The sequence below is a fragment of the Pseudomonas canadensis genome, from assembly GCF_000503215.1.
Lineage (GTDB): Bacteria > Pseudomonadota > Gammaproteobacteria > Pseudomonadales > Pseudomonadaceae > Aquipseudomonas > Aquipseudomonas canadensis.
The window spans coordinates 1,023,237-1,080,907 of the sequence record NZ_AYTD01000013.1 but is presented as its reverse complement, the minus strand read 5'-3'; the positions used below and the strand labels follow the sequence as shown (position 1 = coordinate 1,080,907).

Annotated in this window: 45 protein-coding genes and 2 pseudogenes (2 of these 47 cut by a window edge); 29 read left to right on the top strand and 18 right to left on the bottom strand. The window is 55.3% G+C overall.

Features of this window, described 5'->3' with window-relative positions:
• From hrpA to U367_RS0113825, 4 genes are all read left to right on the top strand, one after another.
• Positions 1-3,356 carry the 3' portion of an ATP-dependent RNA helicase HrpA gene (gene hrpA / locus U367_RS0113840; protein WP_028617436.1) on the top strand. Its footprint begins 556 nt before the window's first position, so 3,356 of the gene's 3,912 nt are visible here — the last part of the coding sequence; its start codon lies off the left edge, out of view; the stop codon is at positions 3,354-3,356.
• Between the two features lie 392 nt (positions 3,357-3,748).
• Positions 3,749-4,870 (top strand): beta-ketoacyl-ACP synthase III, encoded by a 1,122-nt coding sequence (locus tag U367_RS0113835; RefSeq protein ID WP_028617435.1) that lies wholly within the window; start codon positions 3,749-3,751, stop codon positions 4,868-4,870.
• Between the two features lie 136 nt (positions 4,871-5,006).
• Positions 5,007-5,621, top strand: a complete 615-nt coding sequence (locus tag U367_RS0113830) for an RNA polymerase sigma factor (RefSeq protein WP_028617434.1) — start codon at positions 5,007-5,009, stop codon at positions 5,619-5,621.
• Positions 5,615-5,860: an anti-sigma factor family protein gene (locus U367_RS0113825; RefSeq protein WP_028617433.1), complete on the top strand. Its 246-nt coding sequence runs from the start codon at positions 5,615-5,617 to the stop codon at positions 5,858-5,860. The genes U367_RS0113830 and U367_RS0113825 overlap by 7 nt, the downstream gene beginning before the upstream one ends.
• A gap of 107 nt (positions 5,861-5,967) precedes the next feature.
• Here the strand turns inward: U367_RS0113825 and U367_RS0113820 are convergent, their stop codons facing one another.
• Positions 5,968-7,290: a putative porin gene (locus tag U367_RS0113820; protein ID WP_028617432.1), complete on the bottom strand. Its 1,323-nt coding sequence runs from the start codon at positions 7,288-7,290 to the stop codon at positions 5,968-5,970.
• Positions 7,291-7,573: 283 nt separating this feature from the next.
• Between U367_RS0113820 and U367_RS0113815 the strand changes: the two genes are divergently transcribed.
• Positions 7,574-8,698, top strand: coding sequence for a GNAT family N-acetyltransferase (locus tag U367_RS0113815; protein ID WP_028617431.1), 1,125 nt, complete (start codon positions 7,574-7,576; stop codon positions 8,696-8,698).
• Between the two features lie 119 nt (positions 8,699-8,817).
• Here the strand turns inward: U367_RS0113815 and aqpZ are convergent, their stop codons facing one another.
• The 5 genes from aqpZ to U367_RS0113790 all read right to left on the bottom strand — a co-directional run bounded on the left by aqpZ (position 8,818) and on the right by U367_RS0113790 (position 13,874).
• Complete coding sequence (gene aqpZ / locus U367_RS0113810) at positions 8,818-9,519, bottom strand: aquaporin Z (RefSeq protein ID WP_028617430.1); 702 nt, start codon at positions 9,517-9,519, stop codon at positions 8,818-8,820.
• Positions 9,520-9,650: 131 nt separating this feature from the next.
• Positions 9,651-11,483, bottom strand: a complete 1,833-nt coding sequence (locus U367_RS0113805) for an ABC transporter ATP-binding protein (protein ID WP_028617429.1) — start codon at positions 11,481-11,483, stop codon at positions 9,651-9,653.
• 82 nt (positions 11,484-11,565) lie between these two features.
• Positions 11,566-12,129, bottom strand: a complete 564-nt coding sequence (locus U367_RS0113800; protein WP_016979352.1) for a peptidylprolyl isomerase A — start codon at positions 12,127-12,129, stop codon at positions 11,566-11,568.
• Positions 12,130-12,132: 3 nt separating this feature from the next.
• Positions 12,133-12,936, bottom strand: coding sequence for an alpha/beta fold hydrolase (locus tag U367_RS0113795; RefSeq protein WP_028617428.1), 804 nt, complete (start codon positions 12,934-12,936; stop codon positions 12,133-12,135).
• A 14-nt stretch (positions 12,937-12,950) separates the two neighbouring features.
• On the bottom strand, positions 12,951-13,874 hold the full coding sequence (locus U367_RS0113790) for a LysR family transcriptional regulator (RefSeq protein WP_028617427.1): 924 nt from the start codon (positions 13,872-13,874) through the stop codon (positions 12,951-12,953).
• A 49-nt stretch (positions 13,875-13,923) separates the two neighbouring features.
• On the opposite strand from U367_RS0113790, the gene U367_RS0113785 reads away from it, so the two are divergent.
• From U367_RS0113785 to U367_RS0113775, 3 genes are all read left to right on the top strand, one after another.
• On the top strand, positions 13,924-14,238 hold the full coding sequence (locus U367_RS0113785) for a hypothetical protein (RefSeq protein ID WP_028617426.1): 315 nt from the start codon (positions 13,924-13,926) through the stop codon (positions 14,236-14,238).
• Between the two features lie 139 nt (positions 14,239-14,377).
• Complete coding sequence (locus tag U367_RS0113780; protein WP_028617425.1) at positions 14,378-14,977, top strand: FMN-dependent NADH-azoreductase; 600 nt, start codon at positions 14,378-14,380, stop codon at positions 14,975-14,977.
• Between the two features lie 202 nt (positions 14,978-15,179).
• Entirely contained in the window at positions 15,180-16,046 is an 867-nt protein-coding gene (locus tag U367_RS0113775) for a carboxylate/amino acid/amine transporter (RefSeq protein WP_028617424.1), read from the top strand.
• A 68-nt stretch (positions 16,047-16,114) separates the two neighbouring features.
• On the opposite strand, the pseudogene U367_RS01000000130130 reads toward U367_RS0113775, so the two are convergent.
• Positions 16,115-16,714, bottom strand: a pseudogene (locus U367_RS01000000130130) (mechanosensitive ion channel family protein); the annotation flags it as partial.
• Positions 16,715-16,974: 260 nt separating this feature from the next.
• On the opposite strand from U367_RS01000000130130, the gene U367_RS0113765 reads away from it, so the two are divergent.
• Positions 16,975-18,927, top strand: a complete 1,953-nt coding sequence (locus tag U367_RS0113765) for a PIN-like domain-containing protein (protein WP_028617423.1) — start codon at positions 16,975-16,977, stop codon at positions 18,925-18,927.
• A 122-nt stretch (positions 18,928-19,049) separates the two neighbouring features.
• Here the strand turns inward: U367_RS0113765 and U367_RS0113760 are convergent, their stop codons facing one another.
• Positions 19,050-20,450 (bottom strand): hypothetical protein, encoded by a 1,401-nt coding sequence (locus U367_RS0113760; RefSeq protein ID WP_028617422.1) that lies wholly within the window; start codon positions 20,448-20,450, stop codon positions 19,050-19,052.
• 419 nt (positions 20,451-20,869) lie between these two features.
• Here U367_RS0113760 and U367_RS0113755 point away from each other — a divergent pair, with 419 nt between their 5' ends.
• The 3 genes from U367_RS0113755 to U367_RS01000000130125 all read left to right on the top strand — a co-directional run bounded on the left by U367_RS0113755 (position 20,870) and on the right by U367_RS01000000130125 (position 24,695).
• The gene (locus U367_RS0113755; protein ID WP_028617421.1) at positions 20,870-21,406 is read left to right on the top strand and encodes a hypothetical protein; all 537 of its coding nucleotides are present in this window, start codon (positions 20,870-20,872) and stop codon (positions 21,404-21,406) included.
• A gap of 735 nt (positions 21,407-22,141) precedes the next feature.
• On the top strand, positions 22,142-23,194 hold the full coding sequence (locus tag U367_RS0113750; protein ID WP_028617420.1) for a hypothetical protein: 1,053 nt from the start codon (positions 22,142-22,144) through the stop codon (positions 23,192-23,194).
• Entirely contained in the window at positions 23,163-24,695 is a 1,533-nt protein-coding gene (locus U367_RS01000000130125; protein WP_080770665.1) for a hypothetical protein, read from the top strand. Before U367_RS0113750 ends, U367_RS01000000130125 begins: the two co-directional genes overlap by 32 nt.
• Positions 24,696-24,733: 38 nt before the next feature.
• Here U367_RS01000000130125 and U367_RS0113740 read toward each other — a convergent pair whose 3' ends face one another.
• Positions 24,734-25,198 carry a helix-turn-helix domain-containing protein gene (locus tag U367_RS0113740; protein WP_028617419.1) on the bottom strand — a complete coding sequence of 155 codons (465 nt, stop codon included), beginning with the start codon at positions 25,196-25,198 and terminating at the stop codon, positions 24,734-24,736.
• 218 nt (positions 25,199-25,416) lie between these two features.
• Between U367_RS0113740 and U367_RS0113735 the strand changes: the two genes are divergently transcribed.
• From U367_RS0113735 to U367_RS1000000132710, 3 genes are all read left to right on the top strand, one after another.
• A complete protein-coding gene (locus U367_RS0113735; protein WP_028617418.1) occupies positions 25,417-26,166 on the top strand; it encodes a metallophosphoesterase family protein in 750 nt (249 codons plus the stop codon).
• Positions 26,167-26,569: 403 nt separating this feature from the next.
• Complete coding sequence (locus U367_RS0113730; RefSeq protein WP_028617417.1) at positions 26,570-27,067, top strand: hypothetical protein; 498 nt, start codon at positions 26,570-26,572, stop codon at positions 27,065-27,067.
• Positions 27,068-27,116: 49 nt separating this feature from the next.
• The gene (locus tag U367_RS1000000132710; RefSeq protein WP_073860028.1) at positions 27,117-27,377 is read left to right on the top strand and encodes an antitoxin Xre/MbcA/ParS toxin-binding domain-containing protein; all 261 of its coding nucleotides are present in this window, start codon (positions 27,117-27,119) and stop codon (positions 27,375-27,377) included.
• 27 nt (positions 27,378-27,404) lie between these two features.
• On the opposite strand, the gene U367_RS0113725 is transcribed toward U367_RS1000000132710, so the two are convergent.
• Positions 27,405-28,325, bottom strand: coding sequence for an AbiTii domain-containing protein (locus tag U367_RS0113725; RefSeq protein WP_028617416.1), 921 nt, complete (start codon positions 28,323-28,325; stop codon positions 27,405-27,407).
• 143 nt (positions 28,326-28,468) lie between these two features.
• Positions 28,469-29,722: a hypothetical protein gene (locus U367_RS0113720; RefSeq protein ID WP_028617415.1), complete on the bottom strand. Its 1,254-nt coding sequence runs from the start codon at positions 29,720-29,722 to the stop codon at positions 28,469-28,471.
• Positions 29,723-30,055: 333 nt separating this feature from the next.
• Between U367_RS0113720 and U367_RS0113715 the strand changes: the two genes are divergently transcribed.
• The 3 genes from U367_RS0113715 to U367_RS0113705 all read left to right on the top strand — a co-directional run bounded on the left by U367_RS0113715 (position 30,056) and on the right by U367_RS0113705 (position 36,469).
• Positions 30,056-31,504 (top strand): hypothetical protein, encoded by a 1,449-nt coding sequence (locus U367_RS0113715; protein ID WP_028617414.1) that lies wholly within the window; start codon positions 30,056-30,058, stop codon positions 31,502-31,504.
• A 230-nt stretch (positions 31,505-31,734) separates the two neighbouring features.
• Positions 31,735-33,450 (top strand): hypothetical protein, encoded by a 1,716-nt coding sequence (locus tag U367_RS0113710; protein WP_028617413.1) that lies wholly within the window; start codon positions 31,735-31,737, stop codon positions 33,448-33,450.
• A 373-nt stretch (positions 33,451-33,823) separates the two neighbouring features.
• Complete coding sequence (locus U367_RS0113705) at positions 33,824-36,469, top strand: AAA family ATPase (RefSeq protein WP_028617412.1); 2,646 nt, start codon at positions 33,824-33,826, stop codon at positions 36,467-36,469.
• A 165-nt stretch (positions 36,470-36,634) separates the two neighbouring features.
• On the opposite strand, the gene U367_RS0113700 is transcribed toward U367_RS0113705, so the two are convergent.
• A complete protein-coding gene (locus U367_RS0113700) occupies positions 36,635-37,324 on the bottom strand; it encodes a hypothetical protein (RefSeq protein WP_028617411.1) in 690 nt (229 codons plus the stop codon).
• A 474-nt stretch (positions 37,325-37,798) separates the two neighbouring features.
• Here U367_RS0113700 and U367_RS0113695 point away from each other — a divergent pair, with 474 nt between their 5' ends.
• From U367_RS0113695 to U367_RS0113660, 8 genes are all read left to right on the top strand, one after another.
• Positions 37,799-38,308 carry a P-loop NTPase family protein gene (locus U367_RS0113695; protein ID WP_028617410.1) on the top strand — a complete coding sequence of 170 codons (510 nt, stop codon included), beginning with the start codon at positions 37,799-37,801 and terminating at the stop codon, positions 38,306-38,308.
• Between the two features lie 3 nt (positions 38,309-38,311).
• The gene (locus U367_RS0113690; protein WP_028617409.1) at positions 38,312-39,991 is read left to right on the top strand and encodes an adenylosuccinate synthetase; all 1,680 of its coding nucleotides are present in this window, start codon (positions 38,312-38,314) and stop codon (positions 39,989-39,991) included.
• 3 nt (positions 39,992-39,994) lie between these two features.
• A complete protein-coding gene (locus U367_RS0113685; RefSeq protein WP_028617408.1) occupies positions 39,995-40,645 on the top strand; it encodes a DUF7002 family protein in 651 nt (216 codons plus the stop codon).
• A 39-nt stretch (positions 40,646-40,684) separates the two neighbouring features.
• Complete coding sequence (locus U367_RS0113680; protein ID WP_032864228.1) at positions 40,685-41,152, top strand: NUDIX hydrolase; 468 nt, start codon at positions 40,685-40,687, stop codon at positions 41,150-41,152.
• 67 nt (positions 41,153-41,219) lie between these two features.
• On the top strand, positions 41,220-42,068 hold the full coding sequence (locus tag U367_RS0113675; protein WP_028617406.1) for a DUF2726 domain-containing protein: 849 nt from the start codon (positions 41,220-41,222) through the stop codon (positions 42,066-42,068).
• A 308-nt stretch (positions 42,069-42,376) separates the two neighbouring features.
• A complete protein-coding gene (locus U367_RS0113670) occupies positions 42,377-43,993 on the top strand; it encodes a HamA C-terminal domain-containing protein (protein WP_028617405.1) in 1,617 nt (538 codons plus the stop codon).
• Positions 43,990-46,212, top strand: a complete 2,223-nt coding sequence (locus U367_RS0113665; protein ID WP_028617404.1) for a DEAD/DEAH box helicase — start codon at positions 43,990-43,992, stop codon at positions 46,210-46,212. The genes U367_RS0113670 and U367_RS0113665 overlap by 4 nt, the downstream gene beginning before the upstream one ends.
• A 158-nt stretch (positions 46,213-46,370) precedes the next feature.
• Positions 46,371-46,943, top strand: a complete 573-nt coding sequence (locus U367_RS0113660) for a DUF6037 family protein (protein ID WP_028617403.1) — start codon at positions 46,371-46,373, stop codon at positions 46,941-46,943.
• Positions 46,944-47,058: 115 nt separating this feature from the next.
• On the opposite strand, the gene U367_RS0113655 is transcribed toward U367_RS0113660, so the two are convergent.
• The 5 genes and pseudogenes from U367_RS0113655 to U367_RS01000000130115 form a co-directional block, all read right to left on the bottom strand.
• Positions 47,059-47,496: a hypothetical protein gene (locus tag U367_RS0113655; RefSeq protein ID WP_050587880.1), complete on the bottom strand. Its 438-nt coding sequence runs from the start codon at positions 47,494-47,496 to the stop codon at positions 47,059-47,061.
• A 66-nt stretch (positions 47,497-47,562) separates the two neighbouring features.
• Positions 47,563-49,581: a site-specific integrase gene (locus U367_RS0113650; protein WP_028617401.1), complete on the bottom strand. Its 2,019-nt coding sequence runs from the start codon at positions 49,579-49,581 to the stop codon at positions 47,563-47,565.
• Positions 49,578-51,485 (bottom strand): hypothetical protein, encoded by a 1,908-nt coding sequence (locus tag U367_RS0113645; protein WP_028617400.1) that lies wholly within the window; start codon positions 51,483-51,485, stop codon positions 49,578-49,580. The genes U367_RS0113650 and U367_RS0113645 overlap by 4 nt, the downstream gene beginning before the upstream one ends.
• A gap of 2 nt (positions 51,486-51,487) precedes the next feature.
• Positions 51,488-52,909 carry a site-specific integrase gene (locus tag U367_RS01000000130120; RefSeq protein ID WP_050587879.1) on the bottom strand — a complete coding sequence of 474 codons (1,422 nt, stop codon included), beginning with the start codon at positions 52,907-52,909 and terminating at the stop codon, positions 51,488-51,490.
• 1,087 nt (positions 52,910-53,996) lie between these two features.
• Positions 53,997-54,701, bottom strand: a pseudogene (locus tag U367_RS01000000130115) (mechanosensitive ion channel domain-containing protein); the annotation flags it as partial.
• 193 nt (positions 54,702-54,894) lie between these two features.
• On the opposite strand from U367_RS01000000130115, the gene U367_RS0113630 reads away from it, so the two are divergent.
• Complete coding sequence (locus U367_RS0113630; protein WP_016979359.1) at positions 54,895-56,241, top strand: DEAD/DEAH box helicase; 1,347 nt, start codon at positions 54,895-54,897, stop codon at positions 56,239-56,241.
• Positions 56,242-56,291: 50 nt separating this feature from the next.
• Here U367_RS0113630 and U367_RS0113625 read toward each other — a convergent pair whose 3' ends face one another.
• Complete coding sequence (locus U367_RS0113625; RefSeq protein ID WP_028617399.1) at positions 56,292-56,567, bottom strand: hypothetical protein; 276 nt, start codon at positions 56,565-56,567, stop codon at positions 56,292-56,294.
• A gap of 153 nt (positions 56,568-56,720) precedes the next feature.
• Here U367_RS0113625 and U367_RS0113620 point away from each other — a divergent pair, with 153 nt between their 5' ends.
• Positions 56,721-57,110: a hypothetical protein gene (locus U367_RS0113620; protein ID WP_028617398.1), complete on the top strand. Its 390-nt coding sequence runs from the start codon at positions 56,721-56,723 to the stop codon at positions 57,108-57,110.
• A 127-nt stretch (positions 57,111-57,237) separates the two neighbouring features.
• Positions 57,238-57,671, top strand: the beginning of a protein-coding gene (locus tag U367_RS0113615) for a copper resistance system multicopper oxidase (RefSeq protein WP_028617397.1). 1,264 nt of this gene lie beyond the right edge of the window; the window shows 434 of its 1,698 coding nt (coding positions 1-434); its start codon is at positions 57,238-57,240; its stop codon lies beyond the right edge, outside the window.

Here is a 57,671-nt window from a genome sequence, read left to right as displayed (position 1 = left end):
ACGACACGATCATCGTCGACGAAGCCCACGAACGCAGCCTGAACATCGACTTCCTGCTGGGCTACCTGAAAACCCTGCTGCCGCGCCGTCCGGACCTGAAGGTCATCATCACCTCGGCGACCATCGACCTGGAGCGTTTTTCCAAGCATTTCGACGATGCGCCGATCGTCGAAGTCTCGGGTCGTACCTTCCCGGTGGACACCTGGTATCGCCCGCTGACCCTGGAACAGGATGAAGAGGGCAACCGCGTCGAGGACGACTTGACTGTTGACCAGGCGATCCTCGCCACCCTCGATGAAATTGCTGCTTATGAACGCAGCGAGCGACGCAGTCCTGGTGACGTATTGGTGTTCCTGCCCGGAGAGCGCGAGATTCGCGACGCCGCCGACATGCTGCGCAAGGCCCAGCTCAAGCACACCGAAATCCTGCCGCTGTACGCGCGCCTGTCGCCGGCTGAACAGCAGCGCATTTTCCAGTCCCACCCGGGGCGGCGCGTGGTGTTGGCGACCAACGTCGCGGAAACCTCGCTGACCGTGCCGGGCATTCGTTATGTGATCGACAGCGGCACCGCACGCATCAGCCGCTACAGCTACCGCGCCAAAGTGCAGCGCCTGCCGATCGAGGCGATCTCCCAGGCCAGCGCCAACCAGCGTAAGGGCCGTTGCGGCCGGGTCGAGCCGGGCATCTGCATCCGCTTGTACAGCGAAGAAGATTTTATCGGGCGTCCGGAATTTACCGACCCCGAGATCCTGCGCACCAACCTCGCCGCCGTGATCTTGCAGATGCTGCACCTGCGCCTCGGCGAGATCACCGATTTCCCGTTTATCGAGCCGCCGGACGGCAAGGCTATCAGCGACGGTTTCAACTTGCTGCAAGAGCTGTCGGCGGTGGACCGCAACAGTCAGCTCACGCCATTGGGCCGTCAGTTGGCGCGCCTGCCGGTGGACCCGCGCATGGGCCGCATGCTGCTGGAAGCCGCCAAGCTTGGCAGCTTGCAGGAAGTGCTGATCGTCGCCAGTGCCATGTCGATCCAGGATCCGCGCGAGCGTCCGCCGGAACGTCAGCAGGCTGCTGACCAAGCCCACGCGCAGTGGAAAGACCCGGATTCGGATTTCGCCGGCCTGGTCAATCTGTGGCGCGGTTTCGAAGAGCAGCGCCAGGAACTGACGGCCAGCCCGTTGCGCAATTGGTGTCGCAAGAACTTCCTCAACTACCTGCGCCTGCGCGAGTGGCGTGATTCCCATCGCCAGCTGAGCCTGATCTGCCGCGACATGCAGTTGACGGTCAACAAAGAGCCGGCGGACTTCCCAAAACTGCACAAGGCGGTGTTGTCCGGCCTGCTCAGCCAGATCGGCCAGAAGACCGAAGACGGCGATTACCTCGGCGCACGCCAGCGGCGGTTCTGGATCCACCCGTCCTCGGGCATCGGCAAGAAGCGTCCGCAATGGCTGATGACCGCCGAACTGGTGGAAACCACCAAGCTGTATGCGCGCATGGTCGCCAAGATCGACGCCGACTGGATCGAGCCGCTGGCTGGGCACTTGATCAAGAAAAACCACTTCGAGCCCCACTGGGAGAAGAAGCGCGGCCAGGTCGTGGCCTTTGAACAGATCACCCTGTTCGGGCTGATTGTGGTCGGACGCCGGCCGGTGCATTACGGGCCGATCGACCCGGTGGTGTCGCGCGAGTTGTTTATCCGCGAAGGCCTGGTGCGTGGCGAGATCCAGTCGCGGGCCAAGTGCCTTACCGCCAACCAGCAACTGCTGGAACAACTCGACGAACTGGAGGCCAAGGCGCGTCGTCGCGACATCCTGGCCGATGAAGAAACCCTGTTCGCCTTCTACGATGCGCGGTTGCCGGCGGAGATCCACCAGACCGCGACCTTCGACAGCTGGTACAAGGTCAACAGCCAGAAAGACCCGCAACTGCTGATCATGCGCGAAGAAGACGTGCTGGCCCGCGAAGCCAGTGAAGTCACCGCCGCGCATTACCCGGACACCCTGCACCTGGGCGACCTGGAACTGGCCTTGAGTTACCACTTCGAACCCAACCACCCGCGTGACGGCGTGACCCTGCGCGTTCCGGCGCCACTGCTGCCGGCGTTGCCGCCAGAGCGTCTGGAATGGCTGGTGCCGGGGGTGATCGAAGCCAAATGCATCGCCCTGGTGCGCAACCTGCCCAAGGCGCTGCGTAAGAATTTTGTGCCGGTGCCGGACTTCGTCAAAGCCGCGCTGCAACGCATCGAATTCGGCCAGGGCTCTTTGCCCCAGGCATTGGGCCGTGAGTTATTGCGCATGACAGGTGCGCGTGTCAGCGATGAAGCCTGGGCCGAAGCCGCGCAGCAGGTCGAAAGCCATCTGAAGATGAACCTGGAAGTAGTCGACGGCCAGGGCAAGTTCCTCGGCGAAGGCCGCGACCTGGCCGAACTGACCGCACGTTTTGCCGAGGCGAGCCAGGCCGCCCTGGCCGTGCCGCAAACCGCGAAAAGCCAACAACCGGTGGAAGCCAAGGTGTTTGCGGCGGTGGCGGAGAAGACCCAACAGAAGATCGCCGGTCTGTCGATGACGGTGTATCCAGCGTTGGTGGAAGAAAGCGGCACGGTCAAGGAAGGGCGTTTCTCCACGGCCGCCGAGGCGGAGTTCCAGCATCGCCGCGCCTTGCAGCGTTTGCTGATGCAACAACTGGCGGAACCGGCGAAATTCCTGCGCGGCAAATTGCCGGGCCTGACCGAGTTGGGCCTGATGTACCGCGAACTGGGGCGTATCGATGCGCTGGTGGAAGACATCCTGCTGGCCAGCCTCGACACCTGCGTGCTCGAAGGCGAAACCAGCCTGCCGCGTGATGGTGCTGGTCTGGCCGCTTTGGCCGAGCGCAAGCGCGGCAGTTGGACCGAGCACGCCGAGCGCTTGGCGCGCTTGACCCTGGATGTGTTGAAGCTGTGGCACGGCCTGCAAAAACGCTTCAAAGGCAAGATTGACCTCGCCCAGGCCGTGGCCCTGAACGACATCAAGCAGCAGCTGAGCAATTTGGTGTATCCCGGTTTCGTGCGGGAAACCCCGGCGCAGTGGTTCAAGGAGCTGCCGCGTTACCTCAAGGCCATCGAGTTACGCCTGGAAAAACTGCCGAGCCAGGTGCAAAAGGATCGGGTGTGGAGCGGCGAGCTGGCAGGCTTGTGGACGCAGTACGAGAATCGCCTGAAAAAACATGCCCAGGAAGGCAAGCGCGACCCCCAGCTAGAACTTTACCGCTGGTGGTTGGAGGAATACCGGGTGTCGTTGTTTGCCCAGCAACTGGGCACTAAAGTGCCGATTTCCGACAAGCGCTTGAGCAAGCAATGGAGCCAGGTAGAGCCCTGACCCCCGTAGATCCTCTGGGGTGAGCGAGCTTGTTGTGGTGAGCGGGCTTGCCCCGCGTTGGGCTGCGAAGCGGCCTCTCTTACAGGCAATCAAGATATTGCTGAAACACCACAGGGCCTGGAATGGGGTCGCTTCGCGCCCCAGCGCGAGCAAGCTCGCTCACCACAGGGTTGTGTGTAAGCCTCTGATAAGGGTGTTTATCTGGCATATGGCGCCAAATCCCGGGGTTTGTGGCAAACTTCGCGCCTATAAATGCCGGGATCGTCGTGTAGGGATGCGACGCGAAGGAATAAAGCGATGCCAGTTTGGTGTCCGCGGTGCGGAATCGGACTACTTACAGTTTGGTACGACGGTACCAATATCTTCTGCCTGACAGATTTAGAGGAACGACCGTGCATAACGTCGTCATCAGCGGCACTGGCCTGTACACCCCGGCCAACAGCATCTCCAACGAAGAGCTGGTGCAGTCTTTCAATGCCTACGTGCATCAGTTCAACAGCGACAACGCCGCCGCCATCGAGCGCGGTGATGTGCAGCCGCTGACCGAATCCAGCGCAGCCTTCATCGAAAAGGCCTCCGGCATCAAGAGCCGCTTCGTGATGGACAAGGACGGCATTCTCGACCCGCAGCGCATGGCCCCGCGCCTGCCCGAGCGCAGCAACGACGAATGGTCTGTGCTCTGCCAGATGGCCGTCGGCGCTGCCGAACAAGCCTTGCAACGCGCCGGCAAAACCGCCGCCGATATCGACGGTGTTATCGTCGCTTGCTCCAACCTGCAGCGTGCCTACCCGGCCATCGCCATTGAAGTGCAGGAAGCCCTGGGTATCGAAGGTTTTGGTTTTGACATGAACGTGGCGTGTTCCTCGGCTACCTTCGGCATCCAGAACGCGGCCAACAGCATCCAGTTGGGCCAGGCGCGGGCGATTTTGATGGTCAACCCGGAAGTCTGCACCGGCCACCTGAATTTCCGCGACCGTGACAGCCACTTCATCTTTGGTGATGCGGCCACTGCCGTGGTGCTGGAGCGCGCCGACCTAGCGACTTCCGAGCACCAGTTCGACGTGGTGAGCACCAAGCTGCTGACCAAGTTCTCCAACAACATCCGCAACAACTTCGGCTTCCTCAACCGCACGGCGGAAGAAGGCATCGGCGCGCCCGACAAGCTGTTCGTACAGGAAGGCCGCAAGGTATTCCGTGATGTGTGCCCGATGGTGGCCGAGCTGATCGGCGTGCATTTGCAAGAAAACCAGTTGAACGTAGCCGATGTGAAGCGCTTCTGGCTGCACCAGGCCAACTTGAGCATGAACCACCTGATCGTGAAGAAACTACTGGGTCGCGAAGCCTCGGTGGAAGAAGCGCCGGTGATCCTCGATACTTACGCCAATACCAGTTCGGCGGGCTCGGTGATTGCGTTCCACACGTATCAGGATGATTTGCCCAAGGGTTCCGTGGCGGTGCTCAGCTCGTTTGGTGCGGGTTATTCGATCGGCAGCGTGATTTTGCGCAAACGCTGATCTGCCTCGTTCCCTGTAGGAGCCGGCTTGCCGGCGATGATATCCCTGCGGTGTAAATGACGCACCGTGGCGCCTGCATCGCAGGCAAGCCAGCTCCCACAGGGATCGGGTTTCCAGAGTGAAATCGAGGTAAACGATGGCAGCAGCGGACGACACGCACCTGCTTGAACGCCTGCTCAAGGGTGAGCAGCGGGCCTACAAGGAATTGGTCACCACCTACCAAAGCGCCATGCGGGCGGTGGCCTATGCCATCGTCGGCCAGCGTCACGCCGACGAAGTCGTGCAAGACGCGTGGCTGTCGGTGGTGCGCAACCTGGCCAGGTTCGAAGGGCGTTCCAGCCTCAAGACCTGGCTGCTGACCATCACCGCCAACGCCGCCAAGGGGCGCTACAAGCAGAATCGTCGCGAAGTGTTGCTCGACGATCTGCCTTCGCCCCATGGCACCATTGGCGATGACCGTTTCTCCCCGGATGATGGCCACTGGGCTGTCGCCCCCTACGCCTGGCATCAGGACACCCCGGAAGCCTTGCTGACCGAGGATGAGCTGCGCAAGTGCCTGGAGCATACGTTGCTGAGTTTGTCTGAATTGCAAAGCAGCGTGCTGGTGCTACGTGAACGCCAGGGGCTGGAGTTGGAAGAGATCTGTAATCTTCTGACGCTGTCGCTCTCCAATGTCCGTGTGCTATTGCATCGAGCACGGCTTAAAGTCTTCGCCACGGTGGAGCATTTTGAGGAAACGGGCGAATGTTGACCTGTAAAGAACAAGTGGCACGTTCCAGTGACTATCTCGATGGGCAACTGACTTTTCGCGAGCGTCTGCTGGTGCGTCATCACCTGATGTTCTGCCCGAACTGTCGCCGGTTTATCCGCCAGATGCGCCTGATGCAGGCGACGCTGAAGATAATGCCGGATGAGCCGGTAGAGGGTGTGGAGGCCTTGGCGCAGCGCTTGGCTGAAGAACGACTCAAGGATCACAAAGGCGGGGATTAAGCAGGCTCACGTGGATGGATCGGACGGATGATGGGGACCGCTCCACCCACGCAAGACTGTTACAGCCACCCCGGGCCGTCCTGGCCCGAGGCTTTCAACACTGACTATTAGAACTTGGCTTCTGCGTCCAACTGCAGGGTGTTGGTGTTGGCGTCACGCTGGGTGCGGCTGGCGTAGTCGGCCTTGGTCAGGAAGTACGTGGCACCGAGGGCGAAGTTCTTGTCGATGTCGTAGCTGACCTTCATCTTGTGACCGCGCGAACCGGTGGTGCCGTTGGCGAAGTCCGAGTCGGTGAAGGCACCCACCACGGCATTACGCTGAATGTCGCGGTAGTTGTAGTCCAGGTTGAAGCCGAACACTTTCGACTTGGCGCCGATCAGCCAGGCGGTGTCCTGGTCGGTCACGGCGTCGTTGTTTTTCACGTACTGGCCGTAGAACGCCAGCGGTACAGCCAGGCCGCCGATGTCGGCTTGGGCAAAGCCTTCATACAGGCGGAACTGATTGTCGGCCGAGTTGCCGTTGACCGCCAGTGCGCAAGGCGTGGTGGTGGTTGTGCAACGGCTGTCCTTGTCATTCTGGTAGGCGTAGACGCTGCCGCCCAGGGTCATTTTCAGGTTGTCGGTGACCGAGAAGCGTGTGCCCAACTGGCCAGAGGTCAGGCGCAGGTCGTGACGGAACTGCACGCCGTCGCCGTCGACGTTGTCCTTGAGGTTGTAGTTGCCGAGGCTGCCGAACAGTTCGGCGCTGCTGCCCAGCGGGTATTTGTAGGTCAGGGCCAGGCCTTCAGGGTTGATGTCGCTATCCCAGATGACGTCGCCCATGTTCACCCACGGTTGCAGCATCTTGCCGCCGATCACGTGCAGGTTCTTGATCTGGTCCGGGTGGTAGTCGATGTAGCCAAGGTCCAGCCAGATCGACTTCTTGTCGAAATAGTTGTCCTGGTCCTGGTTGGTCGAGCGCGCATCGTCGCTGCTACCGGTGGCAATGCGGATACCGGTGTCGACTTGCGAGTTGATCTCGGTGTAGGCGCCCAGGCGGGCACGGATGCGCTGACGGTCTTTGTCGCGGCCGCCGTTGTTGGATTCGCCCTGGATTTTCACGGTTTCCTGACGGAAACGTACGTCACCCTTGAACTGAGTCTTGGCCGCCCAGGCCAGCTTCTGGTCGAAGCTGCTCAGCTCGTTGGTTTTCTTCGCGGTGGCCGCGATCTGTTCGTTGGTCTCTTGTTGAGCTTGCCGTGCGATCTGCTGTTCTTTCTGGTCTTTGGCCAATTCGCTTTGCAGTTCAGTGTACTGCGCCGCGGTGATCTGGCCGTTGGCCTTGAGCATGTCGAGCAATTTAGCGTCGACTGCAGCGCTGGCCGGAACGCTCAGGGCCAGTAACAGGCCGCCGCACAGGACCGCCGCAGTTTTAGTGGAAGCAAGACGCATATCAATCTCCGAAGGTGAGGAGGGATGGCAAACCATCCAGGACACAACCGACCGATGACGGACGGAAAAATAGCCGCCGGGTAGAACCAGGCGCTCTAAAAACAGGCGTCAGTATCACGATCGTTTATGACGGAGCAGTGGCGAAGTGATGTCATCTAGATGACAAATTTTTCACGTTCGGAACTATTGGTTTAGAGCCTTGTCGCGCGAAACGGGGGTGTGCCAAGGCCGGCAATCAGCGATACTCGCCAGGCTTTCACGCCCCAAACCAGTGAGGATGCCGATGCCGTTGCAACGCCTGGACAGCCTGTCCGAGATCGCCCCGCAAGCCTGGGATGCGCTGGTGCCACAGGCCCAGCCGTTCGTACGGCACGCCTTCCTGAGCGCATTGGAAGACAGCGCCAGCCTGGGCCCGCAATCGGGCTGGCAGCCGGAGCATTTGCTGCATTGGGAAGGTGATCGGCTGGTGGCGGCACTGCCCAGTTATCGCAAGTGGCATTCCTACGGCGAGTACGTGTTTGATCACGGCTGGGCGGATGCTTGCGAGCGGGCTGGCATTGAGTACTACCCTAAGCTGCTGACTGCCGTGCCGTTCAGCCCCGTCAGCGGGCCACGCCTGTTAGCGGCGAGTGCAGAGGAGGGGGTCGAACTGCTGAAAAGCCTGCCGGGTTACCTGGAAATCGAAGGGCTCTCCAGTGCCCACATCAACTTCACTGACGAACTGGCCGATATGGCACTGGCCCAACAACCGGGCTGGCTGCAGCGCCTGGGTTGTCAGTTTCACTGGCAGAACCGGGGTTATCGCGACTTCCAGGATTTCCTTGATGCCTTGAGTTCACGCAAGCGCAAACAGATGCGCAAAGAGCGCGAACAAGTGGCAGGGCAGGGCATCGACTTCGAGTGGCTGCAAGGCCATGAACTGAGCGAGGCCCAGTGGGATTTCGTCTACGCCTGCTACGCCAACACCTACGCGGTGCGCCGCCAATCACCCTACCTGACCCGCGCGTTCTTCAGCCTGCTGGCCGAGCGCATGCCCGAAGCGATTCGCGTGGTCCTGGCCAAACAAGGCACCCGCCCGGTGGCCATGGCCTTCAGCCTGATCGGCGGCGACAGCTTCTACGGTCGCTACTGGGGCTGTCTGGCGGAGTTCGACCGCCTGCATTTCGAAACCTGTTTCTACCAAGGCATGGACTACGCCATCGCCCACGGCCTGCAACGCTTCGACGCGGGGGCACAGGGCGAGCACAAATTGATTCGCGGGTTTGAACCGGTGATCACGCGGTCCTGGCACTACTTGCGCCATCCGGGATTGAAGAACGCCGTGGAAGATTTCCTCGCGCGCGAGCGGGTGGGGATCGTGGCGTATGCTGAGGAGGCGAGGGCAGCCCTGCCTTATCGGCAGGTGTAACGCTCGGGTCCCCTGTAGGAGCGAGCTTGCTCGCGAAAAACCTGAGAGCGCCGCGTAAAACCAGATGCGCTGCGTCATCGTTGATGGTTTTCGCGAGCAAGCTCGCTCCTACAAAGGGGTTAGGCAGGCTCCTCCTTGCCCAGCCATCGATAGGTAGCCCCACCGATCCCCGCGCCAAGGATCGGCGCGAGCCAGAACATCCACAACTGCTGGATCGCCCACCCGCCGACGATCAATGCCGGGCCCGTACTGCGGGCCGGGTTGACTGACGTGTTGGTGACGGGGATGGAGATCAGGTGGATGAGTGTCAGCGCCAGGCCGATGGCGATAGGCGCAAGGCCCGCTGGGGCACGGCGGTCGGTGGCGCCGAGGATAATCACCACGAACATGGCGGTCATTACCAGCTCACTCACAAACCCCGCCGCCATCGAATAGCCGCCGGGTGAATGCGCGCCATAACCGTTGGACGCCAGGCCCGACGCCAGTTCGAACCCCGGTTTGCCGCTGGCAATGAAATACAGCAACGCAGCGGCGATCGTACCGCCGACCACCTGCGCCACGATGTACGCCGGCAGTTCCCTGGCCGGAAACCGTCCGCCCACAACCAGCCCAACCGACACTGCCGGGTTGAGGTGACAGCCGCTGATATGCCCGATGGCGAACGCCATGGTCAGCACCGTGAGCCCGAATGCCAGGGACACGCCCAACAATCCAATCCCGACTGCAGGGAACGCTGCGGCAAGCACCGCACTCCCACAACCGCCCAACACCAACCAAAATGTACCTAGCCCCTCTGTGATTGAACGCTTGAACAAAGACATGCCGCCCGTCCTTGATAGATCGCTCTACCGGATCCGTAAATCAGTGATGCTCCCTGCAGATTTACTTCAGCGCCCTTCTGGGCACTGCACTGATTACAGCAGGGTTGCAGCAAAAGTGTAGGAGCGAGGGGTTAGTCGATACCGACAAAACCTCCAGTCTGGTGCTGCCACAACCGCGCATACAGCCCGCCATGGGCCAGCAACTCGGCGTGGCTGCCGCTCTCGGCAATCTGGCCTTTCTCCAGCACCACCAAGCGGTCCATCCGTGCAATGGTCGACAACCGGTGCGCGATCGCAATCACCGTCTTGCCCTGCATCAGGGTTTCCAGGCTCTCCTGGATGGCCGCTTCCACTTCCGAATCCAGCGCGGAGGTGGCTTCGTCCATGATCAGGATCGGCGCGTCCTTGAGCAGCACGCGGGCGATAGCGATGCGTTGACGCTGCCCGCCGGAGAGCTTCACCCCGCGCTCACCGACATGCGCATCCAGCCCGGTACGGCCTTCGGAATCCGACAGCAACGGGATGAACTCATCGGCACGCGCCTTGTGCACGGCGGCCCAGAGTTCTTCATCGGTGGCATCCGGCTTGCCGTACAGCAGGTTGTCGCGGATGGAGCGGTGCAGCAGCGAAGTGTCCTGGGTGATCATGCCGATCTGTTCGCGCAAGGATTCCTGGGCGACGTCGGCGATGTTCTGACCATCGATCAGGATGCGTCCGCCTTGCAGGTCGTACAGGCGCAGCAGCAGGTTGACCAACGTCGACTTACCGGCACCCGACGGCCCGATCAGGCCGATCTTTTCACCGGCCTTGATCTCAAGGTTCAGGCCGCCAATGATTCCGCTCTTCTTGCCGTAGTGGAAATCCACCTGTTCTAAACGCACTTCGCCCCGAGGTACGCTCAAGCGCGGGGCATTCTCGCGGTCGATCACGGCGAGTGGCTGGGCGATGGTCTTCAGACCGTCCTGCACCTGGCCGATGTTCTCGAAAATGCCGTTGACCACCCACATGATCCAGCCGGACATGTTGACGATACGGATCACCAAACCCGTGGCCAGGGCAATTGCGCCCACCGAGATCAGCGACTGCGTCCACAGCCACAACGCCAGGCCGGTGGTTGTGACGATCAGCAGGCCGTTCATGGTGGTGATCACGATGTCCATGCTGGTGACGACGCGGCTAGCCAACTGGGTTTTTTCGGTTTGTTCGATGATCGCTTCCTTGGCGTATTCCTGCTCATAGCGGGTATGGGCGAACAGCTTCAAGGTGGTGATGTTGGTGTAGCCGTCGACGATGCGGCCCATCAACTTGGAGCGCGCTTCGGAGGAAATCACCGAGCGCTCCTTCACCCGTGGCACGAAGAAGCGCAGCGCCAGGCTGTAGCAAATGATCCAGGTCACCAGCGGGATCATCAGGCGCCAATCAGCTTCGGCAAACAGCACCAGGGAACTGATGGCGTAGATCGCCACGTGCCAGATCGCATCCACTGCCGCCACGGCAGAGTCGCGCAAGGAGTTGCCGGTTTGCATGATGCGCTGGGCAATACGCCCGGCGAAGTCGTTCTGGAAGAAATTCAGGCTCTGCTTGAGCACGTAACTGTGGTTTTGCCAGCGGATCAGGCTGGTCATGCCGGGGCTGATGGTCTGGTGTACCAGCAAGTCATGCAGGGCGCCGAAGATCGGGCGCAGCAGTAGGGCGACCACGGCCATCCAGATCAGCTCGGTGCTATGCAACTGGAAGAAGTTGGCCGGCGGCGTGCCTTGGGCCAGGTCGATGATGCGGCTCAGGTAGCTGAACAGCGCCACTTCGATCAGCGCCCCGATCAGGCCCACCACCAGCAAGGCGGCGAAATGCGGCCACACTTGGCGCAGGTAGTAGAGGTAGAAGGGCAGGACGTTGTCGGGTGGGGCTTCGCTGGGGGCGTCGCGGAAAATATCGATCAGTTGTTCAAAACGACGATAGAGCATTAGGTATGACGCCCGCGGGGCGGGCTCTCCTTTCAAATGCGCGCGCGGCCTTGTGGGCTGCGCGCGGAGCTACCTGCTGACCTCAGTCGATGCGCTTGGCCGACTTGATCACAACAGGATCGATTGGCACGTTCTGCATGCCCTGCTTGGTGGTGGTCTGCGAGTTGACGATCACATCAACCACGTCCATGCCCTTGACCACTTTGGCGAATACGGCGTAACCGGCATCGCGGCCCGGGTCGAGGAAGGCATTGTCAGCGACGTTGATGAAGAATTGGCTGGTGGCCGAATTCGGGTCATTGGTGCGCGCCATCGACAGGGTGCCACGCACGTTATGCAGGCCGTTGCTGGCTTCGTTCTTGATCGGTGCTTCGGTCGGCTTCTGCGACATCTGTGCGGTAAACCCGCCGCCCTGGACCATGAAGCCTGGGATCACGCGGTGGAAAATCGTGTTGGTGTAGAAGCCCTTGTCGACATAGGCCAGGAAGTTTTTGGTGCTGATCGGCGCCTTGACCGGGTCCAGTTCGATCTCGATGTCGCCGTTGGTGGTGGTGATCAATACGTGGGGCGCCTTGGCGGGCTCGGCGGCCATCAGGTTGGCGGCGAACAGAACGGAACCGGCAAAGAAGGCGATTTTTTTCAACATGGGTCAGTGATCCTGGGTAGTGGTTTCGACTGTCTTTAGAAAATCGAGCAGGGTTGCGTTAAAGACTTCGGGTTGATCCAAGGGCGTGGCATGGCGGGAATCCTCGATCACCACCAGTCGCGCATCGGGCAGCAGTTTTACATAGTTTTCTTTCTGCGCCACGGGGGTGTAGTCGTGGTCGGCGCTGATGACCAGGGTTGGACAGGTGATTCTGGAAAGTCGTTCCTGCACGCCCCAGCCCACAATGGCATCGAAGCTGGCGAGATAAGCACGTTTGTCGTTTTTTGCCCAGCGTTCAGCCATCTTGCGGCGCAGGTCGGTTTGCTCCGGTTTGGGAAACAAACGGTCGCCCAGCGCCTTGCCGATAGTGGCCAGGCTGAGCACGCGCGCCAGGCTCCAACGTTTGGCCCATTGCCAGTAATCATCGGCACTGCGCACCTTCACCTCCGGCGCGCTGTTGACTATGCAGAGGCTCTTGACCTGTGCGGGTTCGTCCACTGCCAGTTGGAAGGCGATCATGCCGCCCATGGACAGGCCGACCACATGGGCGGGTGGCAGGTCCAAGTGTTCGATCAGCGCCAGCAGATCAAAGGTGAAGCCCTGGATGCTGTAGCGTTCGCGCGGTTTGTCCGAGCGCCCGTGGCCGCGAACATCCACCACGATCAGTCGGTAATGCCTGGCCAGCACCGGAATCTGCAGCTCCCAATCCTGGCTGCTGGAGCCCAGGCCGTGGATCAGGATCAGCGGCGTGCCGTGGCCGTATTCCTCGTAGTGCAGGCTGCATCCTTCGTGGTCGAACCAGGCCATGCGTGAACTCCGTTTCAGGCTTGCTGTGGGGCGGCGAAAGGCGCGTCCAACGGGGCGGTGTCAAAGGTGCGCAGCAGTTCCACGAGGATCTGCGTTGCCGGGCCCAAGGGTTTGTCTTTATTGGAATACAGAAAAAACGTGGGGTGACGGCTGCCGCCCTGTTCCAGGGGGAGTTGCTTGAGCACGCCTTCGGCGAGTTCGCGTTCGATCATGTGTCGGGGCAGCCACGCAAAGCCCAGGCCACTGCCCACAAACGCGGCGGCGGTAGCCAGGCTGCCGACGGTCCAGCGCTGTTCGGCGCCGAGCCAGCCCACATCCCGTGGTTGCTGGCGGCCGGAATCGCGGATCACCACCTGCATCTGGCTTTCCAGATCCTGGAAGCTCAACTCGCGATTCATGCGGTGCAAGGTATGCTCGGGGTGCGCCACGGCGACGAATTCCACATCGCTCATTTCTGTGCCCAAGTAACCTGGGATGCTGAAACCGCAAATCGCCAGGTCGGCCACGCCTTCCATCAGCAACTCTTCAACACCCGACAGCACTTCTTCACGCAGGCGCACACGGCAACCGCGGCTCTGCGGCATGAATGCGGTGAGCGCGCGTACCAGGCGAGCGTTTGGATAGGCCGCGTCCACCACCAGCCGCACCTCGGCTTCCCAGCCTTGTTCCATATGGTGGGCGAGGTCTTCCAACTGGCTGGCGTTTTTCACCAGTTGCCGGGAGCGGCGTAACAGCACTTCACCGGCGTCGGTGAGCACGGCCTTGCGCCCGTCAATGCGCAGCAGCGGCACGCCGAGCTGGTCTTGCATGCGGGCCACGGTGTAGCTCACCGAGGACTGCGAACGGTGCAGCGCTTCGGCCGCCTGGGCGAAGCCGCCATGGTCGACCACGGCTTGCAGCGTGCGCCATTGATCGAGGGTAACGCGGGGCGCTTTCAAGATGGGTTCCTCTTGTCCTAAGCTGACAGTCCTTATTGGAGACTGCCGAATGAGAAAATTCTGTTGTGTGTTGCTGGCGCTGCTGCCGCTGAGCGCGTTTGCGTACCCCATCGACGTGACGAAAAAGATCGACGGCGTCAGCATTGATTACACCGCCTCCGATGTGGACGGTGATATCAGCTCGATCCAGCTCAATAACTACGGCACCAACGATGCCGTTTGCTCGGTAATCTTCACCAACGGCCCGGAATCGCCGCGTCGCCGCACGGTCACGGTGCCAGCAGGCAAAAGCACCAACACCACGGTCAAGTTCAACCGCGCCATTATCAAGATGCGGATCGCCCTGGCTTGCGCACCGAAGTAACCCAGCAGCGGAGCACGCTCCGCTTATAAACAAATTTATAGATGGGTTATAGCAGTTTTTTGCGCTTTTTAATCGAATTGGCTCTGTTTAATCTCTACTCCATCGCCTTACAGCAATTTCCGATGGAGCCTACAAAGCCATGTCCAATGTTCTGATCATCGAAAGCAGCGCCCGCCAGCAGGATTCGATTTCCCGCCAACTGACCCAGCAGTTCATCAGTCAGTGGCAGGCCGTTCACCCGGCCGATCAGATCACCGTGCGCGATGTGGCCCTCAACCCGGTTCCGCACCTGGACGCCAACCTCCTCGGCGGCTGGATGAAACCTGCGGATCAACGCAACGACAGCGAGCAGGCGTCCCTGGACCGCTCCGACGAATTGACCAATGAGTTGTTGGCTGCCGACGTTCTGGTGATGGCCGCGCCGATGTACAACTTCGCCATCCCCAGCACTCTCAAAGCCTGGCTGGATCACGTGTTGCGGGCCGGTGTGACCTTCAAGTACACCGCCACCGGGCCACAGGGCCTGCTGACTGGCAAACGCGCCATCGTGCTCACCGCTCGCGGCGGCATTCACACCGGGGCCAGTTCCGATCACCAGGAACCCTATCTGCGTCAGGTCATGGCTTTTATCGGGATTCACGACGTGACCTTCATTCACGCCGAAGGGGTGAACCTTAGTGGTGACTTCCAGGAGAAGGGCATCAACCACGCCAAGGCCCTGTTGGCCCAGGTCGCCTGATCCGTTAATCGCCAGATAATCCCGCGATGTTTATCTAGCCCCACGCAAGCCCTTCAAGTACGCGTAACAGACCTCCCTTTGCACTTTTGCTCCTGAGTGCTCCTGCCCGACTGCCGCTTTAGCGAGGTCGGGTTTTTTTTGCGCCGAGTTTCTTCAACCGTCGAAAACCTTTAATGTCCCGCCCATTCGAAACGAGGCGCGCATGGGCTACTTACTGGTTGTCACCCTGATTCAGGCATTTTCCTTCAGCTTGATCGGCGAATACCTCGCCGGTCACGTCGACAGCTATTTCGCCGTGCTGGTGCGCGTGTTGCTGGCCGGCTTGGTATTCATCCCGCTGACCCGCTGGCGCTCGGTGGAACCGGGCTTCATGCGCGGCTTGCTGGTGATCGGCGCGTTGCAGTTCGGCGTGACCTATGTGTGCCTGTACCTGAGCTTTCGCGTGCTCACTGTGCCCGAAGTGTTGCTGTTCACCATCCTCACGCCGTTGCACGTGACCCTTATCGAGGATGCACTCAATCGTCGCTTCAACCCCTGGGCGCTGATTGCCGCGCTGGTGGCGGTGGCGGGTGCGGCGGTGATCCGCTTCGACCAGATCACTCCGCACTTCCTGGGAGGCTTCCTGCTGCTGCAATTGGCCAACTTCACCTATGCCGCCGGACAGGTGATGTACAAGCACCTGGTCAAACGCTACCCAAGCGACTTGCCGCATTACCGCCGCTTTGGTTTCTTCTACGTAGGGGCATTGCTGGTGGTGCTGCCGGCGTTCCTGCTGTTCGGCAAGGCCAATTTCTTGCCCGATGCGCCACTGCAATGGGGCGTATTGGTGTTCCTCGGGCTGGTGAGCACCGCGCTAGGCATGTACTGGTGGAACAAGGGTGCTTGCCTGGTGCAGGGCGGCACGCTGGCAGTGATGAATAACCTGCATGTGCCAGTGGGGTTGCTGCTGAACTTGCTGATCTGGAACCAGCATGAGCCGCTGGGGCGGTTGGCGTTGGGCGGGTTGGTGATTCTGGGGGCGGTGTGGATCGGTCGGTTGGGTGTGCGCAAACAGCCGATCCTGCGCTGAACCATCTGTGGGAGCGAGCAAGCCCGCTCCCACTTAACCCCGTTCCCATACATAGTGGTGTGGCGGCGTCAGGCAGATTTGTTGTCCAGAGTCGGCAAATGACTAGCCCCCAACACCGCCGGCAACACCCCCGCACGCAAGTCATTGCCACTCGGCTGCTGATACAGGCTCAAGCCAAACTCCGGCAGTACCGCCAGCAGGTAATCAAAAATATCCCCCTGGATACGCTCGTAATCCGCCCACGCCGTGGTGCGGGTAAAGCAGTAGATCTCCAGCGGTACGCCCTGGGCGGTGGTTTGCATCTGGCGCACCATGCAGGTCATGTTCGGCTGGATGTCCGGGTGGCTTTTCAGGTAGGCCAGGGCGTAGGCGCGGAAGGTGCCGAGGTTGGTCATGCGGCGGCGGTTGGCCGAGAGTTGTGCGCTGTGGCCCTGGGCTTCGTTCCAGGCCTTGAGCTCGGCCTGCTTGCGCCCGATGTAGTCGGTGAGCAAGTGCACCTGGGTCATGCGCAGTTCTTCGTCGTCGCGCAGGAAGCGCACGCCGCTGGCGTCGATGAACAGGCTGCGCTTGATACGGCGCCCGCCGGAGGCCTGCATGCCACGCCAGTTCTTGAACGACTCCGACATCAGGCGCCAGGTGGGGATGGAGACGATGGTCTTGTCGAAAGAGGGTAGTAGTGACCCATCTGGACAAATGGACACCTCAACCCCAGTGAATCCGCGCCTTCAGCCTTTCTGCACCGAGTCCATAAATTTCAGCTAGAAATGGACACCGCCAGTGGGGCAGGCGATGTAGATCGTGACGCTCTGGACTAAGCACCATCGAATCTAGGGCTCCTTCCTCTCTACAAAGGACTGAGCCCAACCTCTGTAGCCACCCATATGCAGTCCGGCTATCCTCTTCTGACCCCAACGCCAAGGACTATGCAATGTTGCTCGGGCAAAACCTTCTGAAGCAGACCAAAGACGACTTCCTCACTGATCTTGCGACCCTGGCGAAGGCCCGAAGCACGCTGATCTTTATCGACACCAACATCATCGCCTACCTGTTCAAGCTGCATGCTGCTGCACGGCAGGAGTTTTTTGATTGGGCGGCGAAGGCGATCGGCGAGGGGAGGTTTTTTCTCCCCGCCTGGTGCGCTACGGAGTATCTGTCACGACTAAAAGAGAATCAGCTTCATACCTACACGCCAAAAAGCAAGGACGACCAGCCGAGAAATCAGCTTGAGGCGATGCTGGAAACTGCTTCGCTTTTTGTCGACAGAGATGTTCTGGCTGCTTCAGGTTTCCCAGGTACGCGGACTGATTTCTTGGCTGGGTTTCGTCAAGCAATCGACGGCCTGAAACAGTACACGCGGGCCTTCAAACACCAGTTCGATTTCGACAAGATCCATGCTGAGATCGAGGATATCTTCGGCCCAGTCGTGCTGGAATCGCCAGTAGCCACGCTATGCGAACGCGCTAACAAAGAAGGCCCTTCGCGGATCGAACACCGTTTGCCGCCGGGCTTCAAGGACGATGGAAAGCCTGAAAACCGGTTCGGTGATTTAATCATTTGGCTTGAGATACTTGGTTACAGCGAGGCGCGTGAGAACGACTTCACCCACGTGCTGTTTTTGACAAACGATGAGAAGTCGGACTGGGTATATGCGCCGTCTAAGCGACTTGATTCTGTGCGAGGGACTGTAAAGCCGGTGCCGAATAAAGCCCCTGTTCTAAAAATCATCGACCCGCGCTTGGTTTCTGAATTTAAGCAAGCAGTTGGGCATGAGCATGTTTCAATTTGTACCTTATTCAGCTTGGTCGAGGGGCTGTCGAAGACCGATCCATTGACTGTAGGGCAGTTGGCTGCAGCGATCCAGATCGAGCTAGTCGCGAGTGACGATTCTGCTTCCGAATCAATTGCTGAAGGCGTCGACGCTACTAATGTCGAATTTGAGGCAGAGGTGGAGGGGGGCGCAGAAGCTGCTGACGACCCTGTCGAAGCCGAGGTAGTCCCAGAACAGCCGGGCCAGCCAGATCCTGCTCCTCAAAATCAGCCCTTGCCACTGGAGGAGGTCAACCCTGGTGAGGCTATCGCGCTTGCGATCGAAGTTCAGGGGTATCGTGACGCTGACTACCATTCAGACGGCCCCGATGCGCTCAACGGCATAATCAGCAAGCTGCGGTCGCACAACTGGTACGAACAGAATCCCGCAATTCTTAAGATCGGTACCATTCTTCACGAGGACTATCCGGCAACGTCGTGGTTTGTTTTAGGGAGAAATATCTATCAGGCTGCATGCGGCAACGCTCAGAAAGCCATGGACTTCATGCTAAACCTTGACTTGCGGCTTAAGAAATTCCCCGATCCAGTTTCGAAATATGTCTTGGCAGGCATCGTTTATGAGATCTACTTCAATGGACAGGGGGAGTTGCGTGAAACGCCCAAGGCGGGGGAGCTCGCTAGACCGTTAGCCCTCGTTGCCAAGGATGACTACGCGGATGTGAGAGCCTTTATCCGCACCAAGCTTGACGCTGCCCACGCAAACCTCTTTTTCTCGCCTGGGGATCAACGGCGTTGTCTTGTCGAGGTGCGCTCAGAGCGCGTAGATGGGCAAGACGCTGAAGATGATGAAAAGCGGATGCTGACCTCGATTACCTTGGATGGTCAGGAGATTTTGGTGGCTGCGGAGCCAGGAGCTGATGACAGGTTTGTTCGGTATCGAATGTCTTATCGGGCAAAAGATATCGTTGACGACATTGCTATCAGATTGTCGATCCCGCATTGGGCGCTGGGGTTGGAGCTTGACCCCGTTGTCAAAGCCGATACCCGTTTCTACATTCCGGATAATCGCTGGCTTAATCCTGGTGTGATGCTTGAAGCTCCGCACGCTGACTGAGCATTTTCCAGCACCGGCTGACCGTTCACGCCATCAGCAGCGGATAGCGAACCGCAGCGATGGCGCTTTGAGTGTTTCTGGTCAGGAGCGCTCTGGGCAGCCCCGCACTTAGCGGAGCCCCTTCACATAGGTTTTTGCCACCCGGATGTCACGTAACGGAACCTCGGTTCCTGAACTTTGGGGCCACCGGGATCTTCGCCATCGATTCTGAAAGACTTGGCCATCAGATCTCGTACTCCCCCCAGGCGCTCCATTGAGGTGAGCTCCTTGGTTATGTCCTTCACGACGGTTGTGAAGGCTTTGGTCGACTCTGATTTCATGAACTCAGGTGTCGAGAGAGCGAAATCGCGGTCAGGTAGTGAAACCCCGAATAGGCTGGTGACTGAGCTTGCCGTTTTAATGAGAAAGCTGCCCTGAACGCCCTGAGTAGACCGTACACCGTAGCTACGCCTAAGGTCGCCGCAAATCTTATCTACGTCGTCCATGAGCTTCGTAATGCGCTTGTTGCCGCTCGCAATACCCTGCTCGTCGAAAGCAATACGAATTGCTTTGAGCGTTTCACGCATGGTCACGAAATGGCCTTCGTTGCGTAGCTGCCTGGCAGCCTCAATGGCATTGGAGACGCTACCGGTAGATTGAGTCAGCCACGCCGAGAACAGGGGCAGATCCAATGCGACAGTCTGGGTTGCTCCGTGCGATTGAATTTCTGAAATGCTCGTTCTTGTCTTGTCCGCGAGGTTGGCCAGGAGGCGGGCGGTGAAATCATGGCCAAAGGCGCCGACTTTCTTCATCCAGTGCACCTGATAAGCGTGCCTGATGGGGTGGATGAACGAATCAGCCTTCAGGTGTTTGGCTGCAGTCGAGTAGTAAATAGATTTGTAGGCAAGCCAATTTAGGGAAGCGACGAACATCTCCAACTGCCTAGTGGGGCCACCATAGTCGCCCCGGCTACTTTCTGAGAACTCTGACTTGCTGAACACGTGACCATCCGAGCTTACAAGCTTGACGTCCTTCGACCAGCGCCCGCGCGTTTCGCCTGCATCACTCAACTCTGCGAAGATAGCCGCACTTAAAGCGCTGTACTTGCTGTAATCGTCAGATCCACGGTAGCCCAGCATCCTCATGGTCAGGTAATACACGCTGGAGGCCTGATCCCAAGTGCAGACCATGTTCATTTTCAGTTGCTCCAAAAGGGCACTGAAGTCCTCGTCCACGAACTCGCCCCCGCGAATTTCGGGACGGATTGATGCTGCTTCTTTTTGTGCGACCGCGTCCACGCCCTCAAGCCCAAACTCGGAGGGCGACAAGAAGCGGACGTAAGGAAATTGCTGCTTCCGACTGTCTCTGTGCTCAGCTTTGTAGTTGTCTATGCAAAGGAGGTCATCGTAGAAGAGATTGCCTTGCAGGAAATTCTCTAAAGCGCACAGGTCCCCGTTGATCGTATCGCTGGTCTTAACCGCAACCGCGCCGGTGGCGCGCTGGACGGCTGTTAGTGTGGCGTTGTCTATCAATGCGTAGGTCACGGATTCACTGTCCATCCTTGTATGGCTGAGACTATAGCGATTTGGAGCGGATGGTGGCTACTTGCCAATTTTGCATTGGTCGCGATTGGCTAAGGGATGTGTCATGGGTACGGTGCAATCCAAGAGGCCAGTGGGGGAGATGCTTGAAGCTCCTCGACCGGTCTTTGGGTTGACAAGGATGAGCAGAGCGTGCTGTAGCACTGACAGCTTTAATAGAGCCAGAAAGCCAGCGTCGCTGTCTCAAGCGTCAAAAAATCTTCAGATGACGATGAAGGCTAGGCAATGTACGGTATGGCAGCGCCTCGTTTATAGGATTGGTATGGGCCTGGGCCCCCCCCTTAAATGGACGCCAAGAAGCGACAGAAACGATTGAGGTCGATGTAGAAGCGATCCAGGGCTAAACCGTGGAGGCAGTCATTATGGCGAACGATGATCAAGGCGGCTCGGAGCTTTCCGAGAGCGAAGAGCAGGCTAAACAACCTAAAGGTACGGCTAACCTACTGAATAACTATTCCGATTTCGCTGCAATTAAGGATGAATACGACGACGATGTTGCGGCGGGCCTGTTGAGCAAGTCGCTGGAGCGGCAGGGTGTGGAAGCGACCAAGGACGGCGTCAAAACCTGGTTTGAGGTTTCTGATGCAATGGTCAAGAAAGACGTTAGTGTGGGTCAAGAATACCAAGATGCTAAAGCGAAGACGGACGCCGTGGTGGATAAGCATTTCTCTGTGATGACACGACCAGAGAGCGAACCGGAGACAAGTCAGGAGCCTGAGCACCTGTCAGGGGCTGAAAGGGGCCATGGCAGCGAGGATGAAGATTTCGATGACGATGATCTGGCGATCGAGGGTCAAGCTCCAGAGCTCGACGATTTACAGGACATCTTTGGTTGCGATAGCCGGGAAGAGGCAGAGGAGCAGGCGGCGGACTATGTGTATAAGCTCAATGACCTCTGATCAGTGAGCTGAGAAATTGGGCTGATGCAGGTTGGGGCAGTGCAAACCGTTGCTCCTTGCCTGCGCACGGTGTTGCAAAGCACAGCCCGAAGTCCCTAATTCCCGGCAGATGATGTGCTTTGGCTCTCTGTAAGTTGTCTGGTAGCCACCATGGACGCTGTAGGCCTTCACTACGCAGCTATCTGGCTAAGCTCTTTAGACATCCCACTGGATAATCACCTGAACGGTTCAATAGAGTCGCAGTTGGTAAATGACTCGCTTATGACTTTAGTGACACCAAATCGTCAATTTCATCGAGCGCCTCTCACTCAGTCCAACCAGCTGGCCAATTCTGCTAAGAAGGCGTAGTCGATTTTCTCCATGGGGCCTCCTAAGCGCCTAGTAGTGAGTGAGATGGACAAATGGACACCTAGAACCCCGTAAACACTGGCCTTAACCAATGTAGCTCAAAGTCCATTTTTTCCGCTCCGAATGGACACCCTCCAGTCGCGGATCCTCTCCAACGTTCGTGTAGTTCCTATCTATCCCACCCAAGTGACACGTGGCCCTACATACTGGCTGCTTGCCAGTCTTTACGTATATGCTTCGACCACTGCATCGCGCCCTATCCCACGTTTACGGGGATGGCACCGGCCTCTGTAAGGCTGCAATCGATGCGTCATTGCCGCCTAGGTACCTGCTGAGGCGAGTGGTTCCTTCTGCCGGACAGGAGGGTGCTACTTACATGGAGATTGCATGAGCTTTTTTTCGGACGAAGAAATAGATTCACTCAAGATCACTCGGATGATCCTGCACGTGGTGGGTACCAAGAGCTTCGAGGCACAGCCGGAGCGCGCCTTGGAGGAGGAAGGATTCTTTATCGGTAAAATTGTGGACATGGCTGCTGCGCCGGTCTTCATGTTCAAGGCTGTGTCTACGACCCGGAACGAAATTGAAGCCATTGCAACTGGGGTCATCCCGTTCGTCGATGGTGCTCAGAGTCTGGCTGCCAGCTTCAGCCGGGCACACGTCGGCGGCAGTGCTGACGGGGTTTTGTTGATGTTCGAGCTGTCGGTCAAAGACCCCAATGTGAAGATTTACAGCCTGATCAAGTACGACTACAAGCTGGCCTTGGAGCAGAACGACGGTGCTCCAGGGAACACGCTGCGCCGGATCGTGAACGCCCTGGTAGACGAAAAGAAGGCCATCCAGAAGACAGCGCTCGTCCGTGTAATCAGTGGTGCTGCCGACAAGAATATTTCGGCCACCGACCGTACGAAGCATGGTGTGGATCTGGCCGATTACTTCGCCGACTTCTTGTCGGTGACCAGGGACGTCTCAGACACGGAACTGAGCGAGCTTACCCGCAGGGTGCTCAAGGCGGCGCTCCAGGCCTGTATCGAGCATCTGCCAGGCCAAGATGTGGCCAAGGCCCTGAAGAAAGCCCAAGCAAACCTCGGCACCCGCAAGCTGATTGATGAAGATGCGATTGTGGAGGCGGTGATGCTGGCTGCCGGTCATCCAAAAGATGAGAAGATAGCCGGTCGCCTTGAGAAAGAGACCCGCACCCGCGTTAAGAAGAGCAAGCTGCATGAGCTTAGCTTCGAGCCCGATCGCAAGATCCTCCGGCAGCCATACATGCGCAAGATCGTCACGACCGAAGGCGTCACCATCCTGTTCCCCGACCGGGCGGAAAACCCGAACGTAAAGGTGGTGGAGCTGAAAGGGGGCAAGAAGCAAATCATCGTGGATACAGACAGGGTCACGGAGGACAGCGTTGTCACACCAAAGCCTGGCCAGCCTACTTAACGACCTGTCACGTAAAGGTCAGGCGCTGATCACTGAGGGGAATGCCACCCTCATTGTCTCTAACCTGCCTGCTGATGCTGCTAGGTCAATCGCTCTGGCCGCCTCCGCTGCTGCCTGGTCGATCACCATGTATGACAGCGCTGGCGGCGAAACCGAGGTCGAAGAGGGGGATGAGGCTTTCGGGCCGTTTCGCGCTGAGCTCGTGAAACCGCTTCCGCAGGAGCATGATCAGACTGCGGCCTTGTACGTGGCCACAGAGGCGGGCTTTAAAGCCTTCCTCGATAACGGCCATTCCGCATCACGATGGTACGTCCTGGGCCTGCTGAGGCCCTTCAATACTCGGGCACGCGCTTATAGCGACTGGGGCATAGATGAGCCCTATGTCGAATCTCAAGCGACGAAGTCGCCCCGGCTTTTGGTGAAAGAGTCAGCTGACGTCCGTACTGTGCCTGAGGACGTTCGCCACTGGTTGCTCGCAGAAAGCCATGAGCTTGATGAAGCTGACCTAATGCACATGGTCTGGGCGACCCAAGCCTTTGACGCTCTAAGTCGTTGTTTTGCGAACGAAATCGACGTTAGCGGGAGTAAGCTGAGTTTCAAAGGGCCGCCCAAGCTCAACCTGACACTCGCGGAAGCGAACGATGGTGCCAAGCAGATCACCCTGAATGACTTCAAGGTCGTACAGGATGCCGCCGTTTGGGTGTTCGAAAACGCACGTGAAGCTGAAGTGAAGCATATTCTGCTGTCCGCTGAGATTGCTCGATCGGGCAGGGCAGACGGAGAGGCACTTCAGTATTTCAGGGAAAACCTTGCTGCGGCGCTGGATTGCGCCAAGATCGCCTACCAGATGGCGGTCTCGGAGATCACCAAGGATACCCTGAAATCCTTAGGAGACCTTCGCAAGGCCGTCACTGAAGAAACGTCCAAAGCGACAGAGGCGACCCGCCAGGCAATCGCAGCAATCTCGACAGCATTGACTGTGGGTTTGGGCCTGATCGTTGCGCGGCTCACGCTGCAGATCAACCCGTACCTCATTTCGCTTGTGATGGCGGTTGCATTCGGCTACACGACGCTGAACGTGATGTCGGGCCGGAAGTTCATCAACATTCAGCGACAGCTGCGCCAGGATTGGCAGTCGAAGCTATATCGTTTTCTCTCAGAAGCCGAATACAAGAAAATGGTAGGCGATCCGATTGAGCAGGCTGAGAGCTTTTTTTACGGGGTCAGTCGCATAGGACTGGCCATGCTGGTCGCCTCTGCATTGGGGATCGCTACCTTCGCCTTTCTTTACACCACACCTTCTGTGACTACTCCGATAGTCCCAACGATGCCTCCTGCTCCGGCAACAGCTCCTTTTGTCCCGCAAAGCCCACAGCCACTAACCGATGAGCCACTGCCCCAACCGATGCCAAAGTTGAAGACGCCGGAGAAGCCTTCAGAGATAAGAGAGGCGCCCTCTGTGGGAACTTTGAATAAAGTGGTTCTGCGGTGCGCAGGGTAGCTAAATGTCACGACTGGCAAGTGTCATTTCGAAGCCAATCACTCAACAGCAGACGTCCAGTAACGCTGCACGGTGGTCTTAGACAGCCCCAGCTCATGGGCAACCTCTAGCCGACTCAGTCCCTGAGCCTTCAGCCTTTGCACGTCAGCATTGGCCTTGTTTGCACGCGCGATGGTGGGGTGAGGAGCATCAATGGCACTAGGCTCAGCTGGAGGGACAGCGTTGAGCAGGTGCAGCTTCTCCAGATCGGCAGCCGCCTGAGCCAGCAGGTGATTGGGAGTGACGCCACGCTCGGCTGCGAGGGCAACAGTGAATAGAGCAACTGGCTCCACGCCCAAAGCACTCGCCAGCTCAACAATGAGCTTCAGCGTCGGGCTCGTTTTTCCTGCTTCCAGCTGACTGATGTGTGACGAAGCAATCTGGTCGCCAAGGTCTTTTTGATTCAGTTGGCGGCTGACGCGGACTAGCCGCAGCGCGGACGCGAAGCCCTTGGGAATCGACATTTCACGGCTTCCAAAAAAGAAACGGTATGCCGTGTTTGCGATGATCCAAACAAATCTATATATTTAAATCGTTTGGTTCTTGCGGCACTTACACCGCTGCCTGGACATTTCTCTCACCTGAGTTCCGCCAGCCTTCTAGAGACAGCCGTTTCAATATAAGGCTAATTCGATCATCCACTACCAGGCGCTCGGAGCCTGACTGCCTGCTGGAGTGCTTCTTGCGAGTCCGGATCTACTCTGACCTTCACATTGAGTTCGGTGCCCAGGCGAAAGTCGACCTCGGGAACGCGACCAGCGACGTCGATCTAGTCATCCTCGCGGGTGACATCCATACGAAGTCCAGGGGTGTCACATGGGCCCAGGTATCCTTTGATGTCCCGGTCGTGTATGTCTGTGGCAATCACGAATTTTATAAAGGCCATTTCGATCGAACGCTCTTGTCCATGAAAAACTCAGCTGCCGGCAGCAACGTCCATGTCCTTGAAAACGAATCGATGATGTACAGAGGCATTCGGATTTTGGGAGCCACTGCCTGGACAGATTTTTCAACGAAGGGGAGTGTTCACAAGTCCTCGCAAGAGGCGCGCAGGAGCATGAACGACTTTCGCTTGATCAGAGCCGGGCAGGGGTACCGAGCCCTCAGTATTGATGATGTCATCAATCGGAACCATCAAACCTATGATTATCTGAGTCAAGAATTAGCCAAGGAATTTGACGGCCAGACTTTAGTGGTCACACATCATTGCCCTCTAACTGAGCTGTCTGGGCCAGAGAAGGATTCGGAACTTATGCCTGCTTATTCAAATGAGTGGCCTGAGTTGGTGGGTAAAGCTGATTATTGGGTTTTCGGGCACACGCATAGCCCGGTAGATATGATGGTAGCCGGTTGTCGTCTTGTCAGTAATCCACGGGGATATCCAAATGAGGATTGTGGCTTCGATAAGGAATTCATTCTTGAAATTAACTAAGTTTGCTAGTTTGAAATGTCAAATTATTTAGAGAAACTAGCTGCGGCGGCTCAGCAAAGCTTCAGTCAGCCTGTAACCGGATATTTGCTTGACGCCCGCCTAAAGGAGGGAGGTGTCAGAGGTGCAATCTTCGGTGATGCACTCAGCCGTTACGAAGACGGCGACAGCATTACGACGAGCGCTGTTCAGGAAACACGCCAGGAGCACGGCTATACCTTGTTCTTGACTGTCTTAGGATCTTGCTATGTAGCTGTGAGCCATCTGTTGTTCGTAGAGGAATGCTTCGATGGTGTTTCTCAAACAGTAATACTACGCGCGAGTTGATTATTTATAGTTGATTCGATTTTTATATGGTCGCCATCTTGCGGAAAGTTATCAGGCTAGACGTATTTAAGGAAAGTGCATGTCTGAATTGAAAAAGGCAAAGATCATTGTAAAGAACTACGATGTTCAGAATCTCGGTGAAATTGATGGCCTTTACACCCGCGTGAGGATTGAGGATGAGCAGGGCGCAACATCGTACTTCAAGGAGGTCGTAATTCCTAAGTATCTCACTAGGCATGGTGCACTGACTATTGACTCTCCGCGAACTTGGTATTACAAGCACTCGGCGAAAAAATCAATTATTGTTGTTGCTATCGAAAAGGCGGGTGGTAAGGTTGAGTATGACTTTGACGATCTACGAGTCATCGCTCGATCGACGGTGCTAAAAGGCATCTTAATTACAGTGGCGGCCATTCCCGTTGGGGTGATCGCTGCAACCGCTACGTTCGGCCTTGGTCTCTTCCTGATTCCTATGGCCTTTTGGTATGGCTACAGGAATATTTTCAGACTGCCGGGGCTGTTGAGTCGTAAGAAGTTAGTTGGTGAGTTTGCGGCGCACGGAGTAACGGTTCGGTAGGGTTGAGGTGAAGTTTCATTAACGGCCAAAACGAGACTGAGGCGTGGGTATGCTAAGCATTGTTGCGATATGCGTTTATTCGTCGGTCGGATGTTGGAGTGCTGGGCATCGTTGCTACTTGGGTCGATACGAGCAAATTCTTTCAATTGCGGAGGGAGTGTTCGGGAATCGAAGAAAAGCACAATGTTGGCTAAGCAGGCCTATTGTCGGCCTGAGCTACAAATCCCCGTGCACCCAGCTCAGTAGCTCCAGAGGCTATGGAGATATCCATGAATGGCTCATACGCATTCACCACGGAATCTGCTTCTAACTAGGCGCAACGGGGGAAGTCCAACAGTTACCCAGCGATGCCGAGATATGCGGCGATCGCTTTAGCAATGCCTGCGGCGGCGGCTTCGATGCTTATTCCCGCGACGCCTGAAGCGGCCCTTCCAGCAAGCTGACCAATCCATGTAGCTGCCGTCTTCTTTTTTTCTTCCTCGCTTCCTGTTGCAAGTGCACGTTCAACATCCGCCTGGAGTCCGCTTGTATCACCAACGGTCAGTCCCAGTTCCCCTAAACGAGCTTGAAGAGCCTCCCAGTTGCCAGGTTTGGTAATAGTGGATGACGATTGGCTGAAATTAGAGCTGGCGTTCGCAACGTTGCCGACGTTACCAGTAATGTTCGTTGTGAATATCTGTGTCATTTTTTCACCGCTAAGTGGTGGCTGGCTACCTACTGGAAGTTCTCCAGCATTAGGTGCCTCTCGTTCGAGGTCAATTACAAAGCCGAGCACCCTCGTTTTGACAGAGTCCATCAGTCGTACAATGGCTCCAATCGGGATCTCTTTCCAAGCTTGATAACATTGCATACCGGGGGTGAGCGTCGAAGCATAGTGAACGGCGAGCTCAACAGGCCACGGTTCTTGGACACTGCCTGACGTCCCCTCTGATAGCAACGCGACGTAAGCGCTAATGCTGCTACCCATATAAGCATGGCGGTAATGCCCTTGGAGTTCGGTTGGCAAGACAGACACAGAAATTTGTAGCTTGTTCGCTTGGCGGAAGCCTCCGTCGAATGACCCGTACGAATCAACCCGGATGATCCGGTAATCAGGTAGCTCACTGACGTTGGGATAGCCATTGAGCTCATGGTCGACCCACTCCCCAAATGCTTGATGAGATATGCGGGCTGCTAGGAGCTTGCACATTCGTAGCAAGGTGGGGATGTCATGGTCTTTGGCGATTGCCGCAGCTTGTATGTCATGGATAAGGGGCATCAGACGGTCTCGGCTTCGAGGGACGTTGGATGGTGCGTATATGACTATAGAGTGCCGAAGCTGGATGGCGTTTGGTGCAGCCCTACTGATACATTTAGCTTCGCTGCCGCTTCGATTTATTAGTTATCCTTGGCAGCCGTCATCTACTCCGTCGAGCCATAACGGGCTTGCATCCTGGTGATGCCTTTATGAGCCAGATACTCGCTGTATTCAAGCAGTGACCGCTGTTTCACCTCGTGGTTGAGGTAGTCGACCAAGAAGAACACTGGGAGCGGCAGGTGGGGCTCTGGGGCATCGAGCGCCAAGCGTGTGATGTGGGCTACACCATAGAGCTTCGCTACCAGGATGAGTGCTGCTCGCCCTCCGGGCTGGCTGACTTGGATGAGGATAAGCACGTGGTGGTTGTCGGGTGCGGCGTCGAGCATCGTTTTTAGAGAATCATCATCGACGATGTCGACATGCACACGCGGCGTCCCTGTCAATATGCCTTCCTTGATCTGTCGCAAGCTGGGATCGGCCACATAATCCCGGCCTAGATAATGGGCCAGCAGATTTACACCAATCTTTGCGATGACCCGCTCCATCGCGCCGATGGTCACTGACATTCCCACGGACACGATGGGCCCCTCGATGTCCTTTGTAACCTGGGTCTCGAATGAAAACTGCTCGACTGCACAGGCGAAGAAATTGAGCGCGTCCTCGATCGTGGCACTTGAGGTCTTGAGCACAATCCCCCTATTCAGGTTTTGGAATATCGTTGCCGCTGGGGTCGAACCTTTCGTGTGGGTCTTGTCGTGACGCTCCAGCCAAACGCCATGCCGGGGAGGCCGGGCCAGAAAACTCGACCCATCTACTTGGGTGAAGGTCTTGCCTGAGCGAACCATGGTGATGGCTTCGTACCTCAGATCATGCTCAGGGCCACGCTTGCGGATACAAGTAAGTTGAGATGCCTGGAATATGGTCGACAGTGACGTGACGAAGCTGCACAGGTCGTCCAGGCCAGCAGCAGTGGACTCAAAGGATTTCTCCCCGGTTATCTTTAGCTGCGGTAGGACTATCGGCTTAGCGTGTGGCCCAAAGTCAACTTCATCCGGATATCCCAATGCATTGGCCATCTGTTTGTGCTTGGCCTGGATGCCGGGCGCAGTGGTGAGCTTACCTCGATCGCGGCCATGCGGTTGCATGAATGCCCGCGCTATGGCGATGGGGGAACTTCGCAGTACCTCCCGCTCCAAATTGCCAAAGACGTCTGTGTTGCAACGCCGGCAAACCATGTCGACCAGTAGAAAGCGATTGTCGTCTGCTCCAAGCCCTGCACTGATGACATGCTCGGCAGAGAAGGGCCCAGTCCCATTACAGTATATGCACAGCGAAGGGGTCGATGGTTGAGTGGTCAAAAGGTGACTCCTGCATGGCACCTATGGGAGGAGCGCTCGGTGATAGCTCCATTCCTGATCAGTATCGGTGGTATCGCCTGCACTCGACCACATGGAGGAAAACCGACACCGGGCATCCCATCAGCTTTGACGCATCACGATCGCAGTCAAAAAGCCTCGACCCCCAGTGTATTCCTCAGTCGATACCTCATCGAGCAAAGTACTGAGCTGGTGACCTTCATGCGATATCCGAACGATGCAGGTGCGCGTCGCGTCAAGATGGCATGGATGCTGCCGATGCAGGTACGGTCTGCCGGCTCACCCCTGATCATCCTTTAGCACTGAGAGATTCGTATGACTGCTTCGCACGCTGCCCAGTATCGTATCCCCGCCGATTGGCAGCAGTTCCAGCGTTTGTCCGTAGCGGTCGCGAGCGCCCACTTCGGTCTGGACTTTCAGTCCTACGGGCGTAATGGTCAATGGCAAGGAGGCATCGATTCGTATGCCTATACCCGCGATGGCAAACTCATAGCGGTGCAAAGCAAGAGTAAGGACGCAGGGTACGGGAGCGTCCTTACCCCGGGTGACATTACCGAAGCAGTAAACAAAGCACGCGATTTCAAGTTCAAGATTGATATTTTCGTGATCCTCACCAGCTCACCTGACGACACTAAACTTTGTGATCGTGCGCTCGAAATCACCCAAGCTCACCAGGCGACCGGCGGATTTGCGGTAGACGTCTGGGGGTGGCAGACAATAGAAGATGTGATCCGAGAACATGAATCAGTCCAGCGCTCCTTCTATCCCCAAACTGTAGCAAAGACAAACACTTGGCAGTGGGTTGTAAGAGCGGGCACCTTGTGCGGACTGATTGCACTTGCTGGTTACGGCGCGAATGAATACATCGATTACAAGGCGGCTATGGATCGGGTTCAGGGTGTCACCGGTGTTGGTGTACAGAGTTTCGTTCAGCAGAGCGACTTGTTAAGCGAGGCCTACGTGCATTGCCAAAATGAGATGGACAAAAGCCTTTTCCTCTCATCGTTTGAGTTTGATCACTATTGTACCCTCCCGGTAGGGCAGCAATTAGTGGCCATGCAGAACCATTTGCAGAAAATCGTCTTGGACATTGACCCAGAGGTTTTTGAAAAAATGAAGAGCATGGTGGGTCTTCTGGAGTCGTATCACCATCAGGGGCTCCGCGCTAGCGCCATGACATCGGCTTATGAAGACGTTTACCGTAAAGGCATGCTCCAAGTCTGCAGAAAACAGAGTGATGAGTTTCTGACGAAAGAGCTCAAGCAACTCCTCAAGGCCTCTGCCATCCAGCAGTTGGAGTACTATCACTCCATGAGCAGTTACATCTATCCGAGCTTGTCGGCAATGAAGGCCCAGGTGATTGCTTCGGCGCTACAGATGCGTGGGCAGAAGATTGCGCCCAGCGTGATGGCTGAAGCCAACGAGCTCGACGTGCTTATCTCTCAAAACCAAGCCTACCGCCTCGATGAAGTGACTTACCCGTTCACGCTTTCCCAAGTGAAAATGATGTCATCACCTTATGCTGGATTGATCGATAGCTCAGGTGGTTCAGCCGACGTTGAAGAAATGCGTGAGCGCGAGGTGCTGATCGGCGGAGCTATTACTAGTTATCTGGGCCATCCTAAGGAAGCTCGCCAGATTGTGGAGTGCGGAGACATGAAGCCTGAATTGATCCCAGCATTGGAGAAACGAGAGTTGGAGATCACAGGAAATACCATTGAGCTCTCAACGTCTTTCAAGGACTCGGCTGCCTATCTTCCTTAGAATACTGATCGATTTCCTGGCTCAAAGCTTTCATCAGCATAATGCTTGATAGTCCACCAAACGCATACGAGGAATATCGGAAGAAACCTATAGTAATAGTAGATCCTTGAGGTGAGATGGTTTTCGAATTAATGATGTGTTAGTTCTGATTAAGTTCTGGGCGGTCAGTTAAGAGTCAAAATTTTGTACCTGGTTCTTGGCTTTTTTATCATGGGTAATATAGGTGTTCAATGGAATTGAGATCGCGAGTCGATAAGCTCTTAGATGATGGGCTTGATAAGAATGTGGCGTTGCTTGGCCAAGCTGAGCGGTCGCTTGAAATTTTGTTTGAGCTTGTCGAGCAACACTATAGTCGAGGTGATTTTCGGGCAGGAGAGGGATTACGTCCTGCCCTGGATGTTTATACCGAGAAGCTCGTGCAAAACTATAAGGCTGATGTTCCTTCCCTGAGTGTGGATGAATTAGATTGGCCAGACATTTTTTCATTTTCATCTGCTTATCACTGGCTGCGTGACCTAATATTTTTATCCTACGACAATCCGGAGTCTGTCGACTGGTCTGAGCACGACGCTACTATATCTGTTAAGCTTCAAGATAATACTTTTGCAGAGCAAATCGTATATGAGCATCAGCTGTTCGCTCTTAGCTCAACCTTACTTCGCAAAGAAAAGCCATTACCAGACGAATTCTTCAAGATGCTCGGCACGACTGCACGGTGGGATCATAATAATCCTGATATGGAGAAAATATTCGGTCATGTAAGGTCTCAAGCCGATAGTAAGATTGAAGCGTTCTTCTCATATGTGCCAGAAGTTTGCGATGCTGCTCTTGGTAGTTATACATATAGTGAATTTTATAAAGTGTATTATGGCTTTTTGCTATTCGCGATCTATGAGAGGTACCACGCTTCTGTCAACCAGTTGTCGTGCGTGGTTACGCTGGGTGAAGCTGAATTAGTAGAGGAAACAAGCCGCATTGCCGGCCTGCCTACGGAGAAGTGCTCGGTTATCCTCAGGGACATAGCCAGTAGTTCGCGCGGGACATTTAATTACCTTCAGGCTGAGTGTAAGTATCTTTTGTTACCGTTTAGTTTTTCTTTGAAAGATGGTATCTCTTCCATGCTGAAGCAGTACGCTGGTCGAGATAGTGACCGGTTTTCTGGGCAGTTTGCGGGTTTAATTGGTGCCGCATTGGTGGATGAAATATCTGACCTGTTTGCGCAGTTTCGGAATTTTAGAACAGAAAAGGAAATTCTTCTTCAGAGCTATGATCCATCCTTGCCAGACATCGATGTGCTTGCACTGTCATACGAACCCTCATTAGGGTTCCATGCATTTGTGTGCGAAGTAAAAAACAATTTGCCCGCCACTTGGGCCAAGGAATATCTTAAGACGAAAGGCAAGAAAGGCGCCATTACAAAAGCGCTTGAGCAGGCTGAAAAACTTAAGGGTTTTTTGGCGGCTGCTGAAGGTGTAGAGCTTTTGCAAAGGCTTATTGCAAAAAACTTTCCTGATTTGGATATCGATAAGCTATTCCCAACTGGCTATTGTATTACAATTGATTTTCTGGTCGTGACATCGCAAAGTATGGGGGCTTTCTTTCCTGAGCGCTCAACCGCTATACTCAATAACACCATGCTGAATCATGTTGTTTCTCGAAGTGATGGCGATACGAACTTTATCTTGTGGTATCTTTGGAATATGCAGCGTTACATCCGCTCAACTTATAAGGAAGAGACTGAATCTATTCGTGTGGGTGAATACACGATTGAGTTTACCGTTCCTCAAGTTAATGGCTATATTGATATAGAATACAATAGCTATCTTTCTAGTGGGGAGCTGGAGAAGAATGAGGCGGAGTCGCTGGCAACCGGCTATCGTTTTATTGACACTCTCGACGCACCTGGTGAGCCCGGAAATCAGAAATTCCTTATTGTTGTCCGTTAGGTCGAAACAGATTATTTCATTAATCGGTCAAGACGCAGCGGGTGAGGAAGACGTGGCAAGAATGTTGGGGCTGAAATGTGGCGCGACGCATGGCTTCAAGTCCTCTTTGACGTAGGTCGTGTGGCGAGGGTGAGGCTGGTGTCTGCTCGCCCAAGATGGTGCAGTCATCGGCACTTATGTAATGCCGGATCATGACTAGATCTGAGTAAGCGGGTTTAGGGCTCTCGACACGGAAATCTGGCTCGTGGGTCATTCAATCCTGGCGAGTAGCTATCATGAGATGTGCACTGAGAACCTGACAGGTTATTGGGCTCGCATAGGACGCTGTCCCAGCGGACTGAGTATGGTCAAGCGTTAGCATGGGGAGGCACGCATGGCATCTGCGGCACACGACTATCAGCATTTCGTACGTTGGCTTCACGACCCTGGGACTGTGGCATCGGATGACGCGCGGCGAATGGGCAACCTGGTGCTGCAGCATTTCGACGCAATTTCTTTAACGTCCCGTAATCGTAGCCAGCGAGCCATCCGTATTGTGGAGCTCGCTAGAGGCCGATTCGCGGAAACCAATAATGGATTACCCTGGTTGAACGCTCTCGCGGCGGGGGGCGGATGGCATTGGCGAAGTCTTTCCGAGCTCACGATTGGCCCGTTTCGAGGTTTTCGAAACTCTGAGACATTTGATCTCACCAAGCGCCTTGTTTTGTTCTATGGCCCTAACGGTAGCGGAAAAACCAGCCTTTGTGAGGCGCTAGAGTATGCCTTGCTCGGCGCTGTCGATGAAGGAGCACAGAAGCGTATCGATGCAGGGCAGTACCTTCGCAATATCCATGAGAATCGCTTTGTTGCTCCCCAGCTTCGGGGTGTCAACTTAGCCGGCCAGCCCATGGCGATCGATGCTGATGCAGACGCTTATAGGTTCTGCTTCATCGAAAAAAATCGGATTGACTCGTTTTCAAGGATTGCGGCCAAGCCTGCCGGGCAGAAGACCGAGCTTATAGCGGCGCTGTTTGGTATGGATCATTACAACGAGTTCGTGGCGCAGTTCAACGAGTCGCTGACAGACCAGCTCAACCTTGCGCCGCTGAGAGCGCAAGAGTTAGAGCTCCGGCGAAACTCTATTGCCAATGACATGGGGATCGTGGCAGGAGAGGCGCTTGCAGGAGCTGACTTTCAGCGAGTCGAAGAAGCTTACGCTCATCAATTTGCGGGAGGCATGTCCTACAGGCAGCTTCAAGAAACCGTGGGTTTTTTTGGTGTGCCCGGAAGGCTTCAAGAGCTGGAGGCCACGCTCAATCAGCCACCTCCCATGCTTCACGGAGTCAGCCAGCAGAGCCTGTTGGCTGCCTACCAGAGAGCTGATGAGGCTCACAACGAAGTTGAATCGCTATCGCAACGGCTAGCTCAGCAACATAGCGATGTTGATTACCAAGCGCTCTTCACTGCTGTTCAGCGTCTACAGGTTGTCTCTCCCGATCGCTGTCCGGCCTGCAATACACCGTTACATGGTGATCCACATGCGCAGGTAAACCCTTACCAAAAAGCCACGCAGGGCCTTGAGCGGTTGCGTGCGCTGACGGCGCTGCAGCAAAGCTACCAAGCCGCGATAGGGCATCGGAGGGCTGCGTCTGATGCGCTGAGTGCTTACATGGCCCAATTTGCTCAACGCGCTACCCCAGGGAATGAAGGTGAGAGCGCTATAGTTCGCTACTTGGCAGCTCCCGGTGTAGTTGCTGATACCGCGTGGTGGAAACTGGGATACAACGAAATCGGCGGGGCTTTGTCAGTGGCACAACAGGCTGTGAATTGGGCAGCTCAACTGGAACAGATCGATGCTGCTACCCGACTGAACCTGGAACATAGACAGGCTTTGGTCGATGAGCGGGATCGTCTTAACGGCGCTCGAATTGCATTAGCCGAGCATGCGGCCAGGAGGCAGCAAGCTCAGACCCTCGTCGGTACTGCAAGACAACGCATCGTTGAATTTGAAGCGCAGAACGCTGAGCTGATCGCAGCGGCGGGAGCTGAGCGCGAACTGATTACCGCTGAGGCGAGAATCCAGGCGGCTTATGCCGAGTTCTTGGCGTTGCTGCGAAGACACCGCTCAGAGCTGCCAGGCACTCTGATGGCTGGCCTGAATGCACAAGCGCTGGAGCTCTATAACGAGTTCAACGTGCGCGATGCAGACGAGGACAAACTCGCTGAGTTGCATCTGCCGTTAACTGGCGAAGGCCGAATCGAACTTTGCTTCCGAGGAGCTCCAGGGCGCCGAGTCGACGCTCTTCAAGTGCTCAGTGAGGGGCATGTTCGATGCCTGGGACTTGCGATTCTGTTGGCCAAAGTGTCGAGCATTCAGGCACCCGCTGTGATCTTTGACGATGCGATCAATGCCATCGACCATGAACACCGTCAAGGGATCCGAGAGGCGCTGTTCGAGAGCGAGCGGTTTGCGAATACCCAGATCATTGTCACCTGCCACAGCAGCGAGTTCATCAAGGATATCCAGAATCATGTGGAGCAGAACCAGTGGCTGGCGTATGCCTTCCTGCACCATCAGGGGAACTATCACCCTCGCGTGATCCGCAACGTTCCGCCTCAGGCTTACCTCGTACTGGCCAGATCTGCAGTGGATCGTGGTGATCACCGGGCCGCCCTGCAGTTCTCGCGGCAGGCACTAGAGATGCTCACGTCGAAGATCTGGAAATGGCTGGGGAAATGTAGTCAGGGTGTGCTCACCGTCCAGTTAGCTAGGGATGGCGATCAACCGAGCCTGAGTAACCTGTGCTCATCGATATGCTCAAAGCTGCGGGGCGCTAATACTTTCCAGCATGTCGATAAACAACCGTTGATCGATGCGCTGGTTCAGATTCTAGGCATTGGTGAGCAGACACTGGTCTGGGGGTACCTGAACAAAGGCACCCATGAAGAGGCTGACCGGGAAGACTTTGATGCCGGCGTGGTTGAGCAAGTGGTGGTGCTGCTGGAGGGCATTAACACCCTTCGTCTACGCGGGCCATGATCGCCGTAGAATGATGATGCCCTGCTACCGGCATACGGAGAAGCCCTGCACCGGTAGGCAGAAGTGGTGGGGCACCCAATAAGTCCTACCTCGTAAAGTAAGGAGCAGGAAAACATCGGCAGGCTGTGCCTGCCTCAGAGCCGGGTACCAGGCATGGAATCGGCATCACCAGCCGGCGTAATGTGTAACGAGCTGTCCCCACAGCTTCAGCGCATCTCCATCTGCCCGGAGCACTCGGAGCGCCTCAGCTGCCGAAATCTGGGTGGGGCAGCCTCCCTTCAAATAGAAGTCGTCCGTTCCCTGGCAGTACAGGTGCAGAAGCGTCAGCACCATCACACGCTGTATATCAGTCATTTTTCGGTACGAGCTACGCATCGCCTTCAACGCCCCAGGTACAGGCTCTGAGCGGTCATGGTCGAAGCCGCAGGGGCGCATGGTGTAGTGGCTTCCTTCGCTCCCGTATGGGGTGGTTTTTGTGAAGCAGGCATCCAACTGGTACCGCTTGACGATCTCCCATGCGATCAATCCAAACTTTTCGCCCCGGTCTGCCGATGACGGGAATATCGGAGCGGGGATGTGGCAGACCATTGCCAAGGCTGCATACTCGACTCCGTCCAGACAAGGCACCTTTTCAACTAGTTCGATGAGCGTGTATCCAGGAAAACGACCGGCTGCGAAAGTTGGGTTAATAGCGGCGTAGGCGACAAGGGCGACCGGCTGATGAGAGTGATGCACGTAGCGGTGGCTCGCGGTGTGGACGTCTGTAAACGCCCAGATCCCTGGTGACATTTCATAGACACCAAGTTGATTTAACAATGCCCTCGCTTTTACCGATTGGTCGCTGAAATCGTACATCCTAGCCATCTCCATGTAAGTATCCGAGAAGCTGGCCTGTGAATGATGCGCACGCCAGCCGAGCCTTTCTACAGGCACCATACAACAGTGGTTTTGGTTAAAAAATACTCACCAAAATGGTGAGCGTTCCTACTGCTCCATGACGTGTATATCCAGACTCCAATCCTCACGGGAGAAGGGTTGCGCCTGTGTGCAAAATCGCGGCCTTTATGACGTGTTCCGCTGACGGTCGAATTGCCTAAAGAGTCTGGAAGGCGCCGTCTTATGCCGAGGTGATCAAAGCTCGGCAGCGGAGGAGGCTTGCTAAATTTTCCGAGACGGAACCTAGGTCTGTCCCATGGGCGCCGAGAGCGCGCGCCTCTCGCACAATCGCGCTGTGTTATTGACGAACTAAGCTACGCTTTACCGTGATATTGAATAGCCAGGACAGGGACAGTTATCACGGTGAAGCGACTACTTCTTTTAAGTGGCCCCATGGCCTGCGGCAAAACCTCAATTTCTGAAATGCTGCAAGCACGGTATGGCTTTTTACCCGTGAGCAGTAGTGCTTACCTGCGTGCGGAATTGACTGCCCGGAACCAGGTGCTTGACCGCCATAATCTGCAAGAACTTGGCGACGCGTTAGATTGTGAGACCGATTTTTCATGGCTTATAGACTCCGTGGCGATACCCGCCATCACAGTTCGCCCTGACGTCGATAATTGGCTACTTGATGCCGTCCGCAAACCCCGCCAGGCGGAGCTATTCAGGCTTCGTTTCGCAGGCGCAGTCAGGCACGTGCACCTGGTCGCGTCAGAAGCCGAACTAGAGCGGAGATATGCTTTGCGCAATCCGCATCAACTCTCGCAGTACGAGGCGGACGTCTTGCATCCAAACGAGCAGAGTGCTCGGTCATTGTCAGCTCTAGCCGACCGAATGTTAGATACCGAAGCGCTCACCCCATCCGATATCGCAGATCAGATCATGGAAATCTGGGAGAAGTAGTTCATGGAAACTCGGCAGATCGTCGTCATCAGCGGAAAGACCTGTAGCGGAAAGAGTGGTTTGGCCGACTTACTGGTAAAGGAGTATGGCTTTGCCGTCGTGTGCGATCGTCGGGCCTCCCAGGATTCCGACTGGCATCTTCGGCTGGATCAACCAGCGATGCTTGATCGCCGACGTGAACTAAAAGGAGCAGACCATGAGCATTGGATGCTTCACGAAACCAATGCGAGGTGCGCCAAGGATGCGGACGGCTCGCCGTTGGTGGTCGATCACCTGAACACACTGGCGCAGGTGCTGGAGTTTCGAAAGACCTTCGGGGCGAACCTTATCCATGTCCATCTCTATGCAAGCGACCCTACGCTCCAGAAGCGGTATGCAGAACGTGTGATGGGGCAGACTGAGCCTGTGCCCTATGACCAGGTCAATCAGCTCAGAGATCAGGCAGAAATCGAACTGCTCAAGGCGGATGCAGACGTCCGCATTTACACCGAACGATCTGACTCCAATGACACGCTCGTGCGAGTCGCCGCTCGGTTGCATCTCTTCACTCCACCAGAAATCAGGTGTGTGGATGTGTTAATCGGGGGGCAGTACGGAAGTGAGGGCAAGGGCAACATCGTTTCTTACTTAGCTCGTGAGTACGACGTCATGGTTCGCGTCGGCGGGCCCAACGCCGGACACACAGTGGCAAGCCCTCGCGGCCCTTACACATATCACCACCTGCCTTCCGGGGCGCGGGATGTGAGTGCAAGACTGCTTCTGGGCCCTGGCATGACGATCAGATTGCCGGGACTTTTGAAGGAAATTGAAGAGTGCAATATCGGCCCAGATCGACTGTTCATAGATCCGCAGGCAACTATTATCGAAGACGAAGACCTTGAAGCTGAGCAGGTTCACTTGGTCTCGATCATCGCGTCCACGGGCAGTGGAAGCGGCGCTGCGGCGGCGCGACGTATCCTTAGCAGAGGCAAAAAGACAATCAGGCTTGCGCGGGATGTCGAGGAGCTACGTTGCTACGTCGGCACGCAGGGAAATTATCATGGCTGTACAACAGATAGGCTGGAGGAGGCCTATCGCAATGGTCACTCGATATTGCTGGAGGGCACGCAGGGGAGCGGACTGAGTATTTTTCATGGCGACTACCCGCACGTGACGTCCAGGGACACCAATGTTGCAGGATGCCTTGCAGAGGCTGGGATCTCACCCAGTCGTATTCGCAAAATTCTCATGGTTATCCGGCCTATGCCGATCCGTGTTGGGGATCCTGACGGAGACCAGGGCCACACTTCTGGACAGCTCAAGCACGGAACGACCTTCGACGAAATTGCTGAATTCGCAGGCCTTGAAGGCACAGCGCTAAACGCCGCTGAGAAAACCTCCACCACCCGACGAAACAGGCGCGTGGGTTGGTTTGAGTGGGATCAATTCCGCAAGGCCTGTGCGCTCAATGCGCCCACCGATATCGTTTTGACGTTCGCGGATTACCTCAATTCTTCTAACAGCAAGGCACGTAGATTTGAGCAACTCGATCCAGACACTATCAAGTTTGTGGAGGAGCTGGAGCGTGTTTCCCAAGCACCTGTTTCGTTGATCAATACCCGATTTTCTCGCGACACGGGTGCCACCGATCTGCGCTCGCTGATCGACCGGCGCAACTGGACTGCACGATCGGGCAGGAAATAACGGATGAACGTGGAAAAGTTGATTGAGCTGTACCCGCGTGTGTATCACATGGCAGAGCGTGGTGCTTGGGACAACATTCGTGCCCATGGGTTGATGAGCACCACTGCCGTGCTCGACCATCTCAAAGTCCAGGGCGATGACCGTGCGCAGTTCGAAAGCGAGCACCGCGATCAGAAAATGAATGTGAGGGCAGGGCACCCGTCGAACATCGTGCTACGGGATCAAAAGCCCATGCCCGAAGGGCGTCTACTTCAGGCGCTCACGGACGGGACAACCCCTCAGCAGTGGTATGAGCTCATCAACGAGAAAGTCTTCTTCTGGGTGGAAGAAGAAAGGCTGCATCGTCTGCTGGGTGCCCGCGACTATCGGAATCTCGAACACGACGTGCTGACGCTGAATTCAGCGGAACTGGTTCAGGCTTACGCTGACAAGATTTGGCTTTGCCACATGAATTCTGGCAACACTTGGCCCATTCCTCACCGCCGTGGCACCGAGGTGTTCCGCAGGATTGCAGACTACCCTGTGAAGGCGTCAGGCAGGCCTGCCAAGGCTGTTGTGGAGCTCGTGGTCGATTATGCCGTGCCTAACATCGCCGATTACGTGCTGGAGGTTCGCCGGATGAAAGGCAGCGAGGTGTTGGGCATCATTGGATAGCGGGTGTCCTTCTGATAACCCATTCATCACGGAGGGCCAATGCCGCGCCAACGTTTAGCTTCTCGTATCCTGCTGATAAGCCTTTCGAACCGGATGCTGCTGTTCAAGATCCGTTACTGTTCGGGAGCTCTGGCGGGTATGTGCTACTGGGCCACACCTGGCGGGAAACTCAGGGCTGACGAGTCTTATGAGGCTGCAGCAATCCGCGAGCTCTATGAGGAGACTGGCATCGAGGTTCAGTCCGTCGGCCAGTGCTTGGCACACAAGGAGTTTCCTTGGGTGATGCCCGATGGGGAGCAGGTGCTTGCGGTCGAACACTATTTCGTAGTGCGCGTGCATGACGTACAGCTCTCGAACGCGAGCTGGAGTGACCAGGAGCGCGAAGTGGTATGTGAGGCGAGGTGGTGGTCAGAGGAGGAATTGGCAGCTTGCCGGGAGTCCGTACTCCCGCCGGATCTGTCTAGTTTGTTCGCCCAGGCCCTTACTCGAAACCTCCACCTTATCTGACCTTGCACGCGCTTCAGCCTCGGCCATATCCTAGCCCGACGTTCGGCATCAAGCGAGGAGCGCGGCCATGGAAGACAGAGAACATTGGTTTACGTTGTTGGCGCAGAAGGACTGGGAGGCGATTGGTAAAATCATCTACCAGAAGAAGAAGGCCAAAGTGCAGGATCCCTATCTGACTCAGATGACCGGCTTCTTCGAGTCCGAGTTCTTTGCCTTCGCCGAGCCACTTCCAGCCGCTGAGCGCTCCAAGCAGTTTGAGTACACCAACTTGATCATCGAGTTGAACCAGCACGGCTTCAGCCAAGGCTTTGTGGATCGCTTCGTTGATGAGCGATTGAAGCTGATGCAAGAGACCAACCACTCCGCACTGCTCAACTATGCCCAAACCCATCAGCATCGCCCGCTGGCCAAGGACATCATCCAGTCTTTCCTTCAGGCCAAGCCGGAAGCAGTGGCAGCGAGCGTTCGGGGAAACATGACTGTTCGGGCCACCGACGTGAAGCCCGGCAAGCCCAAGACCATCCGCTTGTTCAAGTCCAAGCAGGAAGAGAACTTTTACGAGGCGGTGCGGCGGGTATTCCCCACACACCATCCTTATCCTAACGTCGCCTTGAGCTGCGTCTTGGATTACCAGGCCATCAAGGATCAGTTGTCGGAACAAGCCAAGTCCTACTTCTTCAAAGGCATCGTCGACAACGTCCTATTTGATGTGGGTGCCGGCTACGTGCCGGTCTACTTCATCGAGCTGGACAGCAGCTTCCATGATGATCCCCAGGCCCAGGTCAATGACCAGCTCAAGGACGCCATCTTCCGCGCAGCGAATACCAAGCTCATACGCATCAGGCCTCTGGACGCCAAAGCCTCATCAGTAGAGGAGTTTGAGCGGTTGGTGCGGGAGCTGATGCGCCAGCTCTGATCAGCCGGTGCAGCTTTCATCAGGCGTTGGGGCAGTGGCTCCGATGTCAGGTCGGAGGATTGAGCAGATTCTGTATTACATTTTCCAGTCATAGCCCGGCGCTGATAGGGGCTGATTACTGGCTTGCCGTGCTGTGGAGTGGTTGAATTTAGGGGAGAGATTGGCGCGCTGGTAGGATCGGCGACCTTGGGTGGACGCGTCGGTAGGCTGCCTGGCCTGCGCAATATGCGTCAAAATGCCATCAATCATCTGGACTGAGGAGGGGGATTGCCATAAATTCCATGGCCAAAGCTGCCATGGATGTCGAGATGGAACCTAACGATGCCGGCGGAGTTGCTGCCAAACACGGCTTCAATTTTCAGGATTGCGTTGCCGCCTATTACGTCACACAGATGCTTCGTGACAAGACAATTCAACGCGTCCGCTGTGAAGTCACCGACGACATCGATGTCGTTTGCGATGATTTCGTCGAATTCGTGCAGGTCAAAACCACCACGAAGGCCCAGTGGGCGAAGAGCGATCTCGTCGTCCTCGGGAAAGGTGCTGGCAACAAAAAGATTCCCTGCAGCTCGATCCTGCACAAGTCCATGGATTGCGAGCCAGTACTCACCGTGCCGAGGAAATTCAGGATCGTCACGGAGCACCCGACCAACGTCACCCTCGAATACCTGCTCATCAACCGTGACGAACGCGACGGAAAACCCGGACGCGATGACCTGATCGACTACCTCAACTCGAAAACATCGAATTACGTGGCTACCAGCGGGGTGGACGTGGCGACCTGGGTTGACGCTGCGTGCTGGGAAGTCTTCCGAACCATGCGCGAGATTGAGCTGCTGGGCATCCGGAATATCCGCCTGGCTTCCTATGACCTTCACGGAGTCATGTTGAGTACCGAGGCATCGGCGGAGGATATCTGGCGTGGGATCCTGGACACGGTCACCCGTAAAGGCGCTCTGTCCCGCAGAATTCACTCCGTGGACAGCAAGTCCTACCTTCGTTCCGATTTGAACGCCTGGTTCCTGACGTATGTTGAAGAGGATCAGAAGCGTGCGGGTCGTAAGGTCTACGTCAAACGGCCCCTGCCTCATATCCTGGTTCCGTTTCGCAACCCGCTGTCCACTCCATGCGCCAAGCGCAATGGTCGCGTCCTGCACCAGCAGTACAGTCTGAGACGTTACCGCTACAAGCACATCGTCGACAACGTATGCAAATGGCTGGATGAAGTCTTCCTCCGACCCAATGAGCTGGCAGACATCCACAAGCTGTCCGTAGTCGAGCAGGGGCAGCGCCTTAAGAAGATGGTGTTCGCCTCCATGGCAGACGTCCGTTCCTTCCTCGGGCGGGTGCTTCTGCATGCCACGATTCGGCAGATGCATGCCAGCCAGCCAATCCCATGCTTGCTTTACCTCCAGGGCGAGGATGAAGAAAAGATCCTTGAAAACGTCCATATCGTTCGGCGAGACCCGGAGGGCGATCAGCTGTGGGTCGGTTTCAGTGAGCTTGTGACGGCACCCAACATCACCAAACGGCTGACTGAGATCCGCGAACAGCTCTATGAGGAAATCGGCAATTGTTTCGGCGATGCTCGGGGCAAAATCCTCGACATCAAGGACGACGACTACCTACTGTCCCACGACATTGATGCCATCCTGGACGAGAGCAACCCATTCGACGCCCATTTGGATCGATTCCGGTTCGTGCTGTTCATTGGGTACGACTCGACGCTGCTCACTGAGCCCGAAACATCGGGGCATGAGGATCACCTGGAGCAAGAAACGGCAGCCCTCTTCGAAGCTTTTGTCGATGACCTAGAACACGACCCGACGTTCGCAGAGCTCGCAATCGATGTGTTTATCTACCCAGCTCCGAGTTTGGAGACGTTGACTCAGTTGGTGGACAAGAAGGTCAGGGAGGCCGTGTGACCGAAATTTACGATGCAGCAAAGCTGAGCTTGGGCAGCGATGGATTCTCAGCATTCCGCTACTTGTCAGCGGTCAACTCCCTCCTGTCCAACCCAGTCTCCACCTCCTTGGGTAGAGACCTGACGATACGGGCCCTCGATGCCCGAGACAAATTTACTGGCCACGCTGGCATCCTGCGCAACATGGTCAGGAAGGCTGGGCTGTTCCCTTACCTGAAGAAAGAGTTTTCTGAGCTGTCCCAAGGTGACCGGATTGCACTTGATGTGTACCGAACGCCGTTCTCGGAAGATTTCGTTTTCCATTCAATGCAGTTCCGGATCTTCGACCTGCTCAAAGCGGGTCGTAACGTAGTGCTCAGTGCGCCCACCAGCATGGGCAAGAGTGCCATCGTCGACTCACTGCTAGGGTTAGGTCGCTTCAATCGGGTCGTCTTGGTGGTGCCCACGGTTGCTTTGGCTGACGAAACGCGAAGACGTCTTCAGGAGCGCTTCGGTGAGGTGTATCAGATCATCCACCATAGCTCGCAAGAGTGCCGCAGAGAGAGGGTCGTGTATGTACTGACCCAGGAGCGGGTCAACGAGCGGGATGACATCAAGGACATCGACCTTTTCGTTATCGACGAATTCTACAAGCTGGCCTTCCAGCAGCTTAAAAACGGCACCACCGACTACAAGGACGAGCGGGTCATTGAACTGAACATCGCACTTAGCAAGTTGCTGAAGGTGTCCAAGCAGTTCTACCTCACCGGGCCCTTCATCAACAGCATTCGGGGTCTGACGGAGCTGGGGTACGAACACACGTTCATTTCCGCCGACTTCAACACCGTGGCAGTCGATGTGCAGACGTTCGGTGTGGATGCAAATGACGAGGAAGGTAAGCTGGAGATGCTGGCGACTATTGCGCCCCAGTGCAAAGGTGCCACGATCATCTACTGCAAGTCATCCAGCGTGGCCGGTAAGGTCGCCCGCGAGCTCGTCCGGCTTGGGTATGGCAAGCCATTCCAGAGTGAGCACATTGACTGGGTTGCCGAGGAGTTTGATCCAGAGTGGGACTACACCTATGCCCTCAGGAACGGCATTGGGCTTCATTTTGGCGGTCTCCCTAGGGCGCTACAGCAGTACACCGCAGACCGCTTCAATGCCGGTGACCTTCGGTTTTTACTGTGCACCGCCACCATCATTGAGGGGGTGAACACAGTTGCGAAGAACGTTGTCATCTACGACAACCGTAACGGCACCCGTGGGATCGACAAATTTACCCATGGCAACATCAAGGGCCGTGCTGGCCGGATGGGCATCCATTTCGTAGGCAAGGTCTTCTGCCTGGAGGATGTTCCAGAGGACAACCTGAACCAGGAGGTCGATGTGCCTCTGGGAATTCAGGATGAGGACACTCCCCTCAACCTGCTTGCCAGCGCACAGCCTGATCATTTGTTTGAATACTCCCAGGACAGGTTTGAAGCTGCATTCGCGCAGGATCGTTTTTCCATCGACCTGGTCAAGAAGCACTCTTACTTTAGGATGGAACAGTTCGAGCAGCTCTACAGCATGGTAGAGATGCTCAGCGATGACGACTTCGAGTCCCTCGTGTTCCATTGGTCGCCAGCGCCAGGCTTTCTGACCACCTTGGCCACGATCTGCAGCAAGCTCGTGCCTAGGGCGTTTTCCACGAATGGGCTGCAGACCAAAACCCCCGATAACATATTGGCCAAGCTGACGAACTATCAGAGAGCAGAGAGCTACTCGGACTACCTGAAAGGCCAGATCGAATACACCAAACAACGGATCAAGGATGATGAGAAACGGGTTAGGACGGGGCAAAAACGGAATAAGGCTGACGAGAAGCTCACCCTTTCCAGCGGGCTCAACAACGACCTTAAGCTGGTGAGCAACACCTTCGGCTACACCATTCCCAAGGTGCTGGGACTGCTGGAAGACGTGGTTCGCTTGCACGCCACCAAGAAGGGTATCCGCAGCAAGATTGACTACAGCTATGTCAGGATGGGCTTTGAGAACCTTCATCTTCCGCCAGGAGTGAATGCGCTAGAAGAGATCGGTATCCCAATCCAAACGTTGCACCGCATATCTGAGTTGCTGGAGTTCCCGGAAGGTGCCGGTGTGGATGAGTTGGCTGATCACCTGCGGCAGAACGAGCAGGCCTGGGAGTTCATGGGGTTCGTCGACCAGAGCTTCGTGAGACGGGCACTGGGGGCAGTGTGAAAACCGGTTAGTCGATAGGTCTCACTTGGCTGGGTTGCGGTTGCTCTACTACGAAGGTCTAAGGGAGGGGTGGTGGCACTTGGCTTGTCCGCTCTGTTCGACCTCGCCATTATCTCTAGCTCAAGCTTTTCGCTGGTTTTTTACGAGGTTAGAGCTGGATGGAAATGACGTCTCTCAGGCTGCTTCATCGCAGCATGATTCCAATCGGCAGCGACATGCAGCAGTTCCTGGTGACAACCGGGGCCGCGAGCTTCGATTGCCTTTTCTCAACCCGTGGTGACTTTGTACTGACACTCACCGCCCGTGGCGAAACTAGGGGCTTTTTCCGATTTGATGTGCTCCCCGGCTACCGAATCCGGGATTACCTAGGTGACATGTACAGCGATTTGGTCGCTGTGCTCCGGTCAGACGGTACGAGTGGTGAACCTCTGAAACCCAAGGATTTCTTGGCGCAACTGAACCAGGCTATCCCGACTCAGGCCACTATCAGGGCCAACCCCAAACCGTCCGAAATTGTCCGACTACGCCCCGATATTATTGAGGAGCGCGAGAAGCCGTACTTCAACGCCTGGATTTACTGGAAGGAAGACAGTGGTCGGCGCCCAAGCGAGGAGAATCAGCACAAGACGCTGTTGCTGCTCGGCCCCGAAGCTGCCCGGCATAGTCGTGAGCGAAATGCCTCTTCGCGATGGAGTGCCACTGACACTGGTGGGTCTTGGCAGGCTTCTTGAGGTACGCATTGTTAAATGGTGTCAAAGGGTTGTGGTGTCGTGCTAAAAGCGACCCTCTGGGTCGCTTTTATTTGGCGCAATTTGAGTAGTTTGGTTTTTAGACAGATAAAGTTACCTATGGGTAAATCTCTTCGGGTTTGGAAGGGAATTGAAGTACGTTCTCGGAGTTTCGCAGCAAGTGCTCTGCTTCATCCAGCTGATGCAAGAGCAGAAGTTCGCGAGCTAATGATTGATGGTAAAGGTTCTTCGAGCGCTCTGCTTCCTCTTTCCAGCGGCGTGTAGCCTCATTCACCTGCTTTTGGGGGTTGCCCCGTTCCTTTTGCTCTGCGGCGCATCGCTTGATCTCTTTGATGAGCTCAGCATACACAGGTCTCTGCTTTTTAATGATTCCGGGACTTTTACCTGCTTCCAAGGCGACAGATTTCAAAGTTATTGAAGTTTCATTTGGGACTCTTATTGTTCGGCCTTGTGCTAAACGCATAAGCGCTTCGAAGAGCTGGAAGATTCCGTCCGAGGTGTTTTTACTTGTTTTGACTTGCTTTATATCGCTCATGGCTTCTCTAATGAATGGATAATATGGTTGCTTGATATGGGGGGTGTTAGCAAATATTTCAAAGTCTTATGGTGTTGCACGTTGTGTTGACTTCGCCACAAGACGCTCCCGCATTTTTTTCAAGTCTTGTAGGTTTTGAGAGTCCATCCGGTATTCGATTGTTTCAGGGTTGAGGTTCTCTAGGTCGTAGGTCATTACTTCGATGACATAGTCCAATTTGCTGAGTTTGATTACCGATTCACTACAGCCATCGCAAGTCGTAAAATCTGCGTGCGCGCGCTTTTCGCATGGTAGAAGTGAAAGGCACAGACCAACCGGTGTAGTGGTGCATGCGATTAGGCCTTTCTTTTTACGAGCAAGAAGGTCTTCGATCCTATCCTTTAATACAATCTCATGTGAGTCTTTGCTGGTTTGGATCTTGCGACCTTCTACACCATGAAGTTTTTCCTCAGAGTAGAGAATGTCTCGGATATAGATGGCATTGCTGGCTTCCAGTGCCGCCTCTTTGAAATCAGCGATCGTTTCTGGCGAGTAGTCGCTCATTTTTAGAAGGCCAGCGGAGCAACCTTTTTGATAGTGCTCAGAGGTTCTGGCGGATAAATGCCCCAGCACTCGCTTTAGCGGGCCCAAACCCATGAGTCGCTCTTCAGCGCAGTAAACGGTCATCGTGCGGCGGAATTGATGGGTAGTAAAGCTCCAGGGCTTGCCGAGTTTGAATTTTTCCTCAGTACGCCAATCTCGGCTAGGGTCAATCAGTTCCAGGCTGAAAAGGTCTTCCTCTTCAATTAGAATAGGGGGTAGGTACTGTTCATAACGCAGTGAGGTGCATTTGTTAAAAAGCGGAACGTCTTTTTGTCTAGTAATTGGAATGTGCGTTGGAGTAATAAATAAATTTTTGGCCGCCTTGTGTTCGTCTGGCAGGTATGGGTGTACTATGTCATAGATTTCCAAAAGGATTGTCAATGGAGCCTGAACTTCTTCGATGGTGATCCACTTAGTATCTTGTGCCGTGCCAGTAGACTTAGTAGAGATTCCAACCACGTATACACCTTCCTCGCACCAACCGGTCGCCGTCTCAAGGCACTCGTGTTCAAGAAGTAAAGCTTCGCCGCTGCGCATGAAAGTTAAAATATGAATCAAGGCTTTGGCGCAATACTGGGTCAAGCCCAGAAAATAAGGCACAGAAGCCACATCTCTCGTCTTATATTTCTCAAAAAGCTCATAGAGTCCATGGGCCCTTGCTGCTTCATCGAAGTTTGGTTCGGTATGTGCGTTCGGACTTGCTTCGCCAGCCTTCTTTACAAGTTGCTGAGCATGGTGACCTCTCGCGTACAACCGATTAGTTGCGCTGAGTCGAAGGAACTCACAAAGTTGGGTTCGGTGCATTTTGAAGTCGTCAAGGACTTCGTGATAGTGAGCCCAGCGATGATTTAGGATGCGAGGAGGGATAACAGGGTGCTGTTTTGTCCCATGGTGTGAACGGCCTTTGTACATTTTTTTTAAGGCGTTCATAAAGGTACGTGGTACTAGGAACCAATGATTTGGGCATTTTGTGATATTGAAGATTCGCAAGATTTGCCACAGCACACTTGCGCGGGCGTGGGTCATTCCTTCGAGCATTGGCTTATAAAGCTCCGGGTGCTGTACGAAGTCGCGTATTAGAATGTTTTTTTCATCAGCATGTCTGCATAGAAATAGTACTGCGTGAAGTGCAGAGAATAAACTGCTTGCTCTTAGCTTCTTGGTCGTTCCTTTGCTTGAAAACATACGCATCAAGAATAATTTTTGAACAAATTTTATGTTGCTGGCGTTGTTCGGTTTGTCGGTTTTCAGTCCTGCAAATGAGTATGTTACATTGTCCGTGATTACAAGTTTTAGTTGCGGAAACTCCCAGGTTAGGTCTCGTAGCCTTGTTAAGGGTTGCCCATCGCTGCCGACAGAAAGAATTAAGTCGTCTGGAAGGTCGTCAAAGGACATTCCATACCGCACTTGAGGTTTAAGTGTCTTCGGGGTGTCGTTGTTTTCAGTCTTTTCAGGTGTTGAGAAAAGTTTCTCTTGCGTGGCCAGGTCGTTGAGAGAGTTCATCGAATGGCTTCTATCTTCATAAGGCGTGAGAGATATATTTCCCAATATTCGGTAAGTGCATGGTCTTGATAAACTTTTCTCCTAATGGCTAGGGATTCACCAGTTAGCTCGGGTTTGAGCGTGATAATTCTTTTCAGTATCAGATCAATTATATCAAGTGCGGGTTTGTGTATTGTATTGAAGTGATCCAGGTCGTCACATGTCCCCAAGAATTTTTTGGTGATATATTCGAGGCTATAGAGTTTATGGATGCTCTCTTCGTCGGCGGTTGTGCGGTATTCATCGCAGAACAAGCAGCCTCGACTATTTTTGCAATCTGGTTCATAACCTAAGGGAATTGAAATTGAACTTGTTGGTTTGGCTCCGCTACAAGCACCAGATGGGATTGGGACGTTTTTTTCGACATTTAAAAAGCTAACAACTTTTTTGACAGCAATAATCACGCTATCGACCGCTTCTTTCTCTTCAACATTGGTGTAGTTGTCACGCTGTGTTTTATCTGAGTGATGCAATAGGGCAGCCGCAGTGTCGTTGCCGTAATTCTTGACAAGCCATGAGTCCTTATATGCTCGCAGCCTTTTATAGCTTAGGATAGGGAATGCAGGATCGACCATACTTTGCATTTGGATGCACAGGTTTCTAATGCAGTTTTCGTCAAGCTGGCGAAAGCCACTGAAAGTCCTGTAGTCAAACCCTAGAAATAGGTTGTTGTGATATTCGTCTTCAAGAATGTGGTTGCGCAGTGCAATGAATTTTTTAAACTGTTTGATGAATGGTGCTGTCACCTTAAAGCTTACAGGCTGTAATCCGCCTCTGAGTTTAAAACTAATTATGCGCGTGCCATTTGCCCCCTTCGAAATCTCATAATCGTCATCCCATGGTGTGGATATGAGTACAGATTCGTTTTCACCACTGTTAATAGCGAAAAGGGCAACAAAGCTATCATGTGCAAGCTTGTGTAATCGCCGTCTTTTTTGGCAGTAAAGTTGAGTATTGCCTTCTTGAAGATTGCTGAGGGATTTCTTTACGAATTCACGGTAGAGTTTCTGCTCAGTGGATGGCAGTTCAGCGAGCACAGTAGTCCAGGGTTTACATCTGCCAGTCGTGTAGTCAACGTAAGGGCTCATTGGGCCTCTACAGGCTTTTGTTCTTGCTTGGCTTTCTGACATGATCGCAAAAGCCTCTGTCGATACAATGGCTCGTTCGCCATCGATTGTTATGGCTTTAGGAAAGTCTTTCCTGTTTAAAATAAAATCAGCCAGCTCATTGAATACGTTATCAAATACACTGACGAATCGAGTTACAGGGGCCTCCGGTGGCGGCTTTGTGCTAGAGGACTTGTCCACGACAGACTGGATTCGTTCAATACCGGCGCTGAAATCAATTTTTGAAAGTGGGAAAAGATATGAACCACATTCGATCGTGACTGACTGCAGTTTGGCTTGGGTAACTGGCTTTCGGTCACTTGCTCTAAGATGAAAAGTAAATGCCTCAAGGGCACTCTGATAGCTTTCAGGGGAACTTAGAAAGCCTATGAGATCGTTGCTGTTGCAAAAATCAAGCAGTACTGCAAAGTCTGCAAGTTTTGAGCCTGCTCCTGCTGCTGTTTTGTCAGAGCAAGCCATCGTGATGACTTCACTTACCAGGTTCTGAATGGGTATGGATCGTTCAGGTCTATGCTGTGCAATATCAACTGTTTTTGGCAGTCGTACGCTCTTTTTGCCTAGAAAGCACCAAGCACCGACGTCGTGGTATTTCCTTTGCGCGGAGCGAACTATGATGTTTTCTATGTTTTGGGATTTTAATAAGTTCTGTAAATGAACTGATGTGCGCAGCCCGTTGTGAAGCGGCTGCTGGGTGTCGATGTGCAAATCTATTGTCATGATAGTGTTTTGGTTGCGCATATTTATACTTTGGCAGTGCTCATGCGAAGGATGTGCTCTTGATAGTCTCTGTCAGCCTGGTACAGGATTTCTTTATCTTGCTGGAAGTTAAGGTATTCTTGAGTGGTCTCCGACTTGCTGTGGTTCATTCTCTTTCGGACATAATCAATAAGTTGGAGGAGGTTGATTTGACCTCGGTTTAGCATCTCGCGCCTTTCTTCTACTAAGTTCATGCCAAATGTTGCGCGAAGGTCATGGAAGCTGAAAATGCAATCGCAACCGCGCTCCAGCATAAGTGGCCTTAACTGGTCAGTGATGAAGTGCCTGATGTAGGAGCCTTTTTCGTTGCTTTCTAGCCGATGACGATCGCTCTTTCCTACGTAATAAGGCTTTCCTGAGTTGGAGAGGAAGATATATTGCGCGCCAATATCTTGCTCTAGGGCTAGGCCAGCCCTGTCTTTGTATCGCTTAGAGTGAAGGTAAGTGTTGAGCTTATAATGAAGCCAAGAAGGCATTAGCGAAGCTTGAGATTTGTCACGCTTTGCGTCAACTAGCGATCCTCTGCCAGCGCGTACAGGTATGAGGTCGAAGCTGTCGCGTACTCCAGTCACGATTGAAGAGGTTCTTAGTGTTAATATGGTCTGTATGCGCATTCCAGTAACTAATGCTATTGTAAAAATCAAGAGCATTTCAGGGTGCCCCGTCTCCACGAGAGCTTCAAACAAGGCTTGCTGCTGATCTTTGCTGAGTGGTATCAGCTTTCCACCATCCATGATGTATTGACCCATTGAGTTGCAGCGAATTGCGGGAAACGTCAAGTCTGTATGCGTGACGTATTTTGTTCGCTCATATCCAAATGAATCTTCATATTGAATGGCGGTGCGCTTGGTTTTCCAAGGCGCTTGCTCAGGTGTGAAGTTTCGAGTCTCCATTAGGTCTTTGTAGAAACTTACCACTGTTCTGATTTTTGCATTGGCGGTTGAAACAGAGATCTGAGCTTTTTTAATGGGTAGGTTGAATTTTTCTTTATAGATGTAAGTCGGGCGTTCAAAGCGGTGGCCGCTAAAGTCGAGGAAGTGTCGCTCTTCGCCAGCCAAGGTGTTCATGAAGTCCGCCAGATGACCAGCCATGCCAAGCAGTGTTTCTGGGTCTTTGGAGTCATCATCCAGTGCTAGGCGAAGCAGGAATAATGCTCCTTCTTTCCATATCGAGCCATCTGGGCAAAGGATCACGGCGTGCGACGCCAAGACTTGAACGGAGTGATCAAGGCAGGTTACAGGGTATACGGTGCCTCCTTGGCTCTCGGATTGAATCCAACCCCTTGCCTTGGACTCTTCGCAACGTTTGAAGAGATCTACGTTGTATAGTTTTAGTGCTTTGTACCTCTGCGCAGGCGGATCGTCTGCGCTCACTTTTTTGGGGGCGATAGAGCGCTTCAAAACCATATACGTTTCCAGGTTTAGGGTGAGTGTGTGCGCAGTTGGTCTAAACCAACTGTTAAGCGATAGATATGTTTTGGATGGATAGATGTTGAGGTTGTTTTGTTTGTAGGGCTCTTTCTACTAACGCGGTAACGGTTGGCATCCTATTCAATTTAAAAGATGATGTCGTGTCATTCCGACGAGCGGTAGTTGTCTTTTTGCGTATATTGACGATTTGATTTTTTGGTTGGGTTTATTTCTGCTGCTGCTTTTATTGTGTTTTTGATTCGGTTTAATGGGTTATTGTTTTAAGAGGGTGGGTTGAACTTGCGACTTAGCCTTGTATTGATCTGTTAACTCAGGGCCAAGCATCGGTGCTCGCCACACTTTCAATGGCGTAGTTATATGGTCTTCATCGTAGCGCGAGATGCCATGGTCTATGGCGGGGTAAGACAGCGCATCTGAGGCTGATGAAGAAGGGGAGGGAGTCGCATGCTCTGCGGGATTAACGGTGCTCCGTGGGGTTCCGCAGGTCTCGCAGTCAAAGGGGGATTTGCAATACGTTCCACTGCTGAATGATCTCAGCTTCCCATTCAGGCACTTTGGTTGGCTGCGTCGCTGTCCATAGCCTTTCGCCGCGAGAGGGCTATGGTGGAGCTTGATGGCGTACTGCGACCAGTGCTGACTTTATTAATCATCTAAACAGGGCTTCCTGGTTTGTAGCTATGGGGCTCTTTGATCGATCCCCGCGACCGCACAACCTCACGCGGCTGGATTTCGGAGTGGTTTAAGGCATGCCCCTCAAGTGATTCAGCAAGCTGGTGACGAGCTTTGACGCCTTGGTTTCATCGTCGCGTCCCAGGCGGTCACTGTTTCATCTCTTTGGGGGCTGCCCCTGCGAGACGGTGATCTAGGGGTTCCACATCATTGATGTAGGAGAGAGTGTGGAGCGCTGGCCACCAAGGCTGTAGTCAAGTCGGAGACTTCATCAGCTTGGGGTTGATTGAAGATGCCTGAGGGCAAGGCGGGAGTAGGTGAGTCATGACAGGGGGAGAACTGTCCATTTATGACTCTTATGTCACACGATGCGTGTTTTGGGGAAAGGTCACACGTAGTTCTGCACCTTGACCGTGTGCAGGGTGATGTCCACCACGTCGCCATCCGCGCCGACCTGGGGCATTTCGATCCAGTCGCCGACCCGTAGCATGTCGTTGCTGGTCAACTGCACGCTGGCGACGAACGACAACAGCGTGTCCTTGTATACCAACAGGATTACCGCCGACATGGCGCCAAGCCCTGACAGCAGCAACAGGGGGGAGCGGTCAATCAGGGTGGCGACGATGATGATCGCGCCAAACACGAACAGCACCATCTTCGCCAACTGCACGTAGCCCTTGATCGAGCGGGTGCGCGCGTGTTCGGTGCGGGCGTAGATGTCCAGCAGGGCATTGAGCAGCGCGCTGGTGGCCAGCACCAGGAACAGGATGGTGATTGCCAGGGCCACGTTGCCGATGAACAGGATGGCGGTCTTGCTCAGGTCTGGCACCAGGTACAGGCCGAACTGGATCACCAAGGACGGCGTCATCTGCGCCAGGCGATGGAAGACCTTGTTGTGCCGCAGGTCGTTGAGCCAGTGCAGCGCCGGTTGCCGGCCTAGCAGTTTGACGGCGTGGAGGATGAGGTAACGTGCCACTCGTCCGAGCAACAGGGCCACCACCAGCAACACCAGCAAGCCAAGGCTGGCATGCAGAAGCGGGTGTTCGTCGAGGGTGCCCCAAAGGTCTTGGATGTTGAGCCAGAGCTGTTTGATATCCATGGGTGAAACCGATTCTTCTATAAGACAACACGGGGCGATTAGAGCATTTAAGTGCAACAAAGTTGATGTCATGGACAAATGCCCTGACAAAAAAGCAGCCGATTCGCACTGTTCGCGTAAAGAAACTCGGTTTGGACGCCCGAAACCGGTAACCTATGCAGCTGATTTTTTGTATTTCTTCGAGGTAGCACCCGTGTTTTCCCAATTCGCCCTGCACGAACGCCTGCTCAAAGCCGTGGCCGAGCTTAAATTTGTCGAGCCTACGCCTGTGCAAGCAGCGGCCATCCCGCTCGCGCTCGAAGGGCGTGACCTGCGGGTGACAGCTCAAACCGGTAGCGGCAAGACCGCCGCCTTCGTCCTGCCGGTGCTGAACCGCCTGATCGGCCCGGCCAAGGTTCGCGTCAGCATCAAGACCCTGATCCTGCTGCCGACTCGCGAGCTGGCCCAGCAGACCCTGAAGGAAGTCGAGCGTTTCTCGCAGTTCACCTTCATCAAGTCCGGCATCATCACCGGCGGTGAAGACTTCAAGGTCCAGGCCGCCATGCTGCGCAAGGTGCCGGACATCCTGATCGGCACCCCAGGTCGCATGATCGAGCAACTCAACGCCGGCAACCTCGACCTCAAGGAAGTCGAAGTGCTGGTGCTGGACGAAGCCGACCGCATGCTCGATATGGGCTTTGCCGACGACGTGCAGCGTCTGGTGGGCGAATGCGTCAACCGTCAGCAGACCATGCTGTTCTCCGCCACCACCGGTGGTTCGACCCTGCGCGACATGGTCGCCAAGGTGCTGAACAACCCTGAGCACCTGCAGGTCAACAACGTCAGTGACCTGAACGCGACCACGCGCCAGCAGATCGTCACCGCCGACCACAATGTGCACAAAGAGCAGATCCTCAACTGGCTGCTGGCCAACGAGACCTATCAGAAAGCCATCGTGTTCACCAACACTCGCGCCGCTGCCGACCGCATCTATGGCCGCCTGGTGGCCCAGGAATACAAGGCGTTCGTGCTGCACGGCGAGAAAGACCAGAAGGACCGCAAGCTGGCCATCGACCGCCTCAAGGCTGGCGGCGTGAAGATCCTGGTCGCCACCGACGTCGCCGCCCGTGGCCTGGACGTGGACGGTCTGGACCTGGTGATCAACTTCGACATGCCGCGCAGTGGCGACGAATACGTGCACCGTATTGGGCGTACCGGGCGTGCCGGCAATGACGGCCTGGCCATCTCGCTGATCTGCCACGGCGACTGGAACCTGATGTCGAGCATCGAGCGCTACCTCAAGCAATCGTTCGAGCGCCGCACCATCAAGGAAGTCAAAGGCACCTACACCGGGCCGAAGAAGGTCAAGGCGTCGGGCAAGGCCGTTGGCGTGAAGAAGAAAAAGACCGACGCCAAGGGCGACAAGAAGAAAACCGGCGCCAAGTCGCCGACCAAGCGCAAGATCGCCAATCGGCCGAAGACCGACAACCTGTCGCTCGTCAGCAAGGACGGCATGGCGCCGCTCAAGCGCCGCAAGCCGGAAGCCCCGGCTGCCGAATAAGGCGCAGGTGATGTGAAAAAACCGGACGATTGTCCGGTTTTTTTATGCCGTCAGTTTTTGGCCTTGGCGGCTGCTTCCTTGAGCTCTTTCAGGCGAGCATCGATCAACTGGCACTTGTCGGGGAATTCCGCGCTTTCGGTATCCAAGTCCATCTTTTGCAGCTCGTCGTTCATCTCCTTGGCCTTGGTCGGGTTCTGCTCGGTCAGCTTGGCCACTTCCTGAGCCAGTTGCTCGCGCTTGGCGGTAGCCTCGTCTGGCGTACAGGCCCAGGCGGGCAGGGCGGTCAACAATGCGGCGGCGATGGCCAGGTTCATCAGGGTTTTCATGGGGGGACCTCCTTGGCAGGGATATTCAGTTGAGGTCGCGGGCACCTGGAAAGTTCACGCCAATGACGCTCGTCTCCTGGGCTGAACGGCCAGTGGCGCGGCGGGTCACACCTTTAACGGGCTACTTTCCACTCGCCCGCAGGAGGAATCAGGATGACGACTTACAACTGGGATTTGATCGAACGTCTGCTGCATGAAGTGCAGAACGGCGAGGGCAGCTTCGCCCCGCGCAAATACGCCGAGCAGGAAGCGGCCGAGAAGGCCACGGCGGGCGAGTCCACCGGCAACCTGGACGCGCTCAAGAAGACTGCTGCGGATTATGAAGCACTGCTGTTCAAGCGCGGTTTTATCGAATCGCGCCCCGAAGATGAGGGCGGGAATGGCGAGAATTTCATCCTGACCCCGCTGGGCGCGCAGTTGCTGGCGCTGATCGACAGTTCGATTCCGGGCAACGATCATCCACGGCAGGTGCTGGATGAGCAATCCGACGCGCTGGACCCGACGACCTTCGCCGAGGTCGCCTCCAAGGCCCAGATCGCCTGATATCCATTACGCCCCGGCACGCTCGTAACGCCGGGGCGAAACTGTCAGATCGGTAATCTGCCGCTAAGCTGGCTGACAGCCGACCCTGCCTACTCTGCTGCCATTCAACTCATGGAATTGAATCGGCATGCACTCCAATACCTCCCGACGAACCTTCGTCAAAGGCTTGGCCGCCGGCGGCTTGCTGGGCGGGCTCGGCCTCTGGCGCAGCCCGGTGTGGGCCTTGACCAGCCCCGGCCAGCCCACGGTGCTGGCCGGCACCGAGTTTGATCTGTTCATCGACCAGGCCCCCGTCAACCTCACCGGCCGCCACCGCACGGCGCTGACCATCAATGGCGGCTTGCCCGGCCCGCTGCTGCGCTGGCGCGAAGGCGACACCGTGACCTTGCGCGTGAAGAACCGCTTGGCCGGACCGACGTCGATCCACTGGCACGGCATTCTCCTGCCGTCGAACATGGACGGCGTACCGGGCTTGAGCTTCAAGGGCATCGAGCCGGGTGGCGTGTTTGTCTACCAATTCACGGTCAAGCAGCACGGCACTTACTGGTACCACAGCCATTC

Excerpts from the sequence above, each read along its gene's own strand:
- U367_RS0113700 (WP_028617411.1), bottom strand. The coding sequence starts at position 37,324 with ATGTACGATTTCAGCGACCAATCGGTAAAAGCGAGGGCATTGTTAAAT.
- U367_RS0113620 (WP_028617398.1), top strand. The coding sequence starts at position 56,721 with ATGACGACTTACAACTGGGATTTGATCGAACGTCTGCTGCATGAAGTG.
- U367_RS0113670 (WP_028617405.1), top strand. The coding sequence starts at position 42,377 with ATGGAACCTAACGATGCCGGCGGAGTTGCTGCCAAACACGGCTTCAAT.
- U367_RS0113655 (WP_050587880.1), bottom strand. The coding sequence starts at position 47,496 with ATGAGCGATATAAAGCAAGTCAAAACAAGTAAAAACACCTCGGACGGA.
- U367_RS01000000130120 (WP_050587879.1), bottom strand. The coding sequence starts at position 52,909 with ATGGTTTTGAAGCGCTCTATCGCCCCCAAAAAAGTGAGCGCAGACGAT.
- U367_RS0113805 (WP_028617429.1), bottom strand. The coding sequence starts at position 11,483 with ATGCTCTATCGTCGTTTTGAACAACTGATCGATATTTTCCGCGACGCC.
- U367_RS0113765 (WP_028617423.1), top strand. The coding sequence starts at position 16,975 with ATGTTGCTCGGGCAAAACCTTCTGAAGCAGACCAAAGACGACTTCCTC.
- U367_RS0113740 (WP_028617419.1), bottom strand. The coding sequence starts at position 25,198 with ATGTCGATTCCCAAGGGCTTCGCGTCCGCGCTGCGGCTAGTCCGCGTC.
- U367_RS0113795 (WP_028617428.1), bottom strand. The coding sequence starts at position 12,936 with ATGGCCTGGTTCGACCACGAAGGATGCAGCCTGCACTACGAGGAATAC.
- U367_RS1000000132710 (WP_073860028.1), top strand. The coding sequence starts at position 27,117 with ATGCTAAGCATTGTTGCGATATGCGTTTATTCGTCGGTCGGATGTTGG.
- U367_RS0113750 (WP_028617420.1), top strand. The coding sequence starts at position 22,142 with ATGAGCTTTTTTTCGGACGAAGAAATAGATTCACTCAAGATCACTCGG.
- U367_RS0113820 (WP_028617432.1), bottom strand. The coding sequence starts at position 7,290 with ATGCGTCTTGCTTCCACTAAAACTGCGGCGGTCCTGTGCGGCGGCCTG.
- U367_RS0113690 (WP_028617409.1), top strand. The coding sequence starts at position 38,312 with ATGGAAACTCGGCAGATCGTCGTCATCAGCGGAAAGACCTGTAGCGGA.
- U367_RS0113645 (WP_028617400.1), bottom strand. The coding sequence starts at position 51,485 with ATGCGCAACCAAAACACTATCATGACAATAGATTTGCACATCGACACC.
- U367_RS0113780 (WP_028617425.1), top strand. The coding sequence starts at position 14,378 with ATGTCCAATGTTCTGATCATCGAAAGCAGCGCCCGCCAGCAGGATTCG.
- U367_RS0113715 (WP_028617414.1), top strand. The coding sequence starts at position 30,056 with ATGACTGCTTCGCACGCTGCCCAGTATCGTATCCCCGCCGATTGGCAG.
- U367_RS0113695 (WP_028617410.1), top strand. The coding sequence starts at position 37,799 with ATGGCCTGCGGCAAAACCTCAATTTCTGAAATGCTGCAAGCACGGTAT.
- U367_RS0113725 (WP_028617416.1), bottom strand. The coding sequence starts at position 28,325 with ATGCCCCTTATCCATGACATACAAGCTGCGGCAATCGCCAAAGACCAT.
- U367_RS0113710 (WP_028617413.1), top strand. The coding sequence starts at position 31,735 with ATGGAATTGAGATCGCGAGTCGATAAGCTCTTAGATGATGGGCTTGAT.
- U367_RS0113705 (WP_028617412.1), top strand. The coding sequence starts at position 33,824 with ATGGCATCTGCGGCACACGACTATCAGCATTTCGTACGTTGGCTTCAC.
- U367_RS0113730 (WP_028617417.1), top strand. The coding sequence starts at position 26,570 with ATGTCTGAATTGAAAAAGGCAAAGATCATTGTAAAGAACTACGATGTT.
- U367_RS0113785 (WP_028617426.1), top strand. The coding sequence starts at position 13,924 with ATGAGAAAATTCTGTTGTGTGTTGCTGGCGCTGCTGCCGCTGAGCGCG.
- U367_RS0113815 (WP_028617431.1), top strand. The coding sequence starts at position 7,574 with ATGCCGTTGCAACGCCTGGACAGCCTGTCCGAGATCGCCCCGCAAGCC.
- U367_RS0113680 (WP_032864228.1), top strand. The coding sequence starts at position 40,685 with ATGCCGCGCCAACGTTTAGCTTCTCGTATCCTGCTGATAAGCCTTTCG.
- U367_RS0113825 (WP_028617433.1), top strand. The coding sequence starts at position 5,615 with ATGTTGACCTGTAAAGAACAAGTGGCACGTTCCAGTGACTATCTCGAT.
- U367_RS0113675 (WP_028617406.1), top strand. The coding sequence starts at position 41,220 with ATGGAAGACAGAGAACATTGGTTTACGTTGTTGGCGCAGAAGGACTGG.
- U367_RS0113625 (WP_028617399.1), bottom strand. The coding sequence starts at position 56,567 with ATGAAAACCCTGATGAACCTGGCCATCGCCGCCGCATTGTTGACCGCC.
- U367_RS0113830 (WP_028617434.1), top strand. The coding sequence starts at position 5,007 with ATGGCAGCAGCGGACGACACGCACCTGCTTGAACGCCTGCTCAAGGGT.
- U367_RS0113775 (WP_028617424.1), top strand. The coding sequence starts at position 15,180 with ATGGGCTACTTACTGGTTGTCACCCTGATTCAGGCATTTTCCTTCAGC.
- U367_RS0113685 (WP_028617408.1), top strand. The coding sequence starts at position 39,995 with ATGAACGTGGAAAAGTTGATTGAGCTGTACCCGCGTGTGTATCACATG.
- U367_RS0113650 (WP_028617401.1), bottom strand. The coding sequence starts at position 49,581 with ATGAACTCTCTCAACGACCTGGCCACGCAAGAGAAACTTTTCTCAACA.
- aqpZ (WP_028617430.1), bottom strand. The coding sequence starts at position 9,519 with ATGTCTTTGTTCAAGCGTTCAATCACAGAGGGGCTAGGTACATTTTGG.
- U367_RS0113660 (WP_028617403.1), top strand. The coding sequence starts at position 46,371 with ATGGAAATGACGTCTCTCAGGCTGCTTCATCGCAGCATGATTCCAATC.
- U367_RS0113755 (WP_028617421.1), top strand. The coding sequence starts at position 20,870 with ATGGCGAACGATGATCAAGGCGGCTCGGAGCTTTCCGAGAGCGAAGAG.
- U367_RS0113800 (WP_016979352.1), bottom strand. The coding sequence starts at position 12,129 with ATGTTGAAAAAAATCGCCTTCTTTGCCGGTTCCGTTCTGTTCGCCGCC.